This window comes from Paraburkholderia sp. 40, assembly GCF_050434105.1.
GTDB classification, from domain to species: Bacteria; Pseudomonadota; Gammaproteobacteria; order Burkholderiales; family Burkholderiaceae; genus Paraburkholderia; species Paraburkholderia tuberum.
Window position 1 is genome coordinate 57,672 of the sequence record NZ_JBNPVY010000003.1, and the last position, 57,671, is coordinate 115,342.

General features: G+C 62.4%; 47 protein-coding genes and 1 pseudogene (1 of these 48 only partly in view). 33 read left to right on the forward strand and 15 right to left on the reverse strand.

Annotated features, from left to right (window positions below; genetic code table 11):
* Positions 1 to 706: 706 nt before the first annotated feature.
* The 3 genes from OKW28_RS15675 to OKW28_RS15685 all read right to left on the reverse strand — a co-directional run bounded on the left by OKW28_RS15675 (position 707) and on the right by OKW28_RS15685 (position 4,023).
* Positions 707 to 1,024 (reverse strand): hypothetical protein, encoded by a 318-nt coding sequence (locus OKW28_RS15675; RefSeq protein WP_429447090.1) that lies wholly within the window; start codon positions 1,022 to 1,024, stop codon positions 707 to 709.
* A gap of 816 nt (positions 1,025 to 1,840) precedes the next feature.
* A complete protein-coding gene (locus OKW28_RS15680) occupies positions 1,841 to 2,815 on the reverse strand; it encodes a ParB/RepB/Spo0J family partition protein (protein ID WP_184023618.1) in 975 nt (324 codons plus the stop codon).
* Positions 2,812 to 4,023 (reverse strand): ParA family protein, encoded by a 1,212-nt coding sequence (locus OKW28_RS15685; RefSeq protein ID WP_429447092.1) that lies wholly within the window; start codon positions 4,021 to 4,023, stop codon positions 2,812 to 2,814. Before OKW28_RS15685 ends, OKW28_RS15680 begins: the two co-directional genes overlap by 4 nt.
* Positions 4,024 to 5,068: 1,045 nt before the next feature.
* Between OKW28_RS15685 and OKW28_RS15690 the strand changes: the two genes are divergently transcribed.
* On the forward strand, positions 5,069 to 6,472 hold the full coding sequence (locus OKW28_RS15690) for a replication initiation protein (RefSeq protein ID WP_429448720.1): 1,404 nt from the start codon (positions 5,069 to 5,071) through the stop codon (positions 6,470 to 6,472).
* A gap of 124 nt (positions 6,473 to 6,596) precedes the next feature.
* Here OKW28_RS15690 and OKW28_RS15695 read toward each other — a convergent pair whose 3' ends face one another.
* The 3 genes from OKW28_RS15695 to OKW28_RS15705 all read right to left on the reverse strand — a co-directional run bounded on the left by OKW28_RS15695 (position 6,597) and on the right by OKW28_RS15705 (position 9,551).
* Complete coding sequence (locus tag OKW28_RS15695; protein WP_429447093.1) at positions 6,597 to 8,093, reverse strand: GntP family permease; 1,497 nt, start codon at positions 8,091 to 8,093, stop codon at positions 6,597 to 6,599.
* A 2-nt stretch (positions 8,094 to 8,095) separates the two neighbouring features.
* Positions 8,096 to 9,139: a patatin-like phospholipase family protein gene (locus OKW28_RS15700; RefSeq protein WP_429447095.1), complete on the reverse strand. Its 1,044-nt coding sequence runs from the start codon at positions 9,137 to 9,139 to the stop codon at positions 8,096 to 8,098.
* Positions 9,140 to 9,317: 178 nt separating this feature from the next.
* The gene (locus OKW28_RS15705) at positions 9,318 to 9,551 is read right to left on the reverse strand and encodes a hypothetical protein (protein ID WP_429447097.1); all 234 of its coding nucleotides are present in this window, start codon (positions 9,549 to 9,551) and stop codon (positions 9,318 to 9,320) included.
* A 192-nt stretch (positions 9,552 to 9,743) separates the two neighbouring features.
* Here OKW28_RS15705 and OKW28_RS15710 point away from each other — a divergent pair, with 192 nt between their 5' ends.
* From OKW28_RS15710 to OKW28_RS15740, 7 genes are all read left to right on the forward strand, one after another.
* Complete coding sequence (locus tag OKW28_RS15710) at positions 9,744 to 10,115, forward strand: GFA family protein (RefSeq protein ID WP_429447099.1); 372 nt, start codon at positions 9,744 to 9,746, stop codon at positions 10,113 to 10,115.
* Complete coding sequence (locus OKW28_RS15715; RefSeq protein WP_429447101.1) at positions 10,112 to 10,234, forward strand: hypothetical protein; 123 nt, start codon at positions 10,112 to 10,114, stop codon at positions 10,232 to 10,234. Before OKW28_RS15710 ends, OKW28_RS15715 begins: the two co-directional genes overlap by 4 nt.
* Before the next feature lie 7 nt (positions 10,235 to 10,241).
* The gene (locus OKW28_RS15720) at positions 10,242 to 10,982 is read left to right on the forward strand and encodes a response regulator (protein ID WP_429447102.1); all 741 of its coding nucleotides are present in this window, start codon (positions 10,242 to 10,244) and stop codon (positions 10,980 to 10,982) included.
* Positions 10,979 to 12,325, forward strand: a complete 1,347-nt coding sequence (locus tag OKW28_RS15725; protein ID WP_429447103.1) for an ATP-binding protein — start codon at positions 10,979 to 10,981, stop codon at positions 12,323 to 12,325. Before OKW28_RS15720 ends, OKW28_RS15725 begins: the two co-directional genes overlap by 4 nt.
* A gap of 525 nt (positions 12,326 to 12,850) precedes the next feature.
* Entirely contained in the window at positions 12,851 to 14,272 is a 1,422-nt protein-coding gene (locus OKW28_RS15730) for a basic amino acid/polyamine antiporter (protein WP_429447105.1), read from the forward strand.
* Positions 14,273 to 14,397: 125 nt separating this feature from the next.
* A complete protein-coding gene (locus OKW28_RS15735) occupies positions 14,398 to 15,588 on the forward strand; it encodes an arginine deiminase (RefSeq protein ID WP_409340120.1) in 1,191 nt (396 codons plus the stop codon).
* Positions 15,589 to 15,996: 408 nt separating this feature from the next.
* A complete protein-coding gene (locus OKW28_RS15740) occupies positions 15,997 to 16,332 on the forward strand; it encodes an RcnB family protein (RefSeq protein ID WP_429447107.1) in 336 nt (111 codons plus the stop codon).
* A 98-nt stretch (positions 16,333 to 16,430) separates the two neighbouring features.
* Here the strand turns inward: OKW28_RS15740 and OKW28_RS15745 are convergent, their stop codons facing one another.
* The 4 genes from OKW28_RS15745 to OKW28_RS15760 form a co-directional block, all read right to left on the reverse strand.
* Positions 16,431 to 17,687: an MFS transporter gene (locus OKW28_RS15745; RefSeq protein ID WP_429447109.1), complete on the reverse strand. Its 1,257-nt coding sequence runs from the start codon at positions 17,685 to 17,687 to the stop codon at positions 16,431 to 16,433.
* Positions 17,684 to 18,247 carry a GAF domain-containing protein gene (locus OKW28_RS15750; protein WP_429447110.1) on the reverse strand — a complete coding sequence of 188 codons (564 nt, stop codon included), beginning with the start codon at positions 18,245 to 18,247 and terminating at the stop codon, positions 17,684 to 17,686. Before OKW28_RS15750 ends, OKW28_RS15745 begins: the two co-directional genes overlap by 4 nt.
* Before the next feature lie 38 nt (positions 18,248 to 18,285).
* Positions 18,286 to 19,713: an MFS transporter gene (locus OKW28_RS15755; RefSeq protein ID WP_429447112.1), complete on the reverse strand. Its 1,428-nt coding sequence runs from the start codon at positions 19,711 to 19,713 to the stop codon at positions 18,286 to 18,288.
* Positions 19,714 to 19,782: 69 nt separating this feature from the next.
* Entirely contained in the window at positions 19,783 to 21,567 is a 1,785-nt protein-coding gene (locus tag OKW28_RS15760) for a gamma-glutamyltransferase family protein (protein ID WP_429447114.1), read from the reverse strand.
* 220 nt (positions 21,568 to 21,787) lie between these two features.
* Between OKW28_RS15760 and OKW28_RS15765 the strand changes: the two genes are divergently transcribed.
* Complete coding sequence (locus OKW28_RS15765; RefSeq protein WP_429447116.1) at positions 21,788 to 22,465, forward strand: FadR/GntR family transcriptional regulator; 678 nt, start codon at positions 21,788 to 21,790, stop codon at positions 22,463 to 22,465.
* A gap of 40 nt (positions 22,466 to 22,505) precedes the next feature.
* Here OKW28_RS15765 and OKW28_RS15770 read toward each other — a convergent pair whose 3' ends face one another.
* Together OKW28_RS15770 and OKW28_RS15775 are read right to left on the reverse strand one after the other, a co-directional pair.
* Positions 22,506 to 23,831 carry a type II toxin-antitoxin system HipA family toxin gene (locus OKW28_RS15770; protein WP_429447118.1) on the reverse strand — a complete coding sequence of 442 codons (1,326 nt, stop codon included), beginning with the start codon at positions 23,829 to 23,831 and terminating at the stop codon, positions 22,506 to 22,508.
* Positions 23,832 to 23,833: 2 nt separating this feature from the next.
* Positions 23,834 to 24,277 carry a helix-turn-helix transcriptional regulator gene (locus OKW28_RS15775; RefSeq protein ID WP_429447120.1) on the reverse strand — a complete coding sequence of 148 codons (444 nt, stop codon included), beginning with the start codon at positions 24,275 to 24,277 and terminating at the stop codon, positions 23,834 to 23,836.
* 900 nt (positions 24,278 to 25,177) lie between these two features.
* Here OKW28_RS15775 and OKW28_RS15780 point away from each other — a divergent pair.
* The 3 genes from OKW28_RS15780 (at position 25,178) to OKW28_RS15790 (ending at position 27,817) form a co-directional block, all read left to right on the forward strand.
* Positions 25,178 to 25,555 carry a hypothetical protein gene (locus tag OKW28_RS15780; protein WP_035471298.1) on the forward strand — a complete coding sequence of 126 codons (378 nt, stop codon included), beginning with the start codon at positions 25,178 to 25,180 and terminating at the stop codon, positions 25,553 to 25,555.
* 11 nt (positions 25,556 to 25,566) lie between these two features.
* Positions 25,567 to 25,785 (forward strand): YMGG-like glycine zipper-containing protein, encoded by a 219-nt coding sequence (locus tag OKW28_RS15785; RefSeq protein ID WP_429447121.1) that lies wholly within the window; start codon positions 25,567 to 25,569, stop codon positions 25,783 to 25,785.
* 466 nt (positions 25,786 to 26,251) lie between these two features.
* Entirely contained in the window at positions 26,252 to 27,817 is a 1,566-nt protein-coding gene (locus tag OKW28_RS15790; protein ID WP_429447122.1) for an alpha/beta hydrolase, read from the forward strand.
* A 113-nt stretch (positions 27,818 to 27,930) separates the two neighbouring features.
* On the opposite strand, the pseudogene OKW28_RS15795 reads toward OKW28_RS15790, so the two are convergent.
* Together OKW28_RS15795 and OKW28_RS15800 are read right to left on the reverse strand one after the other, a co-directional pair.
* Positions 27,931 to 29,090 (reverse strand): annotated as a pseudogene (locus OKW28_RS15795) (endo-1,4-beta-xylanase).
* A gap of 364 nt (positions 29,091 to 29,454) precedes the next feature.
* Entirely contained in the window at positions 29,455 to 29,763 is a 309-nt protein-coding gene (locus tag OKW28_RS15800) for a BON domain-containing protein (protein ID WP_429447124.1), read from the reverse strand.
* Between the two features lie 844 nt (positions 29,764 to 30,607).
* On the opposite strand from OKW28_RS15800, the gene OKW28_RS15805 reads away from it, so the two are divergent.
* The 9 genes from OKW28_RS15805 to OKW28_RS15845 all read left to right on the forward strand — a co-directional run bounded on the left by OKW28_RS15805 (position 30,608) and on the right by OKW28_RS15845 (position 40,594).
* Positions 30,608 to 31,762 carry a porin gene (locus OKW28_RS15805; protein ID WP_429447126.1) on the forward strand — a complete coding sequence of 385 codons (1,155 nt, stop codon included), beginning with the start codon at positions 30,608 to 30,610 and terminating at the stop codon, positions 31,760 to 31,762.
* A 198-nt stretch (positions 31,763 to 31,960) separates the two neighbouring features.
* Complete coding sequence (locus OKW28_RS15810; RefSeq protein WP_429447128.1) at positions 31,961 to 33,052, forward strand: LacI family DNA-binding transcriptional regulator; 1,092 nt, start codon at positions 31,961 to 31,963, stop codon at positions 33,050 to 33,052.
* Between the two features lie 189 nt (positions 33,053 to 33,241).
* Positions 33,242 to 34,489, forward strand: a complete 1,248-nt coding sequence (locus tag OKW28_RS15815; RefSeq protein ID WP_429447130.1) for an ABC transporter substrate-binding protein — start codon at positions 33,242 to 33,244, stop codon at positions 34,487 to 34,489.
* Positions 34,490 to 34,619: 130 nt separating this feature from the next.
* The gene (locus tag OKW28_RS15820; protein WP_429447132.1) at positions 34,620 to 35,654 is read left to right on the forward strand and encodes a carbohydrate ABC transporter permease; all 1,035 of its coding nucleotides are present in this window, start codon (positions 34,620 to 34,622) and stop codon (positions 35,652 to 35,654) included.
* Entirely contained in the window at positions 35,651 to 36,481 is an 831-nt protein-coding gene (locus OKW28_RS15825; protein ID WP_090810629.1) for a carbohydrate ABC transporter permease, read from the forward strand. Before OKW28_RS15820 ends, OKW28_RS15825 begins: the two co-directional genes overlap by 4 nt.
* Positions 36,482 to 36,539: 58 nt before the next feature.
* Positions 36,540 to 37,877 carry a GH1 family beta-glucosidase gene (locus tag OKW28_RS15830; protein WP_429447134.1) on the forward strand — a complete coding sequence of 446 codons (1,338 nt, stop codon included), beginning with the start codon at positions 36,540 to 36,542 and terminating at the stop codon, positions 37,875 to 37,877.
* 112 nt (positions 37,878 to 37,989) lie between these two features.
* Positions 37,990 to 39,120 carry an ABC transporter ATP-binding protein gene (locus OKW28_RS15835; RefSeq protein WP_429447136.1) on the forward strand — a complete coding sequence of 377 codons (1,131 nt, stop codon included), beginning with the start codon at positions 37,990 to 37,992 and terminating at the stop codon, positions 39,118 to 39,120.
* Positions 39,121 to 39,986: 866 nt separating this feature from the next.
* Positions 39,987 to 40,205 carry a type II toxin-antitoxin system Phd/YefM family antitoxin gene (locus OKW28_RS15840; RefSeq protein ID WP_429447138.1) on the forward strand — a complete coding sequence of 73 codons (219 nt, stop codon included), beginning with the start codon at positions 39,987 to 39,989 and terminating at the stop codon, positions 40,203 to 40,205.
* Complete coding sequence (locus OKW28_RS15845; protein ID WP_090810623.1) at positions 40,205 to 40,594, forward strand: type II toxin-antitoxin system VapC family toxin; 390 nt, start codon at positions 40,205 to 40,207, stop codon at positions 40,592 to 40,594. The genes OKW28_RS15840 and OKW28_RS15845 overlap by 1 nt, the downstream gene beginning before the upstream one ends.
* Here the strand turns inward: OKW28_RS15845 and OKW28_RS15850 are convergent.
* Positions 40,573 to 41,649 (reverse strand): LacI family DNA-binding transcriptional regulator, encoded by a 1,077-nt coding sequence (locus OKW28_RS15850; protein WP_311541059.1) that lies wholly within the window; start codon positions 41,647 to 41,649, stop codon positions 40,573 to 40,575. The genes OKW28_RS15845 and OKW28_RS15850 overlap by 22 nt on opposite strands.
* Positions 41,650 to 41,894: 245 nt before the next feature.
* Here OKW28_RS15850 and OKW28_RS15855 point away from each other — a divergent pair, with 245 nt between their 5' ends.
* The 12 genes from OKW28_RS15855 to OKW28_RS15910 form a co-directional block, all read left to right on the forward strand.
* On the forward strand, positions 41,895 to 43,190 hold the full coding sequence (locus tag OKW28_RS15855; protein WP_429447140.1) for an extracellular solute-binding protein: 1,296 nt from the start codon (positions 41,895 to 41,897) through the stop codon (positions 43,188 to 43,190).
* A gap of 60 nt (positions 43,191 to 43,250) precedes the next feature.
* Positions 43,251 to 44,168, forward strand: a complete 918-nt coding sequence (locus OKW28_RS15860) for a carbohydrate ABC transporter permease (RefSeq protein WP_429447141.1) — start codon at positions 43,251 to 43,253, stop codon at positions 44,166 to 44,168.
* A 3-nt stretch (positions 44,169 to 44,171) separates the two neighbouring features.
* Positions 44,172 to 45,002: a carbohydrate ABC transporter permease gene (locus tag OKW28_RS15865; RefSeq protein ID WP_184023548.1), complete on the forward strand. Its 831-nt coding sequence runs from the start codon at positions 44,172 to 44,174 to the stop codon at positions 45,000 to 45,002.
* A gap of 69 nt (positions 45,003 to 45,071) precedes the next feature.
* Complete coding sequence (locus OKW28_RS15870) at positions 45,072 to 46,202, forward strand: ABC transporter ATP-binding protein (protein WP_429447146.1); 1,131 nt, start codon at positions 45,072 to 45,074, stop codon at positions 46,200 to 46,202.
* 280 nt (positions 46,203 to 46,482) lie between these two features.
* Entirely contained in the window at positions 46,483 to 48,888 is a 2,406-nt protein-coding gene (locus tag OKW28_RS15875; protein ID WP_429447148.1) for a glycoside hydrolase family 3 N-terminal domain-containing protein, read from the forward strand.
* 65 nt (positions 48,889 to 48,953) lie between these two features.
* Entirely contained in the window at positions 48,954 to 49,721 is a 768-nt protein-coding gene (locus OKW28_RS15880; protein ID WP_429447150.1) for an SDR family NAD(P)-dependent oxidoreductase, read from the forward strand.
* Positions 49,718 to 50,602, forward strand: coding sequence for an SMP-30/gluconolactonase/LRE family protein (locus tag OKW28_RS15885; protein WP_429447152.1), 885 nt, complete (start codon positions 49,718 to 49,720; stop codon positions 50,600 to 50,602). The genes OKW28_RS15880 and OKW28_RS15885 overlap by 4 nt, the downstream gene beginning before the upstream one ends.
* 156 nt (positions 50,603 to 50,758) lie before the next feature.
* Positions 50,759 to 51,754 carry a LacI family DNA-binding transcriptional regulator gene (locus OKW28_RS15890; RefSeq protein WP_429447154.1) on the forward strand — a complete coding sequence of 332 codons (996 nt, stop codon included), beginning with the start codon at positions 50,759 to 50,761 and terminating at the stop codon, positions 51,752 to 51,754.
* Positions 51,755 to 51,989: 235 nt separating this feature from the next.
* A complete protein-coding gene (locus OKW28_RS15895; protein WP_429447156.1) occupies positions 51,990 to 53,396 on the forward strand; it encodes an MFS transporter in 1,407 nt (468 codons plus the stop codon).
* 32 nt (positions 53,397 to 53,428) lie between these two features.
* A complete protein-coding gene (locus tag OKW28_RS15900; RefSeq protein WP_184023534.1) occupies positions 53,429 to 55,213 on the forward strand; it encodes an IlvD/Edd family dehydratase in 1,785 nt (594 codons plus the stop codon).
* An 84-nt stretch (positions 55,214 to 55,297) separates the two neighbouring features.
* Positions 55,298 to 56,485: a fumarylacetoacetate hydrolase family protein gene (locus OKW28_RS15905; RefSeq protein WP_429447158.1), complete on the forward strand. Its 1,188-nt coding sequence runs from the start codon at positions 55,298 to 55,300 to the stop codon at positions 56,483 to 56,485.
* Positions 56,486 to 56,524: 39 nt separating this feature from the next.
* On the forward strand, positions 56,525 to 57,671 hold the 5' portion of the coding sequence (locus OKW28_RS15910; RefSeq protein WP_429447160.1) for an aldehyde dehydrogenase family protein. Its footprint extends 296 nt past the window's final position; 1,147 of the gene's 1,443 nt are visible here — the first part of the coding sequence; its start codon is at positions 56,525 to 56,527; its stop codon lies off the right edge, out of view.

Genomic DNA, 57,671 nt, shown 5'->3' on the forward strand with positions numbered 1-57,671 from the left:
GGGGGAGTGATGGGGTATCGTGCACCAATTTGACTGATTGGCGTGAAACAATGGGATGCATTGGTGAAAAAAGTCTTTTAAAACAATAGGTTGACACGCATAGAAGAGGTTTAGTTATGTTTCACGCCGTGTCGGTTGGCGAGATTGGCCGAAGAATCGAAAATTCTCGCTCGTATTGGCTAAGAGTCATTCGTTTTTCGATATTTAGTTCGCAAAAGTTGACCGTATGTTCAGTCCCCGTATATTGCCAGGTTGCAGATGCGCGACTGCTGCATCTGCTGAAGTTCAAGTTGGCCACACGCGTGGCGACTGACAGTCGCTCGAATTGCGGATGCGCGATCGTCTTGCTAGTCAATATCACAGGGCGGGGCGGGAGAGATTCTTTACGTTCGCGAGAATTGCGCGCTTGCCCTCACCTATCCTGCCGTCCATCGTCCGACGGATTTCTCGCGGATGATCTGAGAGCAGCGATGTTGATTTCGCGCTGAACGAGTGGTCTGACGCAGGCCTATCCGGGTGGCGTGACATACGATCGGACGGAAATCATTCGTTGCGGTCGAGTCACTCATTACTCCGGTGCTTGCCCAAAAAATGATCGGGGCGGTCGCGATGCATCCCATCGAATACATCTATCTGGGTGTCACCCCAGCGGGTGGGTAGATCGGTAGGCCTGACGGCCGACATCAACTATCTTTAAAGTGCCCTCTCACTGACGACGGTGGGATGTTGGCTTAACGCGATTACAGCCAAATTCATCGCGGCCGGCAGGTGTTCGCGATTGACTTTCTGGTGTTCGATCGAGACGCTGAATCAGCGACGGGATCTGATTTGAGGACAAGCTTGCGCCGTGGCGAACACCGTTTGCGGAACGGCGACTGCTTCGTTTGAGATAACGCGCGATACATGATGCGGGATCCCTTAACGCGACGTTCCAGTAATAACTGGCTCCCGCCGGATCTTGACGCATGTCGTCTGTTCGCTGAGGCAAGCCCCATTCACAGCCTTCCTTGGCGCGTTTGTTCATGCCGCTTTCATTGCTAATCGTACGGAACAGCTTTTCCGGCAGAACGACTGTTGACTTTGCGGTCGATAAGCGGTGGCCTCAACGCTGCGCGCGTTCATTGCCTGAGGTACACCGGGAGTGTGAAGCATCCTTGCGAGACGTCGACGATCTTCGCCGAGGTTTGCTGCGGCCGACAGTGCCATCATGAACACGGCTGTTCATGGACAACCATGTGCAATGCACGTCGCGCACTAAGAGTCGCGGCCTTTCTCATTGAGAAGATTGGGACCGACGATAGCGGAGTCGAGTCGTCTCGGGGAAACGCGCTGATGCGGCGTTGGGTTGAGAATGACCGTGGATGGTCTGCCGGAATAGAGTTTACGTTTATAGGACAGAGGGCTGGCCCTCCATCCCGTCCGTCATATGTCGCCGGTGCGATTTTGTATGTGCTCCGGGTAATGCGACCGTCAGCGAAGCAGCCGAACCCCGGCTCAATGGATGCATCAGAAATCCCTAGTCATTGGCTGTCTCGCTCATGGCGAGCGGCTGACCCGCCGCGGGGTGCCTGCGAGATCGCTGCGAACGCAATACCGCGCGAATCGCTCCACGGGTCGTGCAAGGCACGAAGGATGTGCGTTCGCGCGGACGCGGCACGCTTTCATCGGCATCGGGGATGCGTCGTCAAGAGTGTCTAGAGTCTAGACGCCGGATGGCGCAAAGGTAGGGCTGCGGAGTGAGTGTCTAGACTCTAGACACTCTTCGAGGTGGACCGATTTGATTGACCCAAAAAAAAGCCCGCACTAAGCGGGACTTTTAACACTACAACCGAACCACCGATTAGCTCGTCTTCGGCTGCGATTGGAACATCTGTCCGATCAACTGTCGTATCTGAACTTCTTGCGCCTCGGTGATCACTCCCGTCTTGATCTTGATCGTGAAGTTACTAACATCCTTGGTGATGCTCCCAGCGTGCTCTCGTCCCGCGAAAAATTTCTCGATGCTGCGTCCGCTGGTACCACCCGACGTCGTCTGCCGGGTCGCCAGGGCGGTGATTCCCGCCGCGACCTTGCCCTGATCCATTTCGCCTCTCACCAACAGAGGCCAAATTTCGCGAGCGGCTTTAACGCCATCCTCGCCATGCTTTTTGATAGCCGCTGCAATTGCTTGCGCCGCAGTCCCGCCCAATAGTCGCGGTTGAATATCGAGATCTTTCTTGATGAAGTCCGGCAGATTGTCGAACGACAAGAACTGATACAGACCTGCCCGCGACAATCCCATCGCTTCCGCCAGTCGCTTGCGATTCGGGAACTCTGTTTCCGATCGACGAATCGCCACGCCGATTTCATAGTCAGCAAGGTCGTCGCGGCTAATGTTTTCGACCATTGCAAGCACGGCCATATCCGAGTCGGAGCAATCCGCAACCACGGCCTTGATCGTGTCCAGCCCCAACATCTTGTGCGCACGCCAGCGTCGTTCGCCGGCGACGATCTGATAGTCGTCCGCAACACGACGGACCACGATCGGCTGCATCAGTCCAACTTCCCGGATCGACTCCGCAAGCTCGGCTAACTTTGCTTCGTTGAACACGCGACGCGGCTGCCAAGGGTTTGGCAAGATGCCAGCAACCGCCAGTTGCGATGCGACGCCAGTCGATTCCAGTTCCTGCACGCGAAGTTGCGCAACGGCCAGCGCGCCGGCAAGGCCGGGCGCCGTTTGCGTGCGGTTGCTGCGCTTCACCTCGTCCTCGTTGATCGACGAAGTTTTGCGAATGCCGGACGTCTTGGCCAGCAACTGTTCTCGCATATTGCTCATTGCGCGTTCCTCCATTTTTCCGAATAGATCTCGTCGATCCAGCGACAGTAGTGGACGAGAGGTTGCCGCACGCGTTGCAGCGACTTGGCCGCGCTGTGATTGCTGCTGATGTCGAAGACGGTCGAGAACGCCAACGCCCCGGTGCTCATCACCGAGCTCGCCGGTACCTCGATCGAATGCAGCCAGTTTTCGTACGCGCTTTGCGCCCATGCGCGCACGATTGGCGCCGACGAGTTCCGCCCATAATCGACCCGCGACAACACCAGCGACACGAAGTCGTACTTCTTGTCCGTCTCGAATTTGATAAAGCTTTTGGACACGTCCGAGAAAAGTCGCCAGAACGACAGCGAGCTGATGAAGTCCAGGTTTTCCGGCACCATCGGCATCACCATGGCATCCGCGGCCATCAGCGCGTTCAGATTGAGGTACGACAGCGACGGCGACGTATCCATGAGAATGTAGTCGTACTTCTTGCGCAGCGGCTCGAGCCCTTGACGAAGCACGGTCCAGAAGCGAAAACCCGGTCGCATCTTTTGCATCGCCGGCAGATGGAACTCTGCTCCAATCAGCTCCGTGTGCGCAGGAATCACATCGATGCCATCCCAGTACGTCGACTGGACCCGCCCCTCGAGGCCACCTTCGATGTCCTGGTCGTAGACGTACGGCAATACTGTGTCTTCAGGCGTCACGTCTTTTTCCGCGTACAGTCCACACAGTTCCGAAAGCGACGCCTGCGGGTCGAGATCAACCACCAACACTTTGCGTCCCCGCAGCGACAGCCCCTGGGCGAGGCACATCGTCGTCGTCGTCTTGGCGGAGCCACCTTTGAGCTGCGCGGTGATAATGATCTTCCCGTCTGGCTCCTTCAGGCGCGTGACCAGTGGAGTCTGGTAGATGTCGGAAATCTTTTGTACCCAGATCCGCGCCTCTTCCAGCGTGAAGGTCCGGGTACGGCCCGTGCCTGCCGCCGTGCCCGAAGGCAGTTCTCCGTCGCCTTTTGTCGCGAGATACTGAACCTGCGAGTGTGAGACGTTGCACATCTCGGCAATCTCGCCGGTCTTGAAAACAGGAGCCGTTTTTCGAGGACGCGGAGCCAGAATCGTGTCACGCAGCTCATTAGTGAAAATGGTGACTTTTTCTGCGAACTCACTGATCTGCTCAAAGTGAACGGTTCGGTCTACGGCAGGAAGTTGGCTCGTTCTGACCATTCTGAGGTTTTTCCATAAAATTCCAGAAACCTCAGAATACAGGAAATACTTGAAAATAGCTTTTTAAATTACTGTTTTTATGCGGATTTTCTGCAAATTTCTGTATTTCCAGACCGTTTTCGGTTGCAGAATCGCCGTGGAAACTAAACGACCCTCGAAACACTGCGTCCTCGAAGGCACAAATGACCTCACCTTTCTTCGCAATCTGGGTAGCGGAGTCGGCACTCCTGCTCGAGACTTAGGCACTTGGTGAGGTCATTTGTGCACTTTCTCATTTCCTGAAAGACCGGTCCGGCGAACTTCTGCACAACCGACCTCACCATTGTTAGATTTTCGCCACCTCCCTGCGAGCGCTCCCCGCGCTTAGAACACAAATGCACAATCAACCTCACCCACAGAAGCGGCGACGCACCGGCGCCAGGCCGTCAGCCAGAGGCTCAGCTCATCACCAAGGATTGCCAATCACCGTAGCAGCACAACCAACCTCACCTTGGCAGCAGCCCTCCCAAACTCGCTCCACGTTTCGCACAATCAACCTCACCATGCTGCATCGCGCAATCTTAAGCCGCATTTATTGTGTGAGCCAGGTTGGTAGGTTTTTTTAAAACCGAGAACGAACCCACAAACCAACGCAATCAAACACTATTCAATGCGTTCAACCACTTAAGTTCCAAAAGGTGAGGTGCGTTGTGTCGAAGGTGAGGTTCGCTGTGCTCAGAGGTGCGGTTGGTTGTGCAGCAAGGTGAGACCGATTCCCCACCAAGGTGTGGTTCGATGTGTTTGCCACTGCGTCAAATCACGAGGGTGAGGTGGGTTGTGCAGCTACTGGGAACGAGGTTGAAAGGGCCGTCGCATAAGGCCTTGCCGCGCGAACGCCCGCCCGCAAGGTGAGGTTCTTTGTGAACATGGTGAGGTTCTGTGTGCCGAAACGCGGAAGGGACGCCGAAACGGCCTCCGCCGCGGTCGTTTGATGGTGAGGTTCTGTGTGTTGACAGCTCACCACCGCATGCTTACAGTCCCGGGAGCGAAAAAGTGGATGAAGAACATGGCCGCGGACAATCCGGAAGAGGGCAGGTCGAAAGCGACGTCACGCCAGATGGCGCTCGCGCTGTTCGAAGACATGTTCGATCAGGGATTGCGCATCAACGAGGCCAATCGCGAGATCGGTTATCAGCGCAACGATTTCTTCACCGAAATCGTCAATATGGGGCTGCCGGCGCGGCGCTTTCTCGATGCCGCGTACTTCATCGTCGCGCAGGAGCCCGAGCAGCGCGATCAGTACGACGTCGAACTCAACTACTTCAAGTGGCTGATGCGTTACGACAGCCGCAACCTGAAGCACTTGCGCACGATCGCCGACGAAGCTCAGAACGCGAAAGTTCGCGTGACGAATACGCCCGCGGACCGCGATCCCAACGAAGACGATCTGTGGGTGCAGGTTCAGTTGATCGGCATGGTCGGCTTTCATCGCGGACGTATGCGTTTCGACGTCCATCCGCGGCTGGTGCCGCATATCCGCGATCCGCAGAAATCGCATTGGCTGAGCTTGCGCATTTCCACCGCGTTCACGCGCAGTCTCGCGCGCGCGATCTACGACAAAGTTTTGCCCAACGTGCCCGCGGGACGCACCGACTGGATCCAGCTCGAGGAAATGCGCAACTGGCCCGGCAAAATGGGCGCGAATGCCGCCATCTTCAAATACTTCAAGCGCGACTGGCTCGAGCCGGCGGTGCGCGAGATCAACGAAGTGTCGGACGTCGAGATGTCCTATGAGACGCGGACTGCATCTACGACGTCGAAGAAAATCGACCGCATCCGCTTCCTGCTCAAGCGCAAGGACACAGCCGACGCGGTACTCGCGAGCCTCGCCGACGCGAGCCATCTGTACAAGATTCTCACCGACGAATTCGGGCTCTCGACCAAGCAGTTCAGCGAGATTTCGGAGAACCGCGAACTCTGGACCGACGAACGCATCCAGCAGGCCGTCGAATACACGCGCTTCAGGGTCAAGCGCGGCCAGGTCAAGAAGAGCCCCGCGGGCTACCTGATGCGCGCGCTACGCGACAACTGGAAGATCTCCGACGCCGAGCGCACGATGGTCGACGTACAGGCCAAACTGCTCGCCGACGAAGCGCAGGAACAGGCGGTCAAGACCGAAACGAGAAAGACCGTGGCGCACAGCATCGCGACGCGCGAAGAGGAAGTGCGCGCGCGCATGAACGAGGATTCGCGCAAGGGCCGCGACCATTTCAACGCCGCCGATGCGAAGACGCGCAAGGAACTGATGCATGCGTGGACGACGTCGCGCGAAGGCAAGCTGATGCTGCGCCGGATGAAGCTCGAACCGTCGACGGTCACCGAAGATGCGATTTTCGCGAATACCGAGCTGGTCTGGTATTTGGGGCAGTTCGTGTTCGGCCGGATGAATGCGGCGCGCGCGGCGGCGTGAAGTGAGCCGGAAATCGGCTGCAAAGCAGCCCAAACTGAGCCGACCGGCAAATAGAAAGGGGTCTTGCACTGACGGATAGCAACGTCAGTGCAAGACCCCTTGCTACTTCAGCCGCTCAGAACGCTCAGAACGACCCGAACAGCGAGCCCAGCACGATCACCACCACCAGCGCGAGTAACGCGCCGAGAATCGCGACGATCACGATGTCGCGATAGCTTTCGCGGTGGTTCGACCCACACACGGCAAGCAGCGTCACGACCGCGCCGTTATGCGGCAGGCTGTCGAGTGTGCCTGAGGAAATCACTGCGACCCGATGCAGCAGCGCCGGGTCGATGCCGTATTGCGCAGCCAGTTGCAGATAGGTGCTGCCGAGCGCGTCGAGCGCAATGGTGAGACCGCCCGAGGCCGAGCCGGTCAGCGCCGCGAGCAGATTGGTGGCGACCGCGAGCGATACGAGCGGACCACCGCCGATACCCAGCACCCATTCGCGCACGAGCGCGAACGCTGGCAGCGCGGCGATCACCGCGCCATAGCCGACCAGACTGCCGACGCTGAGCACCGGGAGCACCGATGCATTCGCGCCTGCATCGATCGTCTCGCGCAGCGCTGCCAGGCGATGCCGATTGAGCAGCACGAGCACGACGATCGCGACGGTGAGCGCCACGCACACGCCCCACACACCGCCGACCGCCGCAAGCGACGTCTCGCCCCAACGGACCTCGGCCAGATAGTCGGCGTCGATGCGCGGCAGCACGATCACGTTCATCACGAAGTTCGTCAGCACGACGAGCACGAGCGGCGTGAGCGCGACGCCGAACGAGGGCAGACTCTCGCTGACATGCCCGCGCTTCGCTTCCTCCGGATCGAAACTCTGCGATACGCTTGCGCGCTCGCGCACGAGGTTGTCGCTGGCCGGCGCCCCGGTGGATTTCACCGCCGCCTTGAGTCCGTCGAATCCTTCATTGGCCGCCTTCGCGCGCGATTGCTGCAAGGACAACCACCAGAGCCCGAACACCACCATCACGATACTCGCGATGATGCCAAGCCCAGGCGCCGCAAACGGCGTCGTACCAAAGAACGGCATCGGGATCGCGTTCTGGATAGCCGGTGTGCCGGGCAGCGCGGACATCGTGAACGTCGACGTGCCGAGCGCGATCGCGGCCGGCATCAGACGGCGCGGAATATTGGCGGCCTGGAAGAGGGCGGTGGCCATCGGCGCGAGCACGAAGAACGCCACGAAGAGGCTGACGCCGCCATAGGTGACGAGTGCGCCACCGATCACGACCGCGAGAATCGCCCGATGCGAGCCAAGCTTCTCCGTCATGTAACTGGCGATCGCCTTCACGGAGCCGCTGTCTTCCATCAGCTTGCCGAACAGCGCGCCGAGCAGGAACAACGGAAAGAACTGCGCGAGAAAGCGCGCGGCGCTGAGCATGAAGGTCTGGGTCCAATGCGCGAGAATCGGTTCGCCCGAAATCGCGGCGGCCAGCATCGCGGCGAACGGCGCGAGCAGCAGCACGGTCCAGCCGCGGTACGCGAAGCCGATCAGTAGCGCGAGACTCGCGAGCATGCCGAAAAGCCCTAGACCGATCGCGAGCGGTGACAGGGTGATGACTTCCATGGTCAGACCCCGTCGAGCAACGCGTCGAGATCCAGCGAGGAGCGCACGCCGATCGAATCGCCGTGCTCGGCGAGGAACGCGTCGGCGGCACGCCGGCCTTCGTCGCGCAGCATCGTCAGAAAGCTCCACTCGGCGTTCAGCTTCGACGAGTAGCCGAGTTCGGTCATCAGCTCGCTCGCGATCCGATGGATGCGCATCGCCGCCCAATGGCGGCCTTCGTCGCTGCCGGGGTCCGCCGCGCGGCGCAGCAGTGCGATCATGCGCAGCTCTTTCAGCAGCGGCGCGTTGAAAGCAACTTCGTTCAGGCGACTGATGATGTCGCGCGCGGTGCGCGGGGTTTCGTCCCGCACGACGGGATTGACCTGGATCAGCAGCGTGTCGCTCGACGTGCATTCGCGTACCAGCGGCGTCATGGTCGGATTACCGGCATAGCCGCCGTCCCAGTAGTCTTCACCGTCGATCTGCACGGCCTGAAACAGCGTGGGCAGGCAGCCGGAGGCGAGCAGCACGTCAGGCGTCAGGTCGCCATTGCGAAACACACGCGCCTGGCCCGTGCGCACGCGCGTCGCGGTGATGAACAGCTTGATCGGCGCGTCGCGCAGATGCGCGAAATCGATCGAGTCCTGCAGAATCTTCGCCAGCGGATGTACGCCGCGCGGGTTCAGGTCGTATGGAGAAAACACGCGCGCCGCGAGGTCCATCGCGATGAAGAGCGGCGAGTAGTCGAGCGTCCAGCGGCCCATCAACACGTCGAACGGGGTACGGCGAAACGGGCTGTACACCGATGCTTCGAATACTCGCCGCCAGAAGGCTTCGAGCGCGGCGCGCGCGCCTGCCGCGCCGTCTGCCTGATAGCCGCTCACTAGCACCGCGGCGTTCATCGCGCCAGCCGACGTACCCGATATCCCTTCGATCCGCAGCCACGACTCTTCGAGCAAACGGTCGAGGACGCCCCATGTAAATGCACCGTGCGATCCGCCGCCTTGCAATGCGAGGTCGATAAGGGCGGGTTCGCGGTGGGTGGGTTGGTTTTTTGTTGCAGCCAAGACGACTCCGGTAGTGAGGAGTGCTCCATTTCGCGAGCTGACGCCGCATGCACGGCGGACGAATGAACTGCTGGCCAATGCTGTGAACTACCGAATGAGGTGAGGCGTGTTTCAAAGTCGAAACTTCGCACTGCACCATTGGTATTGGAAGTGGCCGGTGACTAAAAGTCAAGCGTATTCAACTTGATTCACAGAGCTTGCGAGCAACCGGCTCGTGGCCGTCATCGCCCGCTTGCTGGTCACGCGCGATTGTGCCTGGCAATGCCGGCCATTCAAGCGGAATATAGAAAAGCCGGTTGGTCACGCCGAGGTCAAAAACAGCGTGTAGGGAGGCCGGCCGGCGCGCCCCGTCGCGCCGCTTACAGGCAGAGTATCTTTGCACGGTTGAGCGCGATAATGCGGTGGCAATCATGCAATCTGCGTTATCCGTTTGCGCGTGCCGCTTAAATGCTAACTCGCGTGTATATCTTCGCTGTTCGCCTTGCGCTAATCGCCGCAGCGTATTGCAATGTGATGTATCGTCTCGGCCGCCGGATACATTACGACATAATTCGACTGATGAACCAGGCTATAAAGCAGGCATCGTCAAATCACGGAGAGCATCATGAACGCCGGGTTCCTGCAAGGGTCCTGTCACTGCGGGGCCGTCAAGTTCGAAGTTCGCACCGAAATCGTTCCGGCTGGTCGTTGCAACTGCAGCCTGTGCCGCCGCAAGGGCGCGCTGATGACGCCGCTCTTTCCCGCCAGTCAGTTGAAGATTCTGAGTGGCGAGGATTCGCTGACGCTATACCAGTTCAACACGAAGGTCGCGAAACACTACTTCTGCAAGCATTGCGGCATCTATCCTTTTCATCAGACGCGCAAGGATCCGCAGCAATGGCGCGTCAATATCGGCTGCCTCGACGGGGTCGATCCTTACGCGCTCGAAGCCGGCGTGGCCGATGGCGCGAGTCTTTCCGTGCTGGAGGACGCATGAAACGCCTGTTTGCCATCGCTGTGTTCGTGGCGGGCGGGTTCGCGGCCGAACTCGCCCATCTGTTGCAGTGTTCATTGATCCAATCGAGCGGCGTGCAACTCAATCGCCGCAGCAGATAATCCGTCGATGGAAACCTCCGACCACGTACTGATCGTCGATGACGATCGCGGTATCCGTGAACTGCTCGCGGGATACCTCGAGAAAAACGGCGTGCGTGTCTCGCTCGCGGCCAATGGCCGCCAGATGCGCGCCGCGCTCGAGAACGGCGCGCCCGACCTGATCGTGCTCGACCTGATGCTGCCCGGCGAAGACGGCCTCGTGCTGTGCCGTGAGTTGCGCGCGGGCAAGTTCCGCACAGTGCCGATCCTGATGCTGACGGCGCGCAGCGAGGAAGCGGACCGGATCGTCGGCCTCGAAATGGGCGCCGACGATTACCTGACCAAACCGTTCGCCGCACGCGAGTTGCTCGCGCGAATCCGTTCGGTGCTGCGCCGCGCGCGCATGTTGCCGCCCGGCATGGAGGTGACGGAGTCGGCGCCGATGCTGTGCTTCGGCGACTGGCGGCTCGACACGACCGCGCGCCATCTGCTCGACGCGGACGGAACCGAGGTGGCGTTGAGCGGCGCGGAGTACCGTCTGTTGCGTGTGTTTCTCGATCATCCGCAGCGCGTGCTCACGCGCGATCAGTTGCTGAACCTCACCCAGGGACGCCAGGCCGATCCGTTCGACCGCTCGATCGATCTGATGGTGAGCCGCCTGCGTCAACGCCTGCGGGACGGCGCGCGCGAGCCGCGCTACATCAAGACGCTGCGCAGCGAGGGCTATGTGTTTTCAGCGACCGTGACCGCGATCGGAGATCCGGAATGAGCGCGTCTCCATCATCACCGTCGTTGCTGCGCTGGCCGCATTGGCCGCGCACGCTGTTCGCGCGGCTCGCGGTGATTTTGTTCGTCGGGCTCGCGCTCGCGCAGGCGCTGTCGTTCTGGCTCACAATGACCGAGCGCGACCAGACGATGACCAATATCATGATGGGCTACATCGAGCGCGAGGTGGCGAGCTCGGTCGCGCTGCTCGATCATCTGCCTCCCGACGAGCGCGCCCAGTGGCTGCCGCGGCTCGCGCGGCGCAGCTATGAGTTCGTGCTCGGCCCGGGCGTGCCAGGCACCCCGGTCGACGCGAGCCTGTCGGCGCGCGTCGCGCAGTCGATCGGCGATGGCATCGGCACGCGTTATCCGTTGACCGTCAACGCAGTGCCGGGCGATCGCGAGCGTCTGCAGGTGCACCTGAAACTGAGCGACGGCACGCCGCTCACCATCGACCTGCGGCCGATGCCCGGCGCCCCGTTGTCGCGCTGGCTGCCGCTCGTGCTGACGCTGCAGCTGCTCGTGCTCGCGGCCTGCTGCTGGCTGGCGGTACGGCTCGCGACGCGCCCGCTCAATCAGCTCGCAGTCGCGGCCGACACGCTCGGCCCCGACCTGAAGGCCGCGCGTCTGCGCGAAGCCGGTCCGTCCGAAGTGGCGCGCGCCGCGCGCGCGTTCAACGCGATGCAGGACCGGATCGCCACGTACATGACCGAGCGCATGCAGATTCTCGCGGCGATTTCGCACGATTTGCAGACGCCGATCACGCGCATGCGTTTGCGTGTCGACACGATGGACAACGACAGCGAGGCCGCAAAGCTGCGCCAGGATCTGCAGGAAATGGAGGCGCTGGTCAAGGAAGGGATCACCTATGCGCGCACGATGCATGGCACGACCGAGGTGCCGCGCCGCATCGATCCCGATGCGCTGTTCGACAGCCTGGTGTGCGATTACGTCGACGCGGGTCAGCAAGTGTCACTGCAGGGCCACTTCGGCCAGTCGCTGACGATGCGTCCGCAGGCGTTGAAGCGCATCGTCGGCAATCTGGTCGATAACGCGCTGAGGTACGGCGGCGCCGCGCAGATCGATATCGGGGCGTTGCACGATGGCGAGGCTACCGTGTCGGTGCTCGATCGCGGTCCCGGCATTCCGGTCGAGTCGCTGGAGACGGTGTTCGAGCCGTTCGTGCGGCTCGAAGGGTCGCGCAATCGTCAAACGGGCGGCACGGGGCTGGGGCTCGCGATCGCGCGGCAACTCGCGCTCGCGATGGACGCGACGCTCACGCTGCACAACCGCGTCGGCGGTGGTCTCGAAGCGCGGCTGACGTTGAGGAAGTTGCGCGAGTCATAGTTGGACCTCTTGCGGCGCGGACACGCGGACGATTCCGTCAGAAAAATTCACCAAGCCCGTCATTACGAAATCGTCATCGGGTTTGGACTATTAATGACCCCGCGCGCTATTTCGAGCTGTGGCTCTGTGCTTCTCAGTAGTTCTGAATGACCACCGGTTCAGCTCGCTTCAGCGATTCCCCATCATTTGAGAAAACCGCTGCGGTGATGCGGCAGGTCGCATCATTGTTAAATCATCGATATTCAAAGCGACTTATCGATGCGAGCAATTCAGATGCGTGGTGAATTGTTAATTCGCAAATTCAACCAAATTCGGCGACGCAGCATCGATGGATTCGATCGCATAGCGAGCCACAGTCCGTTACCTTGTCTTCGATAAATTGACAAACGCCAACGGACAGACCATTCTTTTCGTGTGGTGGTTGCAGAGTAGCACGGCTGATCAACAGCAAGATTGGCCGAGAGACACGTTTCGTTCGAATCTGATTACAGATCCTTGTTAAAAAGGTAACTAAAAGGAATCCGAATGGCGTCCACGCCACAAAAGATGTCAAAAATGCAACTCACCGGGATGGTGGTGGGCGGCATGGTCGGAGCCGGGATCTTTTCCCTGCCGCGCACTTTTGCCAATGCCACCGGTCCGGTGGGTGCCGTGATTGCCTGGCTGATTGCGGGCACGGGCATGTATATGCTGGCGCGCGTATTTCAGGCGCTGGCGGAACGCAAGCCCGAACTGGACGCCGGCGTGTTTGCGTATGCGAAAGCGGGCTTTGGCGACTATCCGGGCTTTCTGTCCGCATTTGGCTATTGGATCGGTAGCTGTATCGGCAACGTTTCTTACTGGGTGCTGATCAAGTCGACACTCGGCGCGTTCTTCCCCGTGTTCGGCGACGGCAATACGGTCGTCGCGATCGTCGTTGCATCGATCGGCATCTGGCTATTTCATTTCATGATCCTGAAGGGGGTGCAGCAGGCGGCCTTCATCAACAGTATCGTCACGGTCGCCAAGGTCATTCCGATTCTGGTGTTCATCTTGATCCTGATCTTCGGTTTCCGGTTGGACCTGTTCCAGGCCAACCTCTACGGCGGAGGACTCGAAGGCAATATCCTCGAGCAGGTGCGGGCCACGATGCTGGTCACGGTGTTCGTGTTCATCGGTATCGAAGGGGCGAGCGTTTATTCCCGTTATGCGAAGAAGCGCTCCGATGTCGGCCAGTCGACGATTCTCGGCTTCGTCGTCGTGACCTCGCTGATGGTGCTCGTGACGATGCTGCCTTACGCAGTGCTCCAGCGCGCCGACATCGCGGCCATGCGGCAGCCGTCGATGGCGGCGGTGCTCGAAGCGGTGGTCGGTCATTGGGGCGCGGTTTTCGTCAGCATAGGTTTGCTGATTTCGGTACTGGGCGCTTATCTCGCCTGGTCGCTGATCTGCGCCGAAGTGTTGTTCACGGCGGCAAAGACCGAAGACATGCCCGCCGTATTCGCGAGGGAAAACGCTAACAAGGTACCTGCCAATGCATTGTGGCTGACCAACATCGTGGTGCAGCTGCTCGTCATCAGCACCTACTTCTCGCGCGATGCGTTCGCGCTGATGCTGAATCTGACGAGCGCGATGTCGTTGATTCCGTACCTCTTCGTCGCGGTGTTCGGCTGCATGAACGCGAATCGCGGCGACGGTTACGACGTGCGCGCCGACGAGCGCCGGCGTGACTTCATCATGGCCGCAATCGCCTCGATCTATACGGTCTTCATGATCTGGGCGGGTGGCCTGAAATTCATTCTGCTTTCCGCCGTGCTGTATGCGCCAGGAACCGCGCTTTATATCTGGGCTCGGCGCGAGCAGAACAAGAATGTCTTCATCGTTTCCGACTGGATCATTTTTATCGTTGCGATCATTGGCGCGATCATCGGCATCTATGGCCTCGTAACCGGAAGGATCGCGATTTAGCTTTAATGAAATCCGATTGAACAGAGCGGGCCAACATTGGCATTCAGGAGATCATCATGGCGAACACGGACGCGAAAGCGGGTGAATTGGGTGTCTACTCGGAAGTCGGGCAGCTGCGCAAAGTGATGGTCTGCGCACCGGGGCTCGCGCATCAGCGTCTTACCCCGAGCAATTGCGATGAACTGCTGTTCGACGACGTACTGTGGGTCGAGAACGCGAAGCGCGACCACTTCGACTTCGTCACGAAGATGCGCGACCGCGGCGTCGAAGTGGTGGAGATGCACAATCTGCTCGCCGAAACGGTCGCGGTGCCCGAAGGCAAGAAGTGGATTCTCGACAACCAGGTGGTGCCGAATCAGGTCGGCCTCGGCTTTATCGATGAATTGAGAAGCTATCTGGAAGGGCTCGACAATCGCAAGCTGGCCGAAACGCTGATTGGCGGGCTATCCACTCACGACTTCCCGGAAGCGCACGGCGGCAAGGCGCTGGAGGTCGCGAAAGAAGCGGCGGGCGGCACCGAATATCTGCTGCCGCCGCTGCCGAACACGCTGTACACGCGCGACACGACGTGCTGGATCTATGGCGGCGTCACGCTGAATGCGCTGTACTGGCCGGCCCGCCACGAGGAGACGATCCTGACCACGGCGATCTACAAGTTCCACCCCGATTTCGCGGGCAAGGTCAACGTGTGGTGGGGCGACCCGACTCAGGACCACGGTCTCGCCACGCTGGAAGGCGGCGACGTGATGCCGATCGGCAAGGGCGTCGTGCTGATCGGCATGAGCGAGCGCACCTCGCGGCAGGCCATCAGTCAACTGGCTGCAATGCTGTTCAAGAAGGGTGCGGCCGAGCGCGTGATCGTCGCGGCGATGCCGAAGATTCGCGCGGCAATGCACCTCGATACCGTGTTCACGTTCGCCGATCGCGATTGCGTGCTGGTCGCCCCGGACTTCATGGCGAAGACGCGCACCTATTCGTATCGGCCGAGCAGCCATCCGAGCGGCGTCGAGTTGCACGCCGAAAACAAGCCGTTCACCGACGTCGTCGCCGAGGCGCTCGGGCTGAAGCATCTGCGCGTGGTCGAGGCGGGCGGCAGCGACTATCAACGCGAGCGCACGCAGTGGGATAGCGGTGCGAACCTCGTGTGCGCGTCCCCGGGCGTCGTCTATGCATACGACCGCAACACGTACACGAACACGCTGTTGCGCAAGCAGGGCATCGAAGTGATTACGATCGTCGGTGCGGAGCTGGGCCGTGGACGTGGCGGCGGTCACTGCATGACCTGCCCGATCATCCGCGATGCGGTCGACTATTGATCGGTCAAGCGAATCAATCTGGCCGGTGACTGGCAAAGTGTCGCCCGCTCGCTGAAGTGGCGAACGGGCGACAGCGCCGCGCGCGCGTCCGCCGCCGCCAGGAACGGCGCGATCCGTCCAGACGATCGACGCGACGAATCGGATCGCCCCGCTAATCGCCGGTTGACGCACGCCGTAGTGGTGGGCAGGTCCGGCTTGAAGTCGAACTTCCTTTTACTATACTTTTTAACGACTTCGCGCCTGAATTATCGAATTTGATATCTCGCGATTTGCAAAGATTACATTCGATAGACCAGCGATCGCTGCAATGAAGTTCGAGTTAATGAATCTGCGAGTAGCTGGACGATCACTTTTCACGTCAATCGCGTGAATGCTCGGAGCTTTCTTCCACCGCACGGAGGTTCGAATATGAATAATCGCTTTGTTGCGCAACTCGTCGCCTTGTCATTTGCCGGTATGTCCGCGCTCGCGATTGCGGCTGGGCCCATGAAGGACGAGGGCGGCGGCCAGATGGCCGGTACGGGCCGTCAGCAGGTGATGCCGTCGATTCCGCACCGTGACTGGCATAAAGGTCAACGTGTGCCGGCCGAATACCGTCACTACAACTTCATGATGGACGACTGGCGCGGACACGGCCTCAATGCGCCGCCGCGCGGGCACAAATGGCTGGGTGTCAACGGCGACTATGTGCTCGTAACGACGAACAACTGGACCATTTCAGACATTGTCGCCGGAACCCAGTAATGCTTCCTCGTGGTGCCCGGGCTATCCGGCGGCCAGTTTTAGCGCCGGAACCTGGGCCATTCATCGACACGACATGATTTCGTCATTTTCGTGTCGATTTAATGCTGCGTGTCGTATAGCCGGTCGGGAACGAACAATGCAGTCACGCCGCTCAAAAAGAACACCGCGCCGACCACGAGAAAGCCAAGTCCGATCGAGAACTGCGTCGCGATAAAACCGATGACGATCGGCGCCGCTCCCGAACAGAAGCGCCCGAGATTATACGAGCCGCCCACCGCGGTGCCGCGCACCGACGTCGCAAAACTCTCCGACATGAACGTGCCGATCGTGCCGAGCGGCACGCCGTACAGAAAGCCGAAGAAAAGCATCAGCGTGGAAATGTTGTCGTGGGTGTGCCAGAAAATGATCACGGGCAGAAAGAGTGCCGCACCGATACAGCCGATCACGTACACGCCGCGCCGGCTCCAGCGGTCACCGAGCCAGCCCGCGAAGATCTTGCCGATGAAGGCGACCACGTATGTGCCGATCATATAGCCGGTCAGCGAGCTGAACTTGATGTGCAATTCCTTCTCGAGATACGTCGGCAGCCAGTTGTTCAGGCCGTAAAAGCCGGACAGCACGAAGATCGACGCGAAGGTCCACAGGATGAACATCGTGCGCGCCTGGCGGTCGCGGAAAATCTGCGCGTAGCGATTGTCGACGAGCCGCGTTTTGCTCGCACGGTCGGCAGCCCGGCTAGCGAGCCATGCCGCCGGTTCGGGCACCGCGAACTTGATCGCGAATGCGAGCAGCACCGGCACGGCAGACACGTAGTACAGCGTGCGCCAGCCGTACTGCGGCAGGATCCAGTTGCTGAGTGCGATCACGACGATATATCCAGCCGAAATGCCAGTTTGCAGCATGCCGAGTACCAGCGAGCGCCGTTCTGTCGGCACATATTCGGCCACAAGCGTGGTGACCAGCACCATGCAGCCAATGCCGAGCGAACTGATAAAGCGCACCGCCGCGAATTCGACGAAGCTGTGCGTGAACCCGAGCATCCCCGCGCCGAGCGAGAACAGCGCGAGCGCCCATGCGATGACCCGCACGCGGCCGAGACGATCGCTCGCCCAGCCGCCGACAATGCCGCCGATCGCCATGCCGAGCAAGGTCAGACTGCCGAGCGCGCCCGCTTCGACGTTGGTCAGCCCGAAGTCGTCCTTGATGCGCGACAGGGTGAGACCGTACATCATCACGTCGGCGCCATCGGCGATCAGCGCGAGGTAGGCGAGCACGAAGACCAGCACCCAGCGGCCTTGCGAGACGGCGGGATGGGTCACCGCTCGATAGTTTTGCAGGTCGGATGGTGTTTTCATGAACGGGCGGCGCAAGCGGCGGATGCCGTATTCTGCCTGAGCAGAGCAGGGACAAGGAAGGCGCCGATCAGGAGGCCTATGCTTTCATGACGGCTGGTGTACCAGCCTTCCTTGTGGGTCAGGTTCATCGTACCGATGCACACGCCATCATAGGCGATCGGAATGTTGAGGATCGAGCCGAGACCGATACCTGTCATCACCGCATGATCGTCGAAGGCCTCGCGAATGCCTTGCGACGTGGCGGCACGAAACGGCTTCAGATCCTGAAGTATCTGTCGCGCCCACGCGGTGCCTTGCTTGTTTTTGCGGCCGCCCAGTGGATAGACGTCCGGCATGTTCGTGTAGACCCGTTCGACCTCGTGACGCCGCGCATCGTAGGACATGATCGTGAACAGGCTTAGGCCTATCGCCTTTGCCGCCACCGCGTGAACCGCGCGGAACAGCTCGAGCGGTTGGTTCTTCAGGCGCATCGCCAGCGCGAGACGCTCGAGGTCTGCGATATCCAGCATCTGCGTATCGTGCGGTGCGGGTTCGGTCAGGTTGCCTTGCATCATTTGCATCGCGTTTGCATCGGAAAGTGTGAAAAGTCGCAGTGCGTTCAGCCGTGCATGCGGGTGGAGTTCAGTTGGCCTCGCGCGTCGCGAGCCGGTTCGAGTTCGCTCGCCTCGATATCTTCGAGCGAGCGGTTGCGCGTTTCGATGCCGAGGAAGAACACCACGCATGCGCCGATCACCAGCACCGTCGTGGTAATCGCGAACACACCGAGGAAACCGGACAGCGGATAAACGAGACCGACGAGGATCGGCGCGCTGACCGAGCCGATGCGGCCGAACGATGACGACGAGCCCGTGCCCGTCGTGCGTACCGCGGTGGGAAACACTTCCGGCGTGTAAGCGTAGACGCCGGCGAATGCGCCGTTCATGAAGAACGACAGCGCGATGCCCGCGGTCATGATCTGTATGCCGGTGTGAGAAAACGCGAGCGTGATCGCGGCGATGCCGCCGAACAGCATGTAGGAAGCGACCACCGCCTTGCGGCCGATCTTTTCGTTGAGCCACGCCGCCGAGAAGTAACCGGGAATCTGCGCGCCATAGATTGCAATCGAATAGCCGAAGCTCTTCGTCATCGTCAGCCCTTCCTTGACGAGCAGGCTCGGGATCCACGAGAAGAACGAGTAGTACGCGAACGCGACCGAGAACCACATCAGCCAGCTGACCGCGGTCGTGCGCGCGAGTCGCGGCGACCACAGCGTGAGCACGTTGCGCCACGCGTTGCCGCGCGCCGGCGTCGAGGCCGGCGTGGGCACCGCGTGAAGCGCGTGGTTCGCAGTCACGGGCGCAAGCGCAATGCCGCGCTCGACGAACGCCGCTTCGATGCGGCCGACGATGCCGTTCGCTTCGGCCGCGCGGCCCTGGCTTTCGAGCCAGCGCGGCGATTCCGGCAGCGTCCGGCGCCACCACAGCAGCATCACGACGGGCAGCGACGTGATCACGGCCAGATAGCGCCAGCCGTCGACGAAGTTGCGCACCACCGCGAAGCCGAGAATCGACGAGGTCAGATAGCCGAACGACATGAAGCCGACCAGCGCGCCGCAGAAAATGCCGCGATAGCGGCGCGGCACGAACTCGGCGAGAAACGGCGCGATCACGACCGTCTCCGCGCCCGAACCGAAGCCCGCGACGACGCGCAGCGCGAAGAACGTGTGCCAGTCGTGCGCGGTCGCGCTCGCGAGAGACGCGACGCAATAGATGGCGAGCGCGCTCATCATGATGCGGCGCCGGCCGATCACGTCGGCGAGCACACCCGACAGGAACGCGCCGAAAAAGTAGCCGATATAGGTGCTGCTCGCGACGAGCCCGGTCTCAGCGCTCGTCAATTGCCACAGCTTGCTGACGACCGGCAGCAGGAACGCGAGCGACGACGAATCGAGCCCGTCGAACATGTACCCGAGCCCGCCGATCAGTAGCAGTCTGCGGTGAAAGCTCGACAGGGGAAGTCTTTCAAGACGGGCGGCGACGGCGGACACGGCAACTTCTCCTGAAGGAAATGGCGCGGCGACGCCGCGCGTTCTGCGCTGATGGCTGCTTCGGGCCGCTTATCGGCCGATTGCGTAGGCCTGCATCTGACGCGGTGTAGCGGCGCCTCGCATCAAACCGTTGCGGATCGCGACCGCGCAGACCCGGCCGAGCGACCACGGTTCCGCGACGGTGAGGTCGTGGCCCCGCGCGTGCAGTTCGGCGAGCGTGCTGTCCGGAAAGCGCGACTCGGCCGACATCTTGCCGAGATGCATCGCGCGCGGATAGAACGAGCCGGGGAAGTGCGCGGTCTGGAACGAGGGCGCATCGGCGGCGGCCTGGAAGTTCATGCCGCCATGCACGTGCTTGAGGAACAGCTGCAGCGACCACTGATCCTGCTGGTCGCCACCCGGCGTGCCGAAGGCCGCGTACGGTTTGCCGTCGCGCGTGACGAGCGTCGGCGACAGCGTGGTGCGCGGCCGGCGGCCCGGGCCGAGTGACGAAGGCAGGCCTTCTTCCATCCAGAACATCTGCGCGCGCGTGGTGACGTTGAAGCCAAGACCCGGCACCGCCGGCGACGCCTGCAGCCAGCCGCCCGACGGCGTAGCCGACACCATGTTGCCCCAGCGGTCGACCACGTCGAGATGCACGGTATCGCCGCGCAATTCGGGCAGCGGCGCGAAGGTCGGCTCACCCTGGCCAAAGCCGCCGGTCTGCTCGCGCCCGGCATTCGCGACGATGCGCGCGGCGCGTTGCTCGCTGTCGCCGAGCAGCCCGGGGCGGAATTCGAACGACGCGCGGCGCGGATCGATGAGGCGGCGCCGCTCGTCGTTGTACGCGTCGCTGAGCAGCGCGTCCATCGGCACATGCGAAAACGCCGGGTCGCCGTAGAACACTTCGCGATCGGCGAAGGCGAGCTTCGAGCACTCGATCACCGTGTGCACGAAATCGGGCCCGAGGGGGTCCATCGCGCCGAGATCGAAACCCTTCAGCAGCGCGAGCTGTTGCAGGAACATCGGGCCCTGGCCCCACGGGCCGGTTTTGTGCACGCGCATGCCCGCGTAGTCGTAAGACACCGGGTCTTCGTAGGTTGGCTCCCAGCGCGCGAGATCGCCCGCATCGAGCAGACCGCTGTTGCGCAGGCCCGAGGTGTCGAGCACGGCGGTCGAACGGAAGTACTGGTCGATCGCGTCGGCGACGAAGCCGCGATAGAAGACATCACGCGCGCGTTCGCACTGCTCGGCGCGATCGCTGCGCGTATTTGCCTCGCGCAGGATGCGCTTGTAGGTTTCGGCGATCGCGGGATTCGCGAACAACTGGTTCGGCATCGGCGCCTCGCCGTTGCGCAGCCATTGCTCGGCCGAGGTCGTCCATTCGGTGCGGAAGAAGTCCTGAATCGCGAGAATCGACGATGCCATGCGTGGCAGCACCGGATAGCCGTTTTCCGCGTAGCCGATCGCATAGCTCAGCACTTCTTCGAGCGGCAACTGGCCATAGTCGCGCAGCAGCGCCATCCATGCGCCGAATGCGCCCGGCACGACCGCGGGCAGCAGGCCCGTGCCCGGCACCACGTCGAGCCCCATCTTGCGCATCCGCTCGATCGTCATGCGCGCGGGCGTCACGCCTTGTCCGCACAGCACGCGCACGCGTTCTTCGCGCGCGCTGTAGAACACCACCGGCAGCTCGCCACCCGGACCGTTCAGATGCGGCTCGACGATCTGCAGGACGAAGCCGGCCGCGGCGGCGGCGTCGAACGCATTGCCGCCTTTTTCGAGGACCGCCATCGCCGATGCGCTCGCGAGCCAGTGCGTCGAGGCGACCATGCCGAAGGTGCCGATCAGTTCTGGACGGGTTGTAAACGACATGCGCGACTCCGTGGCGACGACGGTCCGAATGGAAGAACCAATATGGAATGGTTCAATTGGAGAAAATGAAAGCGTAAAACTAACGAAGCCGGGCTGCACCCGGTGTTAACCATCAACATATGACCCAGTATAGCGAATCAAAAATAACCGGGTCCTGCTATGTCATGCCGCCTCGATTCTGGTATCGTTGGAACCAATACAAATTGGTTCGGCGGACAACATGGACAAACCGGTACTGGATGCGCTGCTCGACTACATCGCCGATCATCAGTTGAAGGACGGCGACGCGCTGCCGCCCGAACGAAAGCTCGCCGAGGAACTGGACGTGAGCCGCCGCGACCTGCGCGCGGCGCTCGCTTCGCTCGAGGCGTCGGGGCGGGTGTGGCGCGGCGTCGGCCGCGGCACCTATCTGGGCGCGCGGCCGCTGAAGTTTGCGCCGACGCTGCGCGGCTTGCGCGCCGGCGCCAGTCCCGCGGATATCGCCGAAATGCGGCTGCTGTTCGAGCCGGCGCTGGCCGCGCTGGCCGCGACGAAAGCGAGTGGCGACGATCTGCAGGAGCTGGAGAAATGCGCACGCAAAAATGCCGCCGCGAAAAACGACGACGAGTGGCAGCAATGGGATCATCGCTTTCATTTGCTGATCGGACATGCCACGCGTAATCCCGCGTTGATTGCGTTGATGGAGGTGATCAACGGTATGCGGGTGAAGCCGGAGGTGCGCGAGAAAACGTCCGCGCAGGAGACGCGGCAGTTTTTCGCGCAACAGCATCAGGCGATCGTCAATGCGCTGAAAGCGCGCGATGCGGATGCGGCCGCGCAATGCATGCGCGAGCATCTGCTGAGCGTGCAGTGGCGTGCGTCGGCGAAGACCGATGGTGCGGCGGCGCGGCGTGCGTGAGGTTGCCGTGGTGCCGCGCGTCGATCAGGATGGCGGCGCTTTACTGCGCAAGCTTCCGGTTCAGCCGGCGCATGCCGTCGAAGACCGCATCGGCCACGTCCAGCGGAAAGTCGGCGGGCAGTTGCGACGAGACTGTGTCGATCACCGTCTCCGTTTGCGCGGTCAACTGATCGATCAGCGTATCGACGTCCGCGGCGGAAAAACCGACGCGCTGTCCTTCGGCCACCCAATGCCGGCGCTGGATCTGATTGAGCAGGTAGTGGACGTTCTTGCCGCGAACCGCCATCGCCAGTTTCACTTTTTGCGCCGCGAGGCGCCCCGCGCCGCTGCCGATGATCGGATGCGCGGACAGCACGTCATAAAGCGGCGTGGATTCGTAGCGATTGCCGGGCAGATGCGCAATGCTGAAGTTCTTCGCGTGGCCATCGGTCGCGGCGAGCAGCCAGAAAACCAGCTGCGTCGCGAAGAAGTTGCGCCGGTCCGTCGTCGCGCGTGTGGACCTCGCGAGTATCTCCATGATCGCCTCGATGCCCGGACCGCCGTCGGACTCGTACTTGTGCAGCGCCGACGTGCCAGTGGCCTGGCACATGTCCTCTTGCGGCAGACGCACGATCCACGTGGCGTCGCTCGACAAACGGCGATCGAAGCGCTCGACGACCAATACCTTCTGCTCATCGAATCGCGCGATTTCGCAACGCGCGACGGGCAGCCCGTAGGCCGCGACGATCTGCGAGCACAGCCATTCGTTTTCCACCGACGTGCGCATATCGGCGCGCATGTTGCCGACGAGCCCGAGCGGCAGCTTGAAGATGTGCGTGGTCGGCGTGCTGCCTTCGGGCAGCAGCCAGCGATTGCGATGACGGAGCAGCGCGGTTTTTTCCTGCGCGCCGGCGATCGACAGACGCAGGTCTTCGAGCGGATCGTGCTGCCCGAGCGGCGCCGCCGTCGTCGTGCCGCGTAGCAACGCCGCGATGTCGCTGTCGCTGAGTTCGCGACCGTGGATGCTCGTCAGATCGCTCGGCTCTTCGTCCGGCGACAGCAGTTGCAATGCGCCGACGCAGTCTCGTCCGAGCGCGGTGAGCAACGCAAACGGCGCGGCGCTGCCGGTCCGGTAGCGCGCGGCGATGCGGCGCCGGATCGGTTCGCTGTCGGGCAGCAGGTTGTCGAAATAGTCGGCGACGATCTGGCCGCGATACGCCTGATTGCCCGGTGTGAACGGCAGCGACAGCGATAGCGGACGTCCTTGCGGATCGTCGATCCATTCGTCGGCATAGCTCAGACGTTCGCCGCTGCGTGTCGTTTCCCAGGCGCCGACCCGCAGGCCGTTCATCCACAGATTCAGACGGTTCGGTGTGCTGCGCGCCATGCTTACCAGTCCTCCCGTTTCTTGCTGGTGCTGGCCGCTTTGGTTGCCTTGGCGGGTTTGACCGCTTTGGGCTTTTGCGCCGACGGTCCCGGTTTGAGCGGCAAGCGCGTGGCGCGTTTAGCGTTGCCTTTGGCCTCGACCGGCGCTCCGGCGACCGGCGTTCCGCTCCCGGCGCGGCGGGAGCGGTTCGGCGCCGGCGCGGCGTCTTCCACGGCCACGCTTTGCGTCGATCCGCTCTGCGCGAGCTTCAGATCGACCTGCAAGACCCGCAACACCCTGAAGAGTCGTTCGACGCTGACGGTCGCCGGATTCGCTTCGAGTTGCGCGTAGGTCTGTTGCGTGACCCCGAGATGCGCGGCCATCGCGGCCTGAGTGAGGCCGGCGGCCTTCCTGAAGCCCTGCAGGATCGGTCTGAGCTGGCTCAGTGTCTTGATGGCGTAGTCCACGGTCGATCTCCGGTTCGGCTGCGGCGGCGTAACAGGCCAAAACCTGTAAATAACAGATACAGTCTATACGCTGTATTTAGCAAATACAAGCTAGAGACTGTTAATGACGAGCACGGACGCATTTGAAACGGCGTCCCCTCACGCTACTCATCACGCAACTAACGGTCAACCGCGCACCGCCAACCCCTTCGCTGCTGCGCAGCCACTCCGCCGCAGGCAACATGTGATCGACCGAAAATAAAGATGATGGACAAACGCATCCATAAAATCGCATCTGTTTCACTGCTGGCTGGTGCTGCCATCAGAAAGAAGCAACGCCTCGACCGGAAATAGATAAATCCGAATCGTTTTCGATTGACGATCTAATCAGGAAGCCGACATTCAGGCAAAACAAAAGCTGTTTTCGCATTGCGTGGCTAGAACACTGAATGGCCGTCGATAACGAATCGCTAGCAATATCACGGGCGCTCAAATCGAGCGCAGGATAACCGACGAGTGTTGACGCGCATTGCATCGTATCCTTTCGCTTGCCGAATGAAATTTGACACAAATGTCACGCGCCGCGCATCGAGCGGAAACGGGCTTGGAAATTACAGAAAAGGCTGTAGACTCTATAGCGTGTCTTACGCGGCGAGGCCAACACGAGTCCAATCGTTGCGCGCACCCAGCATGTGTGCAAATCACTCCAATCCGCCACGAGATTTTCTGCCATCAAGGTGTCTATTCGCTGATACGACCCAACGCCAATAGAACCCGAACCGGCGAACCACGCCGACCGGTGAACCTGAAAGGAGATTCGACGAGACACACAGACCATTCTTCCAAATAACGTGATCGACGCCGCCGGATGCGGTCGTCGCCGGCGGGCCGCTGGAGAACATAACTTCTTTGGAGTATGTGATGGCAAGCAAACCACAATGGCGAACGCTGTTATCTCTGACTTTTCTATCGCTGGCAATGATGGGCAACGTCGCGCGTGCGGAGAGCATTCCAATTGTCACAGGCCAGCAATGGATGCAGTCGACCGATGAGCAGAAGAAAGCGTATCTGGTCGGCATCTCGAATGTGATCGACGTCGAGCGCGCCTATGCCGGCAACACAGCGAACAGCAATGACATCGCACAGCGCTTCGGCAAGGGCATGCAAGGCCAGACACTCGACAGCGTGCGTCAAGGCCTCGACGGCTACTACGCCGCCAATCCCACGATGATCCAACACCCGGTGATCGAGACCCTCTGGTTCCAGATGGTCGTGCCCGGCCTGAAGAAAAATCAGTAAGGAGAACGATCATGAAACGACTTGGGTGGATCGTCAGTATTGGCGCACTGGCCGCGATGATCGGTTGCACGGACATGAGCCCGCAGACGCAGGGAACGGTGAGCGGCGCGGCACTTGGCGCGGGCGCAGGTGCGGGCATCGCGGCGATCGCCGGCGGCGATGCGTGGACCGGCGCGATCATCGGCGGCGCGGCGGGCGGCGTGGCCGGCAATATCCGCGGCCGTCAGTAATTACCGGCGAGCAGGCAAGGCTGGGGCGCGACCTGGTCACGTCCCGGTTTCGTTACTGAAGCGCACGGCCCGATCAGGCCTTGATCAGGCATTCCACGGCCGTCGAGTGAAGCGATTTCCGAGGCGTCGCTGAAGGACCGTTCTTCCATGGGGCACCTCTCCCTTCCCCGCGACGCCGTATGCATTCCGTGCCATTTTCCTCACGTCGAATGTCAAGTAACGAAGCGAATGGGGCGAATTCATTCGCGCTCGCGACATCGCGCATCCCCAGTTCGTCATGAAAATCATCCGTTCATACACGAGCCGCTGTCGACGTCGCGTTGCGCGCCCGGCCGACAAAGTTTGAACCGGTGCTTAAAAGCCCTTAGGATATCCACACCGGAAGCCGCCGCGATGGCGGCATGCGCACACCGCGCAGAGAGCAGCCTGCCCGCGGTGCAACCTTCATCTCATCAAGAGAACACGAATGCTGCGCACGTCACTGAAGGTAATAAAGATAAGTGCATGGGTTCTGGTGCTGCTGGCGGTGCTCGCATTGGGGCTACGCGCGTGGTATTCGCAGCGCGGGCCGGAGTTGTCGGTATGGCACACCTATGTGCCGCGCGAAATGACCGTCGAGGAAATGGACACCGCCGACTGGAACGCATACATCGAGGCGGAAAATCGGATTTTCGAGGACGTGCGCGTCAATGTCGTCGAAAAGCTGCGGCCGTCCGAGCGCATTCCGGCGAACCGCTATTACGAGGGCTCGCCGATCTTTCCGTGGCATTTCGCCGAAAACTGGAATCACTCGTACATTCTCGAGCCGTCGGGGCCACCCGTCGGCGCGGTCGTGCTGCTGCACGGCATGACGGATGCACCGTACAGCATGCGGCATATCGCGCGTCGATATCGTGATCGCGGTTTCGTCGCAATCGGCATCCGCTTACCAGGACATGGCACGGTGCCGGCGGGGCTCGTCGACGTGCACTGGCAGGACTGGACCGCGGCCACTCGGCTCGCGGTGCGTGAAGCGCGCCGTCGCGTGGGGCCGGACAAGCCGATCGAGCTGGTCGGGTTTTCGAACGGCGGCGCGCTCGCACTGCAATATGCGCTCGACGCGATCGAGAATCCCGCGCTCGCGCGTCCGACGCGCGTCGTGCTGATCTCGCCGATGATCGGCGTCACGCGTTACGCACGCTTTGCCGGTCTCGCCGGATTGCCCGCGGTGCTGCCGGCCTTCGCGCGCGCCGCGTGGCTCGGCGTCGTGCCGGAGTTCAACCCGTTCAAGTACAACTCGTTTCCTGTGAATGGCGCGCGACAGTCCTTTCTCCTCACGAGCGTGATTCAGGAACAGATTGCGCGGCTCGAGCGCGAGAACCGGCTCGATACGTTGCCGCCTATCCTGACGTTCCAGTCCGTGACGGATTTCACGGTCAGCACGCCAGCGGTGATGTCGGCGCTCTACGACAAGCTGCCTGAGAACGGCAGCGAGGTCGTGCTGTTCGACGTGAACCGCAGCGTGCGCTTCAGGACCTTCCTGCGCTCCGCGTCGTACATGGCGCTCTCGCGCCTACTGCGCATCGGTCCGCAGAACTATCGCACGACGGTGATCGCCAACGTGTCGTCGGATTCAGCGCATACTGTCGAGCGCAGCGTTTATGCGGGTGAAGTGCAAACGCGTGTCAAACCGTTGGATATCGACTATCCGCAGGATATTTTCTCGTTGTCGCACGTCGCGATTCCATTCCCGATCACCGACGCGCTGTACGGCATCGCGCCGGACGATTCGGAGAACTTCAACGAGAACCTCGGCACGCTCGCGCCGCGCGGCGAACGCGGCACACTGATTCTGACGCTCGATTCGATGTTCCGCATCGCGTCGAATCCGTTCTTCCCGTATCTGCTGCAGCGTATCGACGAAGGCATCGGCAAGATGCCGCCGCCGGTCGTCAAGTCACCGCCGCGCACGCATGAAACCGCCGACGGTCCGCCCGACGATTTCGCCGAAGATCTGAATGCGCTCGAGCAGGTTGGCTCGGACGAGCCTTGAAATCTCGATGTTTTGAATCAAGCTGACGGCAAATGCACTACCACCCTCGCGAGATGTGACCAGACGGCCCGCACCTACCGCGGGCCACCTGCTTTTCGGCTCGAAGATCGACGTTACGGCTGATACGACGAATCGACGATCGTCCACAGCGCCGCTTTCGGCTGCAGGTTCGCATCGAACGGCAGCGGCAGGTTGTTGCGCGGCACCGGCGTCGACGTCAGCCACGTGTGCTTGTCCGAATAGCCCCAGAACGTGACCGCCTTGATGCTCGGCTCCTGCTCGAACAGAGCGAACACGGCGCGATAACGCTCGGCCTGCGCGCGCATGATCTCGTTCGGCACTGGATGCCCGAGGTCCGGCAGACATGCATGCGGATCGCTCCAACATTCACCGGGATCGGCATAGAGACTCACGTCGAGCTCGGTCACCTGGTTTTCGAGGCCGAGCGCGGCGACGTCGTCGAACGCCTGCTTGATGTTCGGCAGCGGCGGCCAATTTACGCTGATATGCATCTGATGCCCGACACCGTCGATCGGCACGCCCTGCGCGCGCAAATCGCGGATCACCGCGAGCAGCTTTGCGCGCTTGCGAGGATCGTCGGTGTTGTACTCGTTGATATAGAGCTTCACGTTCGGGGCCGCCGCGCGCGCCGCGCGGAAGGCGATAGCGATGTAGTCCTTGCCGAGCGTCCGATACCACGGACTGTCTTCGCGATACACCTGATGCGGATCGTCGCTGATCACTTCGTTGACTACGTCCCACGCGTAGACCTTGTCTCGGAAGTGTGTGACGACGTCGGTTACATATCGATCGAGCCGCTTCGCGACGATGTCGTGATAGAGCGGATCTTTCGGATCGCCGGCGAAGAACCAGTCCGGCGCCTCGGTCCAGTCGCCGGCCTTGAAGTGCCACAAGAGCGTGTGCCCGCGCACCGCAATGCCGTGCGCTTGCGCGAACGCGACGATCCTGTCGGCCGGTTCGAAGTTGTACTTGCCTCCGCGACGCCGATCGTGCCCGGCTTCATCTTGTTCTCGGCGGTCAGGCTCGAGAACTGGGCGGCGACGAGCGCCGCGTCGGCGGGACTGTCGATTGAATCAGGTTCAATCGCCGCGCCGACCTTGAAGTGCGCGGCCATCACACTGCGCAATGACGGCAGCGCCTCAGCGGGCGCCGCGGCGAGCGGCTGGCCGTCATGAGCGACGGTGGCCCGGTTGTGCGCGCAACCTGCGGTTGCGAGCGCGCAAACGGCGACGGCTGCGCAGAGCATGCGCATTGAAGTCCTCAAAGGACGCACTCCTGGTCTCCTTATGACGGAATGCCGGTTCGGATGTCTTCTCTAACCATGTCTACAGTTACCGGTAACAGTGAAGATGTTAAGCAGCCTCTGTCAGCCCCGCTATGAGGGATTTACCTGACATATCGACGAGACATGGATGGTGAATCAGCGTTGAGTCGACCGGCTTGACACGGCGTGGGTTGAAAGCGCTTTCAGATGGGGATTGCACGGAACCGACGCGCGGCTAACGGCGCGAAACAGGGCGCCAGTCACTGAATTCCAACTGGCGAGCAGGAAAACCGAATCCGCTGAACGCGCGGGTCTGCTTCAATCGTCGTCCGCGCCGCGATTCAGTTTGATTTCAATGCCCGTTCAGCGAGCCAGCGTCGGGCGAGAGCCAGTTGTCCACCGAGGTGACACCCGGTACCGACATCGCACTCTGCTCGGCACGCGCGACATGGTCCCGCTCTGGCACCCATCCGACCAGCGTGATCCGCCCCGAGTGGGCAAAGACGAACACATGTGACATCCCGACTCCGCTGTGCGCCTCCGCGACCCGCACGCTATGGGCGAGTTGTTGGTCGGTGGCTTGCGAATCCTGGGCATGGGCCGCCGGCGCTATTGCGCTTGAAATCAGCAGCGCGAGTGTAGAAACAAGGGCTGTTTTCACGATACCTCCTTAGAGTGCCAAGGTGTGCCGGCAAAATCCGCCGGCAAATCTTCCGGTTCGACTCGATGCGAGGCGTCGGAAGTGCACTGGACAAAATCCTCTTTCCACTGCATGCGTCGCGGTTATCGCGGTTGCGCGCCGAGGTTTTGCCAGTCGGGGCGATGTGCAGTCATGCCTTCGCCCGCAGAAAAGTTGCAAGGGCAGCGTGTTCGAACGGGACGTCGCATGTGCGGCGTGGCGGGGGAACAGCGAGAGCCGAGGGATGGGAACTGGTTGGAGCGTTCGTGATGGAGCGCGAGAGCCAGACAGATGCGCCGACAATCCCGCACTCAGCCGGCTACGCCGCTGAGCCCGGCTCGTTGCCTAGCATCGTATGCATTGATGATAGTCGCTAATGTCCACCACTGCTGGCGGCTCCTGCGCCAGTTCGTCAAGCCCGAACCGGCAATGCAAGGGAGGCGGCTCGTTGCATCTTCGCAACATCAAGCGCGAAATTTTTCTTGCATTCGAGCGCGTCTTCCTCGTTAAGCAAGCGCTGAGCGACGCGCGAGACGGATTCGCGCATCGTTTCGGTGCATGAGTTCAAACGGATTTCCGACGCTTGTGACCATCACGTAATGGTCACAAAGCAGGGCGCTACTGCGGGATCGTCCGGCGCGCAACTGTTATCGATAACAGCGTTTTCCCTGAGCAGTTAGTTTGATGCGCGGCGAAAGGTCATCCCTATAATCGCCTCGAAATGTGAAGCAAATAAGTAGCGAGCATTTCGGCAAGAGGGGAAACGTGTGAGAACGCGTGCGTCCTGTGCGGCTTGGAGACGCCAAAATATATATAGGATATCTAAATGAAGAAGAAGCTTATTGCTGTGTCGGTGATGGCAGCCGCGACGACTGTGGCCCATGCGCAGAGCAGCGTCACGTTGTACGGCCGTATCGACAACGGCATCCAGTTTGAAACCGGCCTCCCGGGCGGCCACGCGTGGTCAGCCCAAAGCGGCGACTGGGGTTGCTCGTGGTTCGGCCTGCAGGGCGCCGAAGATATCGGCGGCGGCACAAAGACGGTCTTCCAGCTCGAAGGACAGCTCAACACGATGACCGGTGCATCGGCCGGCAATCTGTTCGGCCGTCACGCGACGGTGGGCCTGACGAACGACCACTGGGGTTTGTTCAAGATCGGTAACCTCGGCGCCGGCGAACTGGCGCAGGACAGCTGGGGCACCGACCCGCAGGTGATGCAGCGCTACGCGATCTCGACACTGGTGCGCGGCCGCAACTGGACGAGCACCAGCAACGGCGCGGAGTACAACTCGCCGGTGCTGTTCGGCGGCCTCGTGCTGAAGGGCCAGTATTCGCTGACCAACAACACGAGCTGGAACTCGGCGCCTGTCAACTCGGCTGGCGTGCCGACCGGTCAGGGTCGTACGAACGCGGTCGAAGGTGTGTACACGTGGGGCAACGGCGACGTCCGCGTGATCTATGACGAAGTGCGCGGCGCCAACGGCTCGTTCAACAACGTCTACTCTGCTTCGCGGATGGCCCTTGTCGGCGGCACGTACGTGCTAGGTCCGGTCAAGCTGTACGCGGGCTACCAGCACCTGAGCGCGCCTGACGCGACCAACGCGAGCGTGGGCGTAACCGATGCGTCGCAGCCTCTCGGCGTGAGCGCGCCGACCAGTGTGAACCACGAATGGGTCGGCGCTGCATGGCAGGTCACGGCGCCCACGCTGTTGACGGCTGCGGTCTACCACGCGAACGCGAACAACGGCAACGGCAATGGAACGCTGTTCACGCTCGCCGCGACGTACGCGCTGTCGAAGCGCACGTTCCTGTACACGGAAGCCGGCTACGTGCACAACAGCTCGACGTCGAACCTGAACCTCGGCAACGGGCCGTACGGCAACAACAACTTCGATGCGGTGACGGGCACGTCGTCGAACAGCAACCCGAACTATGGTCATAGCCAGACCGGCGTCTTCGCCGGGATCATGACCTCGTTCTGAGTTGAGGTTGCCTGATCAGCAATCGCAGTGATCTCTTTGTTTCAAGGACTGTTTATTTCTCTTTCATAGAGAGGCCGGTGCGACGCCTCCTCCACCCTCGTCGCATCGGCTGCTTTTTCTTTTTTTGAATTCATCACCGGACGTAGTGCGCCTCTTCATATCTGAAAGCGCTTTCATCACAGGATTCAGGCAGAACTCATGACCCACGACGGCTCCAACGACAAACCCGGCGCGCCCAAGGTATCCGACGTACCCGCTGCGCCCAACGTGACGCTCGAAGCCATCGCGCGCGCGGCCGGTGTTTCTCCGAGCACCGTATCGCGGATCCTGAACGGTTCTGCGCGCGTGCTTCCCGCCAAGCAGCAGGCGGTGGAAGCGGCGATCGCGCGTTTCAACTATCGGCCGAACGTGCTCGCGCGCAGTCTCGCGAGCGGGCGGACCGAAACGATCGGCGTATTGACGCAGGCGGTGTCGAGCCCGTTTTACGCCGAGTGGCTGCGCGGCATCGAGGAGTCGTTGTACGAGCCGGGCTTTACGCCGATCTTCGTGAGCAGCCGCTGGAACATCGACGACGAAAAGGCGCGCCTCGAGCAGTTCATCGCGCGGCGCGTCGATGGAATCATCTTGCTGCACGCGCAACTCGATGAGTCGACGTTGACCAACTACTCGCGGCACGCGCCAATGCTCGTACTCGGCCGCTCGGTACAAAACAGCGCGACGCTCGCTGGCCTGCCGATCGACAACATGCAGGGCGCACGCGACGCGACCCATCATCTGATCGAGCAAGGCCATCGCGAGATCGCCTTCATCGCCGGGCCGGCAAGTCACGAGGATGCGATCGAGCGCCTCGTCGGCTACCGGACCGCGCTCGAGGAAGCGGGCATCGGCTTCGATGCCGATCTCGTCGAGCAGGGCGATTACCTCGAAACGGGCGGCGTCGCAGCGATGGAGCGCCTGATGGCGCGCCATCCATCGTTCAGCGCGGTGTTCTGCGCAAATGATCAAACCGCGTACGGCGCGCGCCTCGCGATGTTCCGCCGCGGCGTGCGGGTGCCGGACGACGTGTCGCTGGTCGGCTTCGACGATTTGCCGACTTCGTCGTACATGACGCCGCCTTTGACGACGGTCCGCCAGCCGACTTACGAAATCGGCCGCCTCGCCGCACAGGGCATCGTGCAGATGATCCGCAAGCAGTCGATCGCGCTAAGCCCGATTCCGCTCACGCTCGTGACGCGTGAAACCACGCGGCGAATCACGCCGCCGGTAAAACGGGGGGATACGCCTACGTAGCGGCTGTTTTTTCGCCTCAACGTGAAAGCGCTTTCATGTATCGGCAGTCAAGCAGAAATTCAGCAGCGCATTCAGCACCAAGCAGAGCAGCACCATGCAAAGCAGCAACAAAGACAACAGGGGAAGTAGGTCGCAGCAACCGGATATTCATCGAATGCAATTCAAACAGGGTTCTTCAGGAGACGAGTAATGAAATTCCGCTTTTCAGGCTCTGCCACCGCCGTTCTGCTCAGCCTGGCCGCAGTCGGCGCGCACGCCAACACCACGTTGACGGTCGCGGTCTTTCCGAAGCTGGATCAGGAAATCAAGGACGCGCTTCCGGCGTGGAAGAAGCTGCATCCGGACGTCGACATCAAGGTGTCGTCGCTCGCGATCGCCGATCATCACAACGCAATGACCACCGCACTCGCGACGGGCTCCAATCTGCCCGACGTGATGGCGGTCGAGGTCGGCTTTATCGGCCGCTTCGCCTCGGGCGGCGGTCTCGAGGATCTGTCGAAGGCGCCGTATAGCGCGGGCCAGTACAAGAGCGAGTTCATCAACTACACGTTCGCGCAGGCGACCACGCAGGACGGCACGATCGTCGGCATGCCGGCCGATATCGGTCCGGGCACGCTGTTCTATCGCAAGGACATTCTCGACAAGGCGGGCGTGACCGAAGCCGACCTGACGAAGTCGTGGGACTCGTATCTGGCGGCCGGCGTGAAGATCAAGAAGGCGACGGGCGCGTACCTGATGGCATCGTCGCGCGATATCGAGGACATCTACATTCGCGCCGACCTGAAGGAAGGCAATGGCGTGTACTTCGACAAGGCCGGCAATCCGGTCGTCACGTCGCCGCGCTTCGTGAAGGCGTTCGAACTCGCGAAGAAAGCACGCGACCTCGGTCTCGACGCGAAGATCACGCCCTGGTCGAACGAATGGGCCGAAAGCTTCAAGCGCGGGACCGTCTCGACGCAGATGATGGGCGCGTGGCTCGGTGGTCACCTGTCGTCGTGGATCGCCCCGGACACGAAGGGTCTGTGGCGCGCGGCCAATCTGCCGAACAACGCGTACGCATCGTTCGGCGGCACGTTTTACTCGATTCCGGCGAAGGCGACGCAAAAGCCGATGTCGTGGGAATTCATCAAGTTCCTGACGACGCGTCAGGACACGCAGCTCGCATCGTTCCGTTCGATCGACGCATTCCCCGCGCTGCTCGCCGCGCAGAACGATACGTTCTTCGCGGAGCCGGTCGCATTCCTCGGCAACGAGAAAGCGCGTCTGATCTGGCGTGACGCAGCCTCGCACATCCCGGCGATCCAGCGTAGCAAGTACGACCAGGTCGCCGAGGAAGCGGTGCACTCGGCGCTCGACAAGGTCGTCGACGACGGCGCAGACGTGCATACGGCGCTCCAGGAAGCGCAGGACCAGATCGCGCATCGGGTCCGCCGTTAAAGCGGTATCGATGCAAGGTCGCGGCACGCTGCGTGCCGCGACCGAAGTGTGTCGCAGTGCGCTGCAAGTCTGCTGCAAACAGCGCGGCCGGTCATCGATCCCGGCCACGCCCGACTGGACGGAACTATTGATGAACACCCCGCTGCCCTCGACCCAAGAGGTCGCCCGCGATGCGCGCGCGAGCGATGTGCTGAGCTCGACCGCGCCGTTCGCCGCGCCGCGCAGAACTTCGCGGCTCGATCCGGTGAAAGTCGCACCCTACCTGTTTCTCGGTCCATTTTTCCTACTGTTCGCGCTATTCATGGCGTTCCCGCTGCTGTTCTCGCTGTACCTGTCGTTCCAGAGCTGGGACGCGACGGCGGGGCTCGTGAGCATGAAGTGGGTGGGTCTCTCGAACTTCACTTTCACGCTGACCGACCCGTGGTACTGGAAGTCGCTGTACAACACCGCGTCGATGGCGATCATGTCCGGCGTGCCGCAGCATCTGGTGGCGCTGCCGCTCGCATTCTTTCTGCAAACCGCGTTTCGCCGCTGGCGCAACCTGGTGGTCGGCCTGTACTTCCTGCCGTTCATCACGTCGAGCGTCGCGATCGCGCTGATCTTCTCGTCGCTGTATTCGACCGACTTCGGCATGATCAACCTCGCGATCGCCGAGCTCGGCAAGCTGGCCGGCCTGCACTGGATCGTCCCTGCGCATCCGATCGAGTGGCTCTATAACCCGAAGAACGTCAAGCCGGCGGTGTCGGTGGTGATCTTCTGGCGCTATGTCGGCTGGAACACGGTGCTGTATCTGTCGGCGCTGCAAACCATTCCGAAAGACCTTTACGAGGCCGCGCGCATCGACGGCGCGAGCGGCTGGCAACAGTTCACCCGCATCACGATTCCGCTGATCAAGCCGATGATTTTCTTCGCGGTCACGCTGTCGATCATCGGTGGGCTGCAACTGTTCGAAGAACCGTTCATCCTGCTGCCGAACGAAGGCATGGGTACCAGCCAGTCCGGTCTGACGACGGCCGTCTATATGTATCGCACCGCATTCCACGACGGCGATTTCGGCACCGCGAGTTCGATCGCATGGCTGCTGTTCATTTCGATCGGCGCGTTGATGTGGTTGAACACGCGGATCTTTCACCGCAGCGGCATGAACGAGGAGACACAGCGATGAAATCGTCGAGCAACAAGGGCCGTTATATTGGCTACGCGATCGTGGTGGTCGGCGCGCTGCTGATGTTCTCGCCGTTCTACTTCATGTTCGTGTTCGCGACGCACACGAGTTCCGAGATTTTCTCGATGCCGCCCCCGCTGTGGTTCGGCAGCGCGTTTCTCGACAACATGGCCTCGCTGATGCGGCACATTCCGTTCTGGCGCAATCTCGGCTGGAGCTTCTATACGGCCACGATGCAAACCGTGCTGACGCTGCTCGTCACGTCGATGGCCGGCTACGCGTTCGCGATGTACGAATTCCGCTTCAAGAAGACGCTGTTCGCGATCGCGCTGACCGCGATGCTGGTGCCGCCGTTCCTCGGCATGATTCCGACCTTCATGACGATGAACCTGCTCGGCTGGATCGATCAGCCGCGCGCGCTGTACGTACCTGGCGCGGCCGCCGCGCTCGGCGTGTTCCTGATGCGCCAGTACGTCGCGGCGGCGATTCCGTCCGAGCTGATCGAGGCGGCGCGCATCGACGGCTGCGGTGAATTCCGCATCTACTGGAGCATCGTGATGCCGCTGCTGGGACCGGCGCTGGGCACGCTTGGACTGATCAGCTTCATTCAGGCGTGGAACAACTTCCTGTCGGCGCTCGTCGTGCTGCGTTCGCCGTCGATGTACACGCTGCCGCTCGCTCTGCGCATTCTGCAAAGTCCGACCAATTCGGATTGGGGCGCGGTGATGGCGGGCTCCGCGGTCGCGGTGCTGCCGTTGCTGGTGCTGTTCGCATTCACCTCGCGGCGTTTGATCGACGGTCTGACGACCGGCGCGGTCAAGGCTTGAGATTCTTTCTTTCATTTTTCACGCCCGCGCGGGCGTGACATTCAGGACAACATCATCTATGTCGACGTATCGATTCAACGATGACTTCGTCTGGGGCGTCGCCACCAGTTCCTACCAGATCGAAGGCGCAGCGCATGAGGACGGCCGCGGCCCGTCGATCTGGGACGCGTTCTGCAACGTGCCGGGCAAGGTCGTGAACGGCGAGAACGGCGATGTCGCATGCGATCACTATCACCTGGTCGAGGAAGACCTCGACCTGATGGCCGAACTCGGGGTCAAGGCTTATCGCTTTTCGATCGCCTGGCCGCGCGTGCAGCCGACTGGCCGCGGCGCATTCAACGACAAGGGCCTCGCGTTTTACGAGCGCCTCGTCGACGGTTTGCTCGAGCGCGACATCCAGCCATTCGCAACGCTGTATCACTGGGACCTGCCGTTGTCGCTGCAGCATACGCAAAACGGCTGGGAAAGCCGCGACACCGCTTATCGCTTCGCGGACTACGCGCGCAAGATCGGCAGCGTGCTCGGCGATCGCATTGCATCGATCGCGACGCACAACGAACCGTGGTGCACCGCGTGGCTCGGCAACGCAACCGGCTATTTCGCGCCGGGCAACGCCGATCTGAAGAAGGCCGCGCATGTCGCGCACCATCTGCTGCTGTCGCACGGTCTCGCGTTGCAGGCACTGCGCGCCGATGGCGTGAAGGCGCCGCTCGGCATCGTGCTGAACCAGTCGCCGGCGCATGGCGCGACGGATGCGCCCGAAGATCAGGCCGCCGCGTCGCTCGAATACGCGAAGTTCGTGCGCTGGTACATGGACCCGCTGTTCAAGGGCGAGTATCCGGCCGAGGCGCTGGAATGGTATGGCGCGAACGGTCCGCAAGACGTGATCCGGAGCTGCGATTTCGACATGATCGGCACGCCGATGGACTTCCTCGGCGTCAACTACTACACGCGGATCTTCGCGAGCGCATCGGGCGACAAGCGTCCGCCGGGCGCGCTCGGCTTCACCGACATGGATTGGGAAGTCTATCCGCAAGGTCTCACCGAATTGCTGACGCGCATCAACGCCGACTACAAGTTGCCGCCGATCTACATCACCGAGAACGGCTGCGCGGCGAAAGACGTGCTCGATAACGGCCGCGTGCACGACGCCGAGCGCGTGCGCTTCTACGACCTGCATCTCGCCGCCTTGTCGGACGCGGTGAAACAGGGCATCGACGTGGCCGGCTATTTCGCCTGGAGCCTGATGGACAACTTCGAATGGGCGTCGGGCTACGACAAGCGCTTCGGCATGGTCTACGTCGACTACGCGAGCCAGCAGCGCACGCTGAAGGACAGCGCGTGGTGGTATCGCGACGTGATCGCGCAACACGCCGGCGTCGCGGCTGGGCGCTGAGGCGCACGCCCGGCGACGGGCGCGTCGAACCTCGCGTGGCGCGACAGTAGTGCGGCAGTGCGATAGCGTCACGCGGGGTCTGCAAGTACAAGGATTGAGGAGGAGGCATCAAATGGGCGAACTCGTATTGCGCAACGTCACGAAGACGTATGGCGAAGGACCGCAGGTGATCCAGGGCATCGACCTGCACATCCCGGACGGTCAGTTCACGGTGTTCGTGGGACCGTCGGGCTGCGGCAAGTCGACGATGCTGCGCATGATCGCGGGGCTCGAGTCGGTGACGGGCGGCGACATTCTGATCGACGGCGTACGCGTCAACGATCTGCAGCCCACGGACCGCGGCATCTCGATGGTGTTCCAGAGCTACGCGCTCTACCCACACATGACGGTAGCGGAAAACATGGGCTTTTCGCTGAAGCTGTCGGGCAAGTCGAAAACGGAAGTGCGCGAGGCGGTGGGCCGTACCGCCGAGATCCTGCAGATCACACATCTGCTGGAGCGCAAACCGAAGGCGCTGTCGGGCGGCCAGCGCCAGCGTGTCGCGATCGGACGGGCGATCGTGCGCAAGCCGCGCGTGTTCCTGTTCGACGAACCGCTGTCGAATCTCGACGCTGCGCTGCGCGTGCAGATGCGTATCGAACTCGCGAAGCTGCATCGCGAACTCGGCACGACGATGATCTACGTCACGCACGATCAGATCGAGGCGATGACGCTGGGCCAGCAGATCGTCGTGTTCAACAAAGGCTGCATCGAGCAGACCGGCGCGCCGCTCGATCTGTATGAGCGGCCGGCGAACCGCTTCGTCGGCGGCTTCATCGGCTCGCCGCAGATGAACATGCTGACCGCAACGCTGGTGTCGCGAAGCGATGCGCAAACCGTCGTGGCGCTTGCTGGCGCGAGCCAGCGCATCGTGCTGCCCGGCCGGCTGGCGCAGCCGGTCAGTGGCGAGTTGACGCTCGGGGTGCGCGCCGAGCATCTGGGCATCGGCTCGCTCGACGAAGGTCTCGCCGCGCGTGTCGAACTGGTCGAGCATCTCGGCGACGTCTCAATCCTGCATGCTCGACTCGATGGCATGGCGCACGCGATCGCGCTGAAGCTCGGCAAGAAGGACGCGCAGCACGCGGTCGGCGCGCGTGTCGGGATCAAGGTGGCGTCGTCGTCGGTCACGCTGTTCGATGCGAACGGCGTCGCGGTGAGCCTCGCGCGACCCGAAGTCGGCGAGGACGTCGGCGCGGTGGTTTGACAGGCCGATGTCGGCGAGTGAGCAACGGTACACCGATGGCGGAAAGTGCGATGGAGAAAAATGTAGCGAACAACGATGGCAAGGCCGCGACTAGCAATCCGTCCGGGCACCGGTCTGACCGGACGTCTGGTGAAACCGCCGCTGCCCCGAACCGCGGGCAACCGGCTACCGAACGAGAGCCGCAGCAGCGCGGCAGGCTGAAGAAGCCGCGCGAATCGTTGCATGCGTGGATCGTGCATTTCGATGCGGAGCCTTCATCAGGGCCCCCTGCATCGAACGACGAAGACTGACGCAAGCAGCGATGATGTTAGCCAGTTCGCATTGAATATTACGCGTTACTTTCGACGCCTTGCATCGAGCTTTCTCCTTGCCGGGCTTGATTTAGAGGGTCCAGTCGAGGGGTCGGATAGTGGTTCGGAGCTTAGGTAAACTCCGCATGGCGGCCGCGAACATGCGCCATTAACATCCGCTAACGTTAAGGGTAACGTTCAGCAAGTTTGCATCTATTCGAAGATCTATAACACGGGGCAAAACATTGCAAGCCAAGACGCGCCGCGCCGCTATCCGGCACGACCCGGTATGGCCAGAGCGGTCTGTGTAAAACCAATTGATTAGATGAACGTGCATCGGTTGCGCGCAGGAATTGGCGCTACCGATGCAGGCTGTGTCGCGGTTACGGTAGTTGTCGCCGCGAGTTGGATTGGAGCTCGAGGGAGCTCCTGGCAGTAGGCTGGGAAGCAACGACTGAGAGCAAGGTTGATAAAGAATGTCGGGCACGCATCGCTGGTGTTCGCCTGCGGGCGCACTGCCCGATACAAAAAATACCGTTGGATTTTTGCTGGGTGGAGAGCGTCATGGAAAAGCGAGTGTCTAAAGCCATTTTCAAGTCCCGGGCCTGCGAGCTGTTCCGTCAGGTCGAGGCATTGGGCGAAACCGTGGTCGTCACCGACCGCGGGCAACCCACCATCGAAATCCGGCCGTATCGCAGCAAGCAGGAAAATCCGCTCGAGCTGCTGCGCGCGTCGATTACGCATTTCAACCTGAAGCACGCGTTGCAGCCTGTCACTGCCGAGCAGGACGAGTAATGATCACGCTCGACACGCTTGCGCTCGTGTGCTGGCTCGGCAGGCAGAAAGCGCTGAGCCAGGCCGCGCACGATGCGATCGATCGGGAGCTCGCCGGCGGCGAGATCCTGATTTCGGCAATCAGTGCGTTCGAAATCGCGGAGTTCGTGAAGGTCGGCAGTCTCGGGCTGTCGATGGACGCGCGCAGTTGGATGTCGACGTTTCTGTCGCTCGACGGCGTGCGGATGATCCCGGTCGACACCGAGATCGCGTTTCGCGCGGCCACGCTGCCGCCCACGCTCGCCTTGCATCAACGCCTGATCGTCGCGACCGCGCGCACGCATGGCGGCGCGCTCGTGACTTCGGATGCGAAAGTGCGCGCGTCGACTTACGTCGAAACGATCTGGTGACGGCCGCGGCGCTGCCTGGTGCGGACGGGGCCGGTGGAATCGCGCACCACCAGTTCCGCCGGCAGCGTGATGCGTTGCGAAGCGGCGTCGATCCCGGCGATCTGCGCGAGCAGCGTGTTGACCGCCGAGCGCGCCATTTGCTGGAACGGTTGGCGGATCGTGGTGAGCGCCGGGTGAAACTGCTCGGACATCGGGATGTCGTCGAAGCCGATCACCGAGATGTCGTCCGGCACGCGCAGACCCGCTTCGCGGATCGCGGCGATCACGCCGAACGCGCTCTGGTCGTTGGCCGTGAAGATTGCGGTGGGCGGCTCGGCGAGATTCAGCAGGTCGAACGTGACGTCGAACGCCATCATTTGCGACAGGTCGCCCGCGGCGACCAGCGCGTCTTCGCGTGGCAGGCCGAGGCGAGCCAGCGTGTCGTGATAGCCGCGTTGCCGGTCGCGCACGCCTTCGATCGTTTCGTCGCCGGCCAGAAACGCGATGCGCTTGTGACCGAGCTCGGCGAGGTGCTCGACCGCGAGACAGGCGCCGCCGTAGTTGTCGACCGACACCGACGGGAAGCCCGTCAGCGTGCCGCGCTGATCGACGACGACGACCGGTACCTTCGCGGTGGCGAGCGCCTCGAGGCACAGCGACTCGCGCGGAAGAATGGCGAGGATACCGTCGGAGAATTGCTGGATGAGCCCAAGCAGGTCGTGATGCGTATGACGATCTTCGTCGAACACCGTGTAGACCAGCATCTCGCAGCCCGCGCCACGCGCCGCACGGCCCGCGCCGAGAATCAGTTCGCTGGAGAATTGCGTGTCGAGTGTTGGCGTGATGATGCCGATGATGCCGTTGCGGCCGCCCGATAGTTTCTGTGCGGTGCGGTTGACGACGTAGCCGATGTCCGACGCGATTCTCAGTACTTCGTCGCGGGTTTCGCGCGACACGCCGGGACGGCCGTTGAGGGCGCGCGACGCGGTCATCTGGGACACCCCGGCAAGCTTGGCAACGTGCTCAAGCGTTGGGGTCTGTCTTGCCATGCGGGTCGAAGGTGTGCGAGAGGTCATTGGATGGAGCGACTCGCTAATCGCGTTAGCGATACCGTTTATGTAGTCGTTATTCTAGCAGAACCCTTTATATTTCAGCTTTCCCACAATCGGTCCATCTTATCCGGCAGTTGCGTCGCAGCCCGCCGGGACCAGGTAAAATCCCGCATAGCCTTACTTCACGCATCGACCTAACATTCACTAACGTTAAGGCTAACGTTAATGTTTTGGTGATTTCTTATAAATCCAGAAGAGGGGACACACCCATGGCGTACCCGGCTTTGTTTAAAGCGCGGTCCATCATCGGCGCGACGGCGCTGCTGTTTTCGTTGTCTGCAGTTGTTTCGAACGCCGTAGCGGCGGACTCCAAAACGATCACGGTATGGGACCAGCAGACCAATGCGTCGTCGAGCAAGATCATTCGCGACGCGTCGGATCGATTCGAAAAGGCGGTTCCGGGCTACAAGGTCGAGAATTCGCACGTCCTGAACGAGGCATACAAGACTAAGCTGAAGGTCGCCTTCGGCGCGAACCAGCCGCCGTGCGTGTTCGAGAACTGGGGCGGCGGCGGGCTGCACGAATACGTGAAATCCGGCCAGATCGCCGACCTCACGCCGTACCTGGAGAAGGATCCGGCGTACCGCAGCCGCTTCATGCAAGCGTCGTGGAATGTCACGACGTTCGACGGCAAGACCTACGGTGTTGCCGCCGAAAACGCGGCGGCCGCGGTGATCTTCTACAACAAGGAAGTCTTCAAGAAGTACGGCATCACGCCGCCGAAGACGTGGGATGAACTGATGCACGTCGTTGAAGTGCTGAAGTCGCACAACGTTGCAGCGTTCTCGCTCGCGAACAAGAACAAGTGGACCGGTTCGATGTACTACATGTACCTCGTCGACCGTATCGGAGGTCCGCAAGTCGTGAAGGACGCGATCGAAGGCAAGGGCAAGGGCTTCGAAGATCCGGCGTTCGTCGAAGCCGGCAAGCGCATTCAGGAACTCGTGAAGGCTGGCGCGTTCGCACCGGGCATCAACGGTCTCGATTACGACTCGGGCGCCTCGCGCCGCCTGCTGTACACGGGCAAGGCTGCCATGGAGCTGATGGGCGCCTGGGAAGCTTCGACGATCGCGAACGAAAATCCGACGTTCTCGAAGGATCTGGACTTCTTCGCGTTCCCGAGCGTGCCGGGTGGCAAGGGTGATCCGCGCGACCTGATCGGGACGGTCGGCGACGGCTTCCTCAGCATCTCGACCGAGTGCAAGACGCCGGACGCAGCGTTCAAGCTGATCCAGGCACTGACCGACGAGCAGGCGATGCAGGCTCGCGCGTCGGATGACCACAAGCTCCCGCCGGTCAATAACGTCAAGATCGACGATCCGTTCACGCAGCGTCTGCAGCAAATGCTTGCCGCCGCTCCGAGCGTGCAGCTCTGGTACGACCAGGCACTGCCGCCGGCCCTCGGTGAAATGCACAAGGACACGACGCAAGCACTGTTCGGTCTGTCGCTGACGCCTGAGGCTGCTACGCAGCAAATGGAAGCCGCTTCGAAGAAGGGCGGCTGATCTCCAGTCTTAAAGAAAAGTCCGACCGGCACCGCGAGGTGCCGGTCGGCATACAAGCCCGTGAATATCGCACTTTCCGCTACACCCGAACGCCGGCTGAGATTTTCATCGCAAACGCTCGTCACGGTTGTGTTTCTTGCGCCGTCGCTGCTGCTGCTGGCCGTGTTCCTGCTTTATCCGCTCGTCTCCAGCCTGCGGCTGTCGCTGCTCGACTGGAACGGCCTCGGCAACACTGCCCGTTATATCGGGCTCGCGAACTGGGCGCGGCTCGCGCACGACACGGTGTTCTGGCAATCGCTGAAGAACAACGTGATTCTTGCTGTCGCGTCGATCGTCGTCCAGCTTCCGATCGCGCTCGCGCTCGCCGTGCTGCTGGAGAAGGCCGGGCGTGGCTCGCGCTTGCTCAAGGTTCTCTATTTCCTGCCGCTGCTGATGTCGAGCGTGGCGATCGGTGTGCTGTTCAAGCAAATCTACGATCCGAATTTCGGTCCGATCAACGTCGCGCTGCAGGCATTCGGGCTCGATGGCCTCGCGAAGGACTGGCTGGGCGATCCGCATTTTTCGCTGGCTGCGACCATCGCCGTGATCATCTGGCAGAACGCGCCTTTCTACATGATTCTGTTTCTCGCCGGCCTCTCGTCGATGCCGGCCGAGGTCAACGAGGCTGCGCTCCTCGACGGCGCATCCGAGTGGACCATTTTCTGGCGCATCAAGCTGCCGCACCTGCAAGGCACGGTGCGCACCGCTGTGCTGCTGTCGGTGCTCGGGTCGCTGCGTTACTTCGATCTCGTCTTCGTCATGACCGGTGGCGGCCCCGAAGGCTCGTCGGAGGTGATGGCCACCTACATGTATCGGACGGTGTTCAGTTCGTTTCAACTCGGCTACGGCAGCACCATCGGCTCGGCGATGTTCCTTATCGTCATCACGGTGGCGGCGGTGTCGATGTACTTCACCCGCCGTTATGCAACCGAGGTCTGAACCATGAACAAGAAACTACGCTTCCCCCGCGTGGGGGTTCCTCTGCTGGCACTGATCTGGCTGGCCGTCACGACGATTCCGTTTCTCTTCATGGTCGCATCGAGTTTCAAGAGCCAGGAAGAGACCTTCGCGACGTCAGTGTGGGCGCCGCCGAGCCACCTGTATTGGGGTAACTACGCGGCTGTGCTGCAGGGGCCGTTTTTCACTTATTTCCGTAACAGCGTGTTCACGGTGGGCGTGTCGGTGCTGCTGATCGTCATCATCAGTGCGATGGCGGCCTACGTGTTTGCGCGCTTGCGCTTCTCGCTGAACAAGACGCTGTTCGGTCTGGTGGTCGCCGGCATGATCGTGCCGCTGCATGCGACGCTCGTGCCGATCTATCTGCTCACGCGCAACCTCGGCCTTTACGACACCGCGTTCGCGCTGCTCGGCCCTTATGTGGCCCTCAGTCTGCCGGTGTCGATCTTCATCCTGACCGAGTTCATGCGCCAGATTCCGCGCGAGCTCGAAGAAGCGGCGCAGCTCGACGGCTGCAGTCCGTTCCGCATCTTCTGGCGTATTTTCTTCCCGCTTTCGGCACCGGGGCTCGCCACCGTGACGATCTTCAACGGCATTGGTCTGTGGAACGAGTTCATCTTCGCGTACATGCTCACGTCGACGGCCGAACACCGTACGCTGCCGCTCGCGATTTGGGACTTCATGGGGCAATACGCGTCGAACATACCCTCGATGCTGTCTGTCCTCGTTCTCACGTCGTTGCCGCTGATCGTTGCCTACGCGTTCGGTCAGGAGCGCGTGATCAAGGGGATGATGGCCGGCTCGCTCAAGGGCTGATCCGCATCGCACCTCACCTCGAATCGTGTGGGCCAAAGTGGCCCGCACACCGAACTTCGCATAAACGATATGGCAAGCATCTCTCTCACTAACATACAGAAGTCCTATACGAGCGGTAACTCGGTGATCCGCGACGCCAACCTCGAAGTCGGCAAGGACGAATTCTGCGTGTTCCTCGGGCCGTCGGGCTGCGGCAAGTCCACGCTGCTGCGCATGATCGCCGGTCTCGAATCGATCACCGACGGCGAACTGCGCATCGACGGTCAACTGATGAACAACGTCGAACCCGCGAAGCGCCAGGTCGCGATGGTGTTCCAGAACTATGCGCTCTATCCGCATATGAGCGTGTACGAGAACATGGCATTCGGCCTGCGTCAGGCGAAGGTCGATAAGGCCACCATCGACAGGAAGGTGCGCAGCGCCGCTGCCGCGCTGCAACTCGACAGCTACCTCGAACGCCGCCCCGCCGCGCTGTCCGGCGGCCAGCGCCAGCGCGTGGCGATCGGGCGCGCAATCGTGCGCGAGCCGGGCGTGTTCCTGTTCGACGAGCCGCTGTCGAATCTCGACGCCGCGCTGCGCGTGCAGACGCGTACCGAAATCGCCCGTTTGCATCGCGAGTTCAACCGCGCGAGCGCGGTGTACGTCACCCACGACCAGATCGAAGCGATGGCGCTCGCCGACAAGATCGTGCTGCTGCACGCCGGCGCGGACATGGAAAAACACGGCAGCATCGCGCAGATCGGCGCGCCGCTCGATCTGTACCACCGGCCGAAGAGCCGCTTCGTCGCAGGCTTCATCGGTTCGCCGAAGATGAACTTCATGCCGGCCACGGTGCTCGCGGTCGACGACAAGGGCATTCAGGTCGAGCTGACCACGGGCGAGCGCGTGCGCGCCGAGGTCGACGGCCGCAGGCAGCGCGCCGGTTCGCAGGTCACGCTCGGCATCCGGCCGGAGCACCTCGCCCTGCCATCGGCGCAGGCCGGCGTGCAGACAATCCGCTGCGCCGTGCGCCTGGTCGAACGGATGGGCGAGCACAGCTACGTGCATGTGGACGGTGGCGTGCGCGACGGCAACGCGATGATCGCCAAGCTGCCCGGCGACGGTGGCGTGACGCACGACGAACGCGTCGAACTGGCGTTCGCACCGCACGCGTGCCACGTGTTCGACGACAAGGATTTCGCGCTGCCGCGTCTGCACTGATCCGCTTGCGATCGCGGTACTCGCACGACGCGAGCAGGCGCGGTTCCACCGCATCGTGTCGCTAGAGCCAAACGAATGACCCGTAGTCGATCAAACACGGCGAATACGAGTTGCGGCTGCGTTCGATCGATTAGCAGGACTGCGAAGTGCGGAAAGGTATCTGAAATAGAAGGGAATGGCATCCGGGCCGAAGCAACGCCATGCCGCACGCTTGTCAGGAACAACGGATTTGTCGGCGCTTCATGCGCTTCGTACACCAGGATAAAAAAAGGAGTTTTCGATGTTGCTTCGCCAAAGTGAGGTCCAGCTCTACCGCAATCCAGCGGCAGCCGTGGAAGAGCGCGTGGCCGATCTGCTCGCGCGCATGACACTCGACGAAAAGATTGCGCAGCTTCACGCCGCGTGGCTGAAGCTGTCGGCCGATGGCAATCACAAGGCGCGTAGCATCGATTTCGCGCAGAGCGCCAACCAGATCACGGTCGACGAGATCCTGCAGCATGGCCTCGGCCAGATCACGCGTCCGCTCGGCACGCATACGGTCGATCCGAAAGAAGGCGTACGCGCGCTCAACGAGCTGCAGCGCAAGATGGTCGAAGACACGCGCCTCGGCATTCCGGTGATGTCACACGAGGAATGCCTCGTCGGGCTCATGATCAAGGACGCGACGCTGTTCCCGTCGCCGTTGAACTATGCGGCGACGTGGAATCCGCAACTGGTCGGCGAAGTGGGCACGATCATCGGCGAGCAGGCACGCTCGATCGGCTGTCATCAGGGGCTCGCGCCGGTGCTCGACGTGTCGCGCGACCCGCGTTGGGGCCGCACCGAGGAGACGCTCGGCGAAGACCCCTATCTGGTTGGCGTGCTCGCGTGTCATTACGTGAAGGGCCTGCAGGGCGAACAGCGCGATCTGCTCGCGACGCTCAAGCATTTTGTCGGTCATTCGGCGAGCGAAGGCGGCCGCAATCATGCGCCGGTGCATGTCGGTCCGCGTGAGCTCAACGACGTGTTCATGCTGCCTTTCGAAATGGCCGTGAAGCTCGCGAACGCGGGTTCGGTGATGCCCGCCTATCACGACGTCGACGGCGTACCCTGTCATGGCGATCGCGCGCTGCTGCACGACACGCTGCGAGAGAAATGGGGCTTCGACGGTCTCGTCGTCGCCGATTACGCGGGCGTCGACCTGCTGTTCAGCCATCATGCCGTGGCGCGCGACAGCGCGTCGGCCGCAGCCCTCGCGTTCAACTCCGGCCTCGACGTCGAGCTGCCGGGTCACGAGTGCGCGGTGCATCTGAAGGAAGCGCTCGAGCGCAACGAAATCAGCGAAGCGACGATCGACACCGCCGTCTCGCGCGTGCTGCGCGTGAAATTCCAGCTCGGCCTGTTCGAGAATCCGTACGTCGATCCCGAACGCGTCGACGTGAAAAGCGCGACCGCGGGCGATACCGCGTATCAGGTCGCGCTCGAATCGGCGGTGCTGCTGCACAATCAAGGCGACGTGCTGCCGCTCGACGCGCACGGCTCCGAAAAGATCGCGGTGATCGGCCCGACCGCCGACGATCCGCTCGCGCTGCTCGCTGGCTACAGCTTCCCGGTGCACCTGATCAACAGCGGCGAGCAGTCCACTGCTTCGATCGCGACGCCGCTGCGTTCGCTGCGCGCGCTGCTCGGCGACGAGCGCGTAATTCACGCGCAGGGTTGCGACATCATCAAGGAGCGCCGCGCGGGCGCGCCGGTGTTTCCGGGCGACGTGTCGCTCGATCTGACCGGCGACGCGCATTGCGACGAGCTGATCAGCAAGGACACCGACGGCATCGCGGCCGCGGTCGAAGCCGCGCGGCAAGCGGGCGTCGCGCTGGTGTTCGTCGGCGATCTGGCGGGCCTGTTCCAGTCCGGCACGGTCGGCGAAGGGTCCGATACCGACAGCCTCGACCTGCCTGGCGTACAGCAGGCGTTGCTGCAGGCGGTGGTCGACAGCGGCACGCCGACGGTCGTCGTGATGACGGGCGGCCGTCCGTACAATCTCGGCGGCCTCGAAGACCGCATCGCCGCGCAGATCATGGCGTTCGCGCCGGGCGAGCGTGGCGCCGAGGCGCTCGCCGATCTGCTGGTGGGCCGCGCCAATTTCAGTGGCCGTCTGCCGTTGTCGGTGCCGAAGAGCGCGGGCGCCGTGCCGTACGTGTATAACCATCGTCTGAAGAGCGCGGGAACGCCGATTGCATACCATTTCGGCTGCCGCTATCCGTTCGGTTTCGGTCTGGGCTATACGCAGTTCCGTTACGGCGATCTCGCGCTCGCGCACAGCGAAGTGCCGATCGAAAACGGTACGATCGAGTTGAGCTTCGCGGTCGACAATATCGGCGCGCGCGACGGCACCGAGATCGTGCAGATCTACGCGCGCGACCGGCACGCGTCGGTCGCGCGGCCGGTCCGCGAGCTGAAGGCGTTTGCACGCGTGCCGCTCGCGGCCGGTGCGTCGGCGCGTGTGCGCGTGAAACTGCCGGTCGACATGCTGAACTTCACCGACGCGTGCGGCGAGCGTATCGTCGAGCCCGGTGACTTCGATCTGCTGGTCGGCAGCTCGAGCCGCGACATTCATCTGAGCGGCACGGTCGCCGTCGCGGGCTCCGCGACGAGAACGCTCGAACGCAACTGGCGCATGCTGAGCGAGGTCGAGATCGTGGCCTAAGCGGCGGGTCAGGGCGGCGAGCGCCGTCCTGTGTGTGGTCCTACTCGTAACAAGTGGAAAATCTGATGTCGTATGCAACCTATCCAAGTCTGTCGGACAAAACCATCGTCGTGACCGGCGGCGGCAGCGGGATCGGCGCCGCGACCGTCGAGGCCTTCGCGCAGCAAGGCGCGCGCGTGTTCTTCCTCGACGTCGCCGAGCACGATTCGCTCGCGCTGCAGGAAACGCTTCGCCACGCGAAGCATCCGCCGCTGTTCCGCCGCTGCGACCTGAAAAATGTCGACGCGATCGAACACACCTTCAACGAAATCGTCGATGCGGCCGGCCCGATCGACGTTCTCGTCAACAACGCCGGCAACGACGACCGGCACGAAATCGGCGAGCTTACCGCGAGCTACTGGGACGATCGTATCGCGGTGAATCTGCGCCACCAGTTCTTCTGCGCTCAGGCCGCCGCGAACGGTATGCGTCGCGCGGGGCGCGGCGTGATCCTGAATCTGGGCTCGGTGTCGTGGCATGTCGCGCTGCCGAACCTGGCGATCTATATGACCGCCAAGGCCGGCATCGAAGGGCTCACGCGTGGTCTCGCGCGTGATCTGGGCAGCGCGGGCATCCGCGTGAATTGCATCATCCCCGGGGCGGTGAAGACGCCCCGGCAGATGCAGCTGTGGCAATCGGCGGAAAGCGAAGCGAAGGTCGTCGCGAGTCAGTGTCTGCAACTGCGCATCGAGCCCGAGCACGTCGCGCGTATGGCGCTGTTCCTCGCCTCCGACGACGCGTCACGCTGCTCCGGCCGCGATTACTTCGTCGACGCAGGGTGGTACGGAGAATGAGCATGCCGGTTCCTGTGTGCGTATGGGCGGTCGGCGCCGAGCTGGCCGAAGGGCCGCTATGGCAGGCCGCCGAAAACGCGGTGTATTTCGTCGATATCAAGGGGCGCTGGATTCATCGGCTGTCGGTCGCGACCGGCGAGCAGCGGACGTGGCAGGCGCCCGACCAGCCCGGTTTTCTGGCGCCGCTCGCGGACGGCACGTTCGTATGCGGGCTGCCATCCGGCTTGCATCGCTTCGATCCGGCGAGCGGCGAGTTCAGCAATCTCGCCGACGTCGAACCGCATCTGCCGGGCAACCGCCTCAACGACGGTTTCGTCGATGCACGGGGACGCCTGTGGTTCGGCTCGATGGACGATGCGGAAGAGGCGCCGAGCGGCACGCTGTATCGCGTGAACGAGCAAGGCGCGGCAATCGCGCAGGACGACGACTACGTGATCACGAACGGCCCGGCGATGAGCCCGGACGGCCGCACGCTGTATCACAACGACACGATGCGGCGGGTGGTTTATGCCTTCGACGTCGCCGCGGACGGCACGCTGTCGGGCAAGCGCATCTTCGCCGCGATCTCCGGCGACGGCCATCCCGACGGCATGGCAGTCGATGCCGACGGCTTCGTGTGGATCGCGCTGTTCGGCGGCTGGCGGATCGAGCGTTACTCGCCGGCGGGCGAGCTGGTCGATCAGGTGCCGTTGCCGTGCGCGAACGTGACGAAGCTCGCGTTCGGCGGCGACGATCTGCAAACCGTCTATGTGTCCACCGCATGGAAGGGACTGACGGCGGTCGAGCGCCAGCATCAACCGCAGGCGGGCGGGCTGTTCTCGTTCCGCGCGCCGGTGGCGGGGCAGGCTCAGGCGCGCTGCACGGTGGGCTTCGAGCGCTAGACGACAACAACACAGCGACAGGACAAGCCGCAAAACGCAACCCTGACGTTGCCTGGTCGCTCCGCAAGGAGCGGCCCGCTATCATGTGCGTTCCATGACTTTCGCGCATTCGCCCCGATACCTATCATGACGTCCAGGCCGCCAGTCCCGCCCCGCATGTCCGATGTTGCCGAACGCGCGGGCGTCTCGAAGATGACCGTGTCGCGCGTGCTCGCCGGCCGCAACGTGTCGCAGGCGACTCGCGAACGCGTGCAGAAGGTCATCGACGAACTCGGCTACGTCGCCGATGCGGCGGCGGGCGCGCTGTCGTCGGGACGCTCGGCGTTCGTCGCGGTGCTGGTGCCGTCGCTGTCCAGCTCGAACTTCTCCGACACCGTGCGCGGACTGAATGCCGTGCTGGGCCCGCACGGTCTGCAACTGCTGCTCGGCGACACGGACTACCGTCTGGAACAGGAAGAACTGCTGGTGCGCTCGATGCTGCGCCACCAGCCGCGCTGCGTCGCGTTGACGGGCGGCCGGCACACCGAGGCGACGCGCATGCTGTTGCAGCGCGCCGGTATTCCGGTCGTCGAAATGTGGGATCTGCCCAGCGATCCAATCGATACGGTCGTCGGCTTTTCGAACTCGGCGGCGGCGCGCGCGATGGTCCGGCATCTGCACGAGCGCGGTTATCGGCGGATCGGCTTCATCGCGGGTGCCAGCGAGCGCGACCGGCGCGGGCACGACCGGATGCGCGGCTACGTCGCCGAAATCAAGGCGCTCGGCCTCGGCGAGCCGCGCGTGATCCGGCTCGGCGATTCGCCGATCACGATGAGCCACGGCGCACCGGCGATCGGCGCATTGCTCGACACGTGGCCCGATATCGAGGCCGTGATGTGCGTGAGCGACATGTCGGCGTTCGGCGCGATCATGGAGTGTCACCGGCGCGGGCTGTCGGTGCCGGGCGACATCGCGGTCGCCGGGTTCGGCAACTTCGAGGTGTCGTGGTGCTGTCAGCCGAGCATCACGACGGTGTCGGTCGACGCGTACGGCATCGGCCTGCGCGCTGGCGAAACGCTGCTTGCGGCGCTCGCCGATCGCGAAGCGGGCGAGGTGCATCGCAGGAAAGCGGTGAAGATCGATTTCACGGTGATTGCACGCGATAGCGCGTAGAGGACACGCTGCGAGCATCAGCGGCGCGACGCTGAATTCGCAAGCCGCGAACACCTCGAACTACCCTTAATTAAACAGATCAGGGATATCCCTTGGTTGCCCGGATGGTAAGCCGGGCGTAACATCCACAGCCAGAAATGTTACCGGTAACTTATCGGCGAGGTTCGTCGGCTCGAATCGCACGAGCGGCGAAGCAACGGCATTTCCCACGAAAAACAGGCTGATGGAGATACGAATGACCGCTGTGCCGTCCGCAATCGCCGCGCCCGCCGCGCGCGTCGACGAGTTCGAGGAAAGGACCTATCGCAAGGTCGTGCGCCGGCTGCTGCCGGTACTGTTGCTGTGCTATGTGGTTGCGTATCTGGATCGCGTGAACGTCGGCTTCGCGAAGTTGCAGATGCTCGACGATCTCGGCCTGTCCGACACGATGTACGCGATCGGCGCGAGCGTGTTCTTCTGGGGCTATTTCATCTTCGAAGTGCCCAGCAACGTGTTCCTGCATCGCTACGGTGCGCGCTTCTGGATCGCGCGGATCATGTTCACGTGGGGGCTCGTGTCGATGGCGCTCGCGTTCGTCGCGCCGCTCGCGCGCGTCGCGCACGTCGAAACCGCGACGATGTTCTACATCCTGCGCTTCCTGCTCGGGCTCTGCGAGGCCGGCTTCTTCCCCGGCGTGATTCTGTACCTGAACTTCTGGTTTCCGTCGCAGCGCCAAAGTCGCGTGATGTCAGGCTTTCTGATCGCAATGCCGGTCAGCCTGATGCTCGGCGGCGTCGTGTCGGGCTGGCTGATGAACCATACGGCCGGCCTGCTCGGCTATCAGGGCTGGCAATGGATGCTGCTGATCGAAGGCGTGCCGTCGCTGCTGACCGCGTTCGTGGTGTACTTCTCGCTCGACGACGGCATTGACCGCGCGCGCTGGCTCACGCCGCAGGAGAAGAGCCTGCTCGCGGCGAATCTGCAGCGCGAAAGCGCGCATAAGACAGCGCGCTTCGGCTCGGCGGTGCGCGATCCGCGCGTCTGGCTGCTGATCGCGATTTTGCTCACGTTCAATACCGGCTTCTACGGCCTCGCGTTCTGGCTGCCGTCGATCATCAAGGCGACCGGCGTGCAGGATCCGCTGCATATCGGCCTGCTGACCGCGATTCCGTACGGCGTGGCGATCGTCGCGACGCTCGCGAACGCCGCGCATTCGAAGAAAACCGGCGAGCGGCGCCTGCATGCGGCGATTCCGGCGCTGATCGGCGGAATCGCTCTGATCATGAGCGCGGCTTTGGCGCATCATGTGGTGTGGGCGATCACGTTTCTGACGATCGCCACCGCCGGCATCCTTGCGCTGATGCCGATTTACTGGACGTTCCCGGGACAGCTGCTGTCGGGCGCCGCGGCCGCGGCCGGCATCGCGATGATCAACGCGATCGGCAATCTGTCCGGCTTTACTGGTTCGATGATCACCGCCGTGGCGAAAGATTTGACCGGCGACATCAACAACGGCACTTACGCACTCGGTGCGTGTCTGCTGGTCAGTTGCGTGCTGATCCTGCTCGTGCCGCGCACGATGCTGACGCGGGCCGCCTCGAATGAAGGCAGCGGCCCCGGCCGCGAGACAGCGCGGGCACAGAAACACGCGGAGCACGCATAAGAAACCCTCACCCAGACAGAGAGACAAGCATCATGTCAGCATCCACCCCGCGCCGGCTGCGCAGCCAGGAATGGTTCGACGATCCCTCGCATGCGGATATGACGGCGCTGTACGTCGAGCGTTTCATGAACTACGGTCTGACGCGCGAAGAGCTGCAGTCGGGCCGGCCGATCATCGGCATCGCGCAGACCGGCAGCGATCTCGCGCCGTGCAACCGGCATCACATCGAGCTCGCGGCGCGCACGAAGGCTGGTATTCGCGACGCGGGCGGCATTCCAATGGAGTTTCCGGTGCATCCGCTCGCCGAGCAGAGCCGCCGGCCGACCGCAGCGCTCGATCGCAATCTCGCGTATCTGGGCCTCGTCGAAATCCTGCACGGCTTCCCGCTCGACGGCGTGGTGCTGACCACCGGCTGCGACAAGACCACGCCCGCGTGCCTGATGGCGGCGGCCACCGTCGATATGCCAGCGATCGTGCTGTCCGGCGGTCCCATGCTCGACGGCTGGCACGACGGCAAGCGCGTCGGGTCGGGCACCGTGATCTGGCATGCACGCAATCTGCTGGCGGCCGGCGAGATCGACTACGAAGGCTTCATGGAGCTGACTACCGCGTCGTCGCCGTCGATCGGTCACTGCAACACGATGGGCACCGCGCTGTCGATGAACAGCCTCGCCGAAGCGCTCGGCATGTCGCTGCCCGGCTGCGCGAGCATTCCGGCCGCTTACCGCGAGCGCGGCCAGATGGCCTACGCGACCGGCAAGCGCATCGTCGACCTCGTGCGCGAGGACCTGCGGCCGTCGAAGATCATGACGAAAGAAGCGTTCGAAAACGCGATCGTCGTCGCATCGGCGCTCGGCGCGTCGACCAATTGCCCGCCGCATCTGATCGCGATTGCGCGGCACATGGGCGTCGAGCTGAGTCTCGAAGACTGGCAGCGCGTCGGCGAGCAGGTGCCGCTGATCGTCAACTGCATGCCCGCCGGCGAATATCTCGGCGAGAGCTTCCATCGCGCGGGCGGCGTACCGGCCGTGATGCGCGAGCTCGCGAAAGGCGGCCTCGTGCACGAGGATTGCCTGACCGTGTCGGGCCGCACGATGGGCGAAATCGCGGCCGCCGCACCCGCGCCGGATCGCGAGGTCATCAAGACGACCGACGATCCGCTGAAGCACGGCGCGGGCTTCATGGTGCTGTCCGGCAACTTCTTCGACAGCGCGATCATGAAGATGTCGGTGGTCGGCGATGCGTTCCGCAAGACCTACCTGAGCGAGCCCGGTGCGGAAAACAGCTTCGAAGCACGCGCCATCGTGTTCGACGGCCCCGAGGACTATCACGCGCGCATCAACGACCCGTCGCTTGAAATCGACGAGCATTGCATCCTCGTGATTCGCGGCACGGGCACGGTCGGCTATCCGGGCAGCGCCGAGGTCGTCAACATGGCGCCGCCGGCGGCGCTCGTGCGCCAGGGCATCACGTCGCTGCCGACGCTCGGCGACGGCCGTCAGAGCGGCACGTCGGCGAGCCCGTCGATTCTGAACATGTCGCCGGAAGCGGCGGTGGGCGGCGGCCTTGCGCTGTTGCGCACGAACGACCGCATCCGCGTCGATCTGAATTCGCGCAGCGTCAAAGTGCTGGTCGACGAAGCGGAACTCGCGCGACGTCGCGAAACCGTGCACTTCGAGATTCCGCCCGCGCAAACGCCGTGGCAGGAGCTGTATCGCAAGACGGTCGGCCAGCTTTCGACCGGCGGCTGCCTCGAACCGGCGACGCTGTATCTGAAGGTGATTGCCGAGCGCGGCAACCCACGGCATTCGCATTGACCTGCAGGTGACAAGGCCGGGCTTCGCACGCAACGCGACGCCCGGCGTTGGCCGTTTTCCCACTTATCCGAAAGAGCCCATCCCATGTCCGCAACTTCCCCCTCCAGCTTTCTTCCCGGCGATCTGAACGACGCACTGCTGATCGGCCGCGTGTGGCGCAAGACCGAGCAGCATGAAGGACCGTGCGTGGTCGTCGTGCGCGGCGGCGAGGTGTTCGACATCACCGCGGCCGTGCCGACTACCGCCGACCTGTTCGAGCGCGACGATGCCGCGCAATTTGCGCGCAGCGCGCCGGGCGTGCCGCTCGGGCCGGTCGCGCAGCTGATCGAGGCGAATCTGCCGGGCGCGAGCGCACCGGCCGCGCGCGTGCTCGCGCCGTGCGACGTGCAGGCGATCAAGGCCTGCGGCGTCACGTTCGCGGTGAGTCTGATCGAGCGCGTGATCGAGGAGCAGGCCGGCGGCGATCCGGCGAAGGCGAGGGAAGTGCGCGAGACGATCGCGTCGACGATCGGCACCGATCTGTCGAAGATCAAGCCGGGATCGGAAGCGGCGATGAAGCTGAAGGCCGAGCTCGAGCGACGCGATGCGTGGTCGCAATACATGGAAGTCGGCATCGGTCCGGACGCCGAAGTATTTTCGAAATCGCAGCCGATGTCGGCAGTCGGCTTCGGCGCGGACGTCGGTCTGCTCGCCGCGTCGGTGTGGAACAACCCGGAGCCGGAGATCGTGCTCGCGGTGAATAGCCGCGGCAGCATCGTCGGCGCGACGCTCGGCAACGACGTGAACCTGCGCGACATCGAAGGCCGCTCGGCGCTGTTGCTCGGCAAGTGCAAGGACAACAACGGCTCGTGCGCGATCGGTCCGTTCGTGCGGCTGTTCGACGACACCTTCTCGCTCGACTCGGTACGCAGCGCGAGCGTGTCGCTGCGCGTCGAAGGCGCCGACGACGACTTCGTGCTCGACGGCGTGAGCCACATGAGCGAGATCAGCCGCGACCCGGCCGACCTCGTCGCGCAGACCTGCGGCCGTCACCACCAGTACCCGGACGGCTTCATGCTGTTCCTCGGCACAATGTTCTCGCCGATCAAGGACCGCGACGCGCCCGGCGGCGGCTTCACCCACCACCTCGGCGATCGCGTGACGATTTCGACGCCGCAGCTCGGGGCGCTGACCAACACGGTGCGCCTGTCCACCGAAATCGAGCCGTGGACGTTCGGCGTGCGCGCGCTCTATAGCAATCTCGCCGCCCGTGGCCTGCTCGTTGCTGAATAACCGGATTGTCGTTGCAATTTTCGAAAGGAGAATCAGGACATGAGTCAGTTCGCAAACTACATCGACGGACAGTGGGTCGACGGCGCGAGCGTGTCGCGCAACGTCAATCCGTCGAATCTCGACGACGTGATCGGCGAATTCGCGCAAGCCGACGCCGAGCAGACGCATCGCGCGATCAGCGCCGCACGCAAGGCCTTCGCGCAATGGTCGTTGTCCACGCCGCAGCAGCGCTTCGACGTGCTCGACCAGGCGGGCAGCGCGATCCTCGCGCGCAAGGTGGAGCTCGGCAACGTGCTCGCGCGTGAAGAGGGCAAGACGCTGCCCGAGGCGATCGGCGAAGTGGGCCGCGCCGGGCAGATCTTCAAGTTCTTCGCGGGCGAAGCGCTGCGCGTCGGCGGCGAAGTGATGCCGTCGGTGCGGCCGGGCATGACGGTCGAAATGACGCGTGAGCCGGTTGGCGTGGTCGGCCTGATTACGCCGTGGAATTTTCCGATTGCGATTCCGGCGTGGAAGATCGCGCCGGCGCTTGCGTACGGCAACACGGTCGTGATCAAGCCGGCCGATCTGGTGCCGGGCAGCACGTGGGAGCTGGTCAAGATCATCGCCGAGGCGGGCGCGCCGGCGGGGGTGATCAACCTCGTGATGGGGCGCGGTTCGGTGGTTGGCGAGGCGCTCGTGTCGTCGCCGGATGTCGATGCGATCAGCTTCACCGGTTCCGTTTCGACGGGCCGCGCGATCGGCGCGAAGTGCTTCGATTCGGGCAAGAAATTCCAGCTGGAAATGGGCGGCAAGAACCCGATGGTCGTGCTCGACGACGCCGATCTCAATGTCGCGATCGAAGCGTGCATCAACGGCGCGTTCTACTCGACGGGCCAGCGTTGCACGGCATCGAGCCGGCTGATCGTGACCGCGGGGATCTATGACCGCTTCATCGACGGCATGAAGGCGCGCATGCGCGCGCTGAAGGTCGGCGATGCGCTCGCGGACGGCACGCACATCGGCCCGGTCGTCGACGACAAGCAGTTGGCACAGGACGAGCGCTATCTGGCGATCGCGCGCGAAGAGGGCGGCACGGTGTTCGGCGGCGAGCGCGTCGAAGGCTCGACGCGCGGCTATTTCTTCGCGCCGGCGCTGGTCACGGAGACGACCCCGGCTATGCGCATCAACCGTGAAGAGGTGTTCGGGC

Excerpts from the sequence above, each read along its gene's own strand:
- OKW28_RS15675 (WP_429447090.1), bottom strand. The coding sequence starts at position 1,024 with ATGAACAAACGCGCCAAGGAAGGCTGTGAATGGGGCTTGCCTCAGCGA.
- OKW28_RS15680 (WP_184023618.1), bottom strand. The coding sequence starts at position 2,815 with ATGAGCAATATGCGAGAACAGTTGCTGGCCAAGACGTCCGGCATTCGC.
- OKW28_RS15685 (WP_429447092.1), bottom strand. The coding sequence starts at position 4,023 with ATGGTCAGAACGAGCCAACTTCCTGCCGTAGACCGAACCGTTCACTTT.
- OKW28_RS15690 (WP_429448720.1), top strand. The coding sequence starts at position 5,069 with ATGGCCGCGGACAATCCGGAAGAGGGCAGGTCGAAAGCGACGTCACGC.
- OKW28_RS15695 (WP_429447093.1), bottom strand. The coding sequence starts at position 8,093 with ATGGAAGTCATCACCCTGTCACCGCTCGCGATCGGTCTAGGGCTTTTC.
- OKW28_RS15705 (WP_429447097.1), bottom strand. The coding sequence starts at position 9,551 with ATGATTGCCACCGCATTATCGCGCTCAACCGTGCAAAGATACTCTGCC.
- OKW28_RS15710 (WP_429447099.1), top strand. The coding sequence starts at position 9,744 with ATGAACGCCGGGTTCCTGCAAGGGTCCTGTCACTGCGGGGCCGTCAAG.
- OKW28_RS15715 (WP_429447101.1), top strand. The coding sequence starts at position 10,112 with ATGAAACGCCTGTTTGCCATCGCTGTGTTCGTGGCGGGCGGGTTCGCG.
- OKW28_RS15720 (WP_429447102.1), top strand. The coding sequence starts at position 10,242 with ATGGAAACCTCCGACCACGTACTGATCGTCGATGACGATCGCGGTATC.
- OKW28_RS15725 (WP_429447103.1), top strand. The coding sequence starts at position 10,979 with ATGAGCGCGTCTCCATCATCACCGTCGTTGCTGCGCTGGCCGCATTGG.
- OKW28_RS15730 (WP_429447105.1), top strand. The coding sequence starts at position 12,851 with ATGGCGTCCACGCCACAAAAGATGTCAAAAATGCAACTCACCGGGATG.
- OKW28_RS15735 (WP_409340120.1), top strand. The coding sequence starts at position 14,398 with ATGGTCTGCGCACCGGGGCTCGCGCATCAGCGTCTTACCCCGAGCAAT.
- OKW28_RS15740 (WP_429447107.1), top strand. The coding sequence starts at position 15,997 with ATGAATAATCGCTTTGTTGCGCAACTCGTCGCCTTGTCATTTGCCGGT.
- OKW28_RS15745 (WP_429447109.1), bottom strand. The coding sequence starts at position 17,687 with ATGAAAACACCATCCGACCTGCAAAACTATCGAGCGGTGACCCATCCC.
- OKW28_RS15750 (WP_429447110.1), bottom strand. The coding sequence starts at position 18,247 with ATGCAAATGATGCAAGGCAACCTGACCGAACCCGCACCGCACGATACG.
- OKW28_RS15760 (WP_429447114.1), bottom strand. The coding sequence starts at position 21,567 with ATGTCGTTTACAACCCGTCCAGAACTGATCGGCACCTTCGGCATGGTC.
- OKW28_RS15765 (WP_429447116.1), top strand. The coding sequence starts at position 21,788 with ATGGACAAACCGGTACTGGATGCGCTGCTCGACTACATCGCCGATCAT.
- OKW28_RS15770 (WP_429447118.1), bottom strand. The coding sequence starts at position 23,831 with ATGGCGCGCAGCACACCGAACCGTCTGAATCTGTGGATGAACGGCCTG.
- OKW28_RS15780 (WP_035471298.1), top strand. The coding sequence starts at position 25,178 with ATGGCAAGCAAACCACAATGGCGAACGCTGTTATCTCTGACTTTTCTA.
- OKW28_RS15785 (WP_429447121.1), top strand. The coding sequence starts at position 25,567 with ATGAAACGACTTGGGTGGATCGTCAGTATTGGCGCACTGGCCGCGATG.
- OKW28_RS15790 (WP_429447122.1), top strand. The coding sequence starts at position 26,252 with ATGCTGCGCACGTCACTGAAGGTAATAAAGATAAGTGCATGGGTTCTG.
- OKW28_RS15805 (WP_429447126.1), top strand. The coding sequence starts at position 30,608 with ATGAAGAAGAAGCTTATTGCTGTGTCGGTGATGGCAGCCGCGACGACT.
- OKW28_RS15810 (WP_429447128.1), top strand. The coding sequence starts at position 31,961 with ATGACCCACGACGGCTCCAACGACAAACCCGGCGCGCCCAAGGTATCC.
- OKW28_RS15815 (WP_429447130.1), top strand. The coding sequence starts at position 33,242 with ATGAAATTCCGCTTTTCAGGCTCTGCCACCGCCGTTCTGCTCAGCCTG.
- OKW28_RS15820 (WP_429447132.1), top strand. The coding sequence starts at position 34,620 with ATGAACACCCCGCTGCCCTCGACCCAAGAGGTCGCCCGCGATGCGCGC.
- OKW28_RS15825 (WP_090810629.1), top strand. The coding sequence starts at position 35,651 with ATGAAATCGTCGAGCAACAAGGGCCGTTATATTGGCTACGCGATCGTG.
- OKW28_RS15830 (WP_429447134.1), top strand. The coding sequence starts at position 36,540 with ATGTCGACGTATCGATTCAACGATGACTTCGTCTGGGGCGTCGCCACC.
- OKW28_RS15835 (WP_429447136.1), top strand. The coding sequence starts at position 37,990 with ATGGGCGAACTCGTATTGCGCAACGTCACGAAGACGTATGGCGAAGGA.
- OKW28_RS15845 (WP_090810623.1), top strand. The coding sequence starts at position 40,205 with ATGATCACGCTCGACACGCTTGCGCTCGTGTGCTGGCTCGGCAGGCAG.
- OKW28_RS15850 (WP_311541059.1), bottom strand. The coding sequence starts at position 41,649 with ATGACCTCTCGCACACCTTCGACCCGCATGGCAAGACAGACCCCAACG.
- OKW28_RS15855 (WP_429447140.1), top strand. The coding sequence starts at position 41,895 with ATGGCGTACCCGGCTTTGTTTAAAGCGCGGTCCATCATCGGCGCGACG.
- OKW28_RS15865 (WP_184023548.1), top strand. The coding sequence starts at position 44,172 with ATGAACAAGAAACTACGCTTCCCCCGCGTGGGGGTTCCTCTGCTGGCA.
- OKW28_RS15870 (WP_429447146.1), top strand. The coding sequence starts at position 45,072 with ATGGCAAGCATCTCTCTCACTAACATACAGAAGTCCTATACGAGCGGT.
- OKW28_RS15875 (WP_429447148.1), top strand. The coding sequence starts at position 46,483 with ATGTTGCTTCGCCAAAGTGAGGTCCAGCTCTACCGCAATCCAGCGGCA.
- OKW28_RS15880 (WP_429447150.1), top strand. The coding sequence starts at position 48,954 with ATGTCGTATGCAACCTATCCAAGTCTGTCGGACAAAACCATCGTCGTG.
- OKW28_RS15885 (WP_429447152.1), top strand. The coding sequence starts at position 49,718 with ATGAGCATGCCGGTTCCTGTGTGCGTATGGGCGGTCGGCGCCGAGCTG.
- OKW28_RS15890 (WP_429447154.1), top strand. The coding sequence starts at position 50,759 with ATGTCCGATGTTGCCGAACGCGCGGGCGTCTCGAAGATGACCGTGTCG.
- OKW28_RS15895 (WP_429447156.1), top strand. The coding sequence starts at position 51,990 with ATGACCGCTGTGCCGTCCGCAATCGCCGCGCCCGCCGCGCGCGTCGAC.
- OKW28_RS15900 (WP_184023534.1), top strand. The coding sequence starts at position 53,429 with ATGTCAGCATCCACCCCGCGCCGGCTGCGCAGCCAGGAATGGTTCGAC.
- OKW28_RS15905 (WP_429447158.1), top strand. The coding sequence starts at position 55,298 with ATGTCCGCAACTTCCCCCTCCAGCTTTCTTCCCGGCGATCTGAACGAC.